Below are 55,842 nucleotides of genomic sequence, written 5' to 3' on the forward strand. Positions count from 1 at the left end.
CCCGGATCCATGGAGATGATGTCGTCGATGGCAAAGCCTTCGACCAGCGTGTCGGCTGGCGTGACCGCGCCAGCCGGCGCTCCCGCGAGAAGCAGCGCCGACATTGCGGCACCCGCAAGCAGAATGCGGGATCGTAGAGCAAGCTTTTCCATCATCATGGTGATTGTTCCCTGTTTTGTTGACCTGAGTTCCCGGCTCAGGGTTGCGGTGTTTTTCCAGGCCGACAAGGGCCCCCTTTGACCACTTACCGTCGTGGTTTTTGTCCAGTTGGTCAACAGCATATCCGGCGGCCTCGCGGCGGGCAACGAGCATTTATGCGTCGGCTCACTGGATCATAGTGGCAGGCGGGCGAGCGGGAGCATGCGAAGGCCAACAGAGGCCGGCAGTCGAGAAAAAACCCTGACTTGAGAGTTACTTCAGAGCAGCGACCAGGCCGGCATCGGGAAAGCAGGTGGCGGGCTTGCCGTTCTTTTCCTGCCAGGCGCCGATCGAGCGGCGGGTCTTGAAGCCGGGCAGCCCGTCGGCGCTGCCGACATCATAGCCCTTGGCCTCCAGCGCCCGCTGCAGGGCGGCGATATCGGAGCGGTGGAGGTCACCGACCGCGCCCCAGTTGCCGGAAAAATTCGCATCGCCATGGGCGATGCGATCGGCGCCATGGCCTATGAACAGGGCATAGAGGTCGCTGGTGTTGTATTGCTTCAGCACGTAGAAATTGGGCGTGGCGATGAAGCCCGGGCCGCTGCGGCCGGCCGGCATCAGCAGGAAGCCCTCGGCCTTCAGCTCGCTCGCCGGGAATGCCTTGCCGCCGACACGCTTGATGCCCATTGCGGCCCATTGCGAGATTGTCTTGCCCTGGTCGGGGCCTTCGAGCGAACAGGAGACGCTCTCGGGAACGGTCACTTCGAATCCCCAGCCACGTCCCCTCACCCAGCCATAATGGACGAGATAGTTGGCGATGGAGGCGAGCACGTCAGGCGTCGAGCTCCAGATGTCGACGCGCCCGTCGCCATCGAAATCGACGGCATGCTTGAGGAACGACGTCGGCATGAATTGCGGCTGGCCGAGCGCGCCGGCCCAGGACGATTTCATCGCATCCACCGGGGCCAGCCCACGCTCGACGATCTCGAGCGCCGCCAGCAGCTCGGTGCGGAAGAAGTCCTTCCTCGTCGACATGAACGCCTTGGTGCCCAGCACCTCGAAGGCGTCGTAAGGCATCTTCGCCGCGCCGAATCCTGTTTCGCGACCCCAGATCGCCAAAAGGACCTCGCCCGGCACGCCATAGCGCTTTTCGATCGCGGCGAGCGTCCTGGCGTTGGCCGCCGCGCGCGTCCGCCCGCCCGATGTGACGGCGCGGATGGTCTTCTCGGCGAAATAGGCGCCGGGCGAGCCGAACTCGGCCTGATGCTGCTTCTGCGGCGTCTTCGGCTTCTCGCCGGGCATGACAAGATCGGGCAGCTTGAGATTGGGTTTGACACCGTCGAAAGCGGCATCGAAGGTCTGCTTGGAAATGCGCTTGGCCTTGGCGTCAGGCCACAGATCGCTCCGGAGCCAGGCGCGGAACTGGTCGTCGATCTTGGCGGCCGAGGCGGAGGTGGAGAGGAACAGTGCAGCCAGTATCGCCAGGAAAAACGCAAAGCAGAACTTGCGGAGGCCGCGTTCCTTGGCGCCCCCCTCTGGCCTGCCGGCCATCTCCCCCACAAGGGGGGAGATCGACCGTTGTCTCTGCCTTCGCCAAACACCGCCGTTGAAAAGGAGATGCCGGCTGCGAAATTGCCAATCTCCCCCCTTGAGGGGGAGATGTCCGGCAGGACAGAGGGGGGCGCCACGGAACGCCAACTTTTGAGGATGCGGGATCACCGTGACAAGCATCCTTCCCCGCAATCGCGTCAAAACGCCGTCCTGGAGCGCAGCGCTGCCGCCAGCGTGCCTTCGTCGAGATAGTCGAGTTCGCCCCCGACCGGCACGCCATGCGCCAGCCGCGTTATCTTCACCTCGAAACCGGACAATTGATCGGTCAGGTAATGGGCCGTGGTCTGGCCCTCCACCGTGGCATTGACGGCCAGGATGATCTCCTTGACCTCGCCGCCGGCGACGCGGTCGACCAATGAGCGGATGTTGAGCTGATCGGGGCCGATGCCGTCGAGCGGCGACAGCGTGCCGCCCAGCACGTGGTAGCGCACGTTCATCGCCGCCGCCCGCTCCAGCGCCCACAGATCAGAGACGTCCTCGACGACGATCAGCGTGCCGGCGTCACGGCGCGGATCGGTGCAGATCATGCAGGGGTCCGACGTGTCGACATTGCCGCAGGTGGAGCAAATGCGCACCTTGTCGGCCGCCTCGCCCATGGCGGCGGCGAGCGGCGACAGCAGCTGTTCCTTCTTCTTGATCAAATGCAGCGCGGCGCGCCTGGCCGAGCGGGGACCGAGCCCCGGCACTTTGGCCAGGAGCTGGATCAGGCGTTCGATCTCGGGACCCGCGATTCGCTTGGACATTGCCCTGATCTAGAGCAATTCCGCGAAAAGTGCGAAGCGGTTTTGCGTCCGGACCGCGTCTCCAACCAGCACCGGCAGGCCGTCAAGTGCGGCCCGCCTCAGTTGGTTTCGAGCGGACGGCTCTGGCTGACGATCATCGCGCCGATGGCATCGGTGTTCTCAGGCGTCGACTGGAATCCCATCGCCGCTTCCTGCGGCGCGCCCTGCACCGAGGAAATGACCTTCGTGTTCAAGGTCCCGCCAAAACGAGCGGCGTCCGGTTCCTCCATCGGCTCCTGCATCGCCACCATCGTCGGCTTTTCCTGGACGCGCGCAGACTTTGCGGCCGGCGCAGCCGATGCCGTCACGTAGGTCTGCTGGGCCGCCTTGCCGGAGTGCATCGGCTCCGCCGCGGCAGTCACGTACGCCGCAGCGGTGCGATCGGATGTCTTGGCCGCCGGCTCGGCGGAAGCAACACGAGTCGCGGCAACTCCGGGCAGGGCTGCTGGCTGCTCGGCCGAGGCGACCGCGACCGTCGGCTCGTCCGGCAGCGGCTGCCAGTTGCGGCCGCGCTTCTCGTAGAATGCATTGCCGCCGGCGACCATGGTGTAATGCATGTTCTTGTATGGGAAGCGCAGGCCCGCGGTGTGGAAATACATCGTGTTCTTGAGCTTGGCCTTGCGCTCGCCCTTGAGCACGGCGTCGGCGGCTTCCTCGACATCGGGCATGGCACGCGAATTCATCGGCCTGGTCATGACGCCGGGCGCGAACTGGCCGCGCTCGCCCACCACCGCGCAGATGGTGTCGCCATGCTTGCCGGAGCGCAGCCGGTTCATCACGACAGTGCCGACGGCGATCATGCCATCGCGGCTCGACCGGTTGGATTCGAAGAACATCGCCCTTTCCAGGCATTCCCTATCCTTCGGCGTGTGGTAGCCGCGGGAGCTCAGGAAACTCGGCGTGATGGCGTCGGTCAGGCTGGACATGCCGTGTGACGCGGTCTGGCTGCAAGCGGCCAGGAACAGGGGAGACGTGACGACGCCGAGCAACAGCGGCGTCTTCCATCGCGTGGCAATCAACAGGTAACCCTCTCACTTCGATGCCCGCCCCCAGGCTGCGGCAAGAATGAGACACTTTCGGGCGAAATGATGGCTAAAACGTTATTAGTGAGATGCTGTTGCCAAACTGGCACAGTTACGTGGCAAGATCCGGGCTTCAAGCCTTTGTTTTATGCACGCCCTTGTCCATGCCGAGACCGCTTTTGGGCGACATGCATTATCGCCCGGCTGAAATCGCAGCCGGCCGTCCTGGCTCAATTTCTTCGAATTTCTCCGAGAACAGCCCGCGCCTCAGGAACAATGCTCGCGCATTGCGGGCGACCGGCGCGATCTTTCCCGGCCAGTCGCTGTCGATGAACTCGGACCTGGTGAAATCGGGGTTGGCCTCCCCGGCAGCCTCCAGGAAATCCGCGATCTCCAGCACGATGGCGCGTTCTTCCTTCGAGAGCGCCGAAGTACCGGCTTCGATCGAGGGGCGATGCACGAAATCCTCGAACAGGTTGAAATAGCCCTTGATGCCGACGAGATCGACGCCGGCATCAGAATCGGCCAGGATTTCCAGGATCTCGTAGATCCTGTTGCGGATACGCTGCTCGATCAGCCTTTCGGACGGCTCTTCGGCCATGGCCAACTAGTCTTTGGCTTTATGCATGTCGTTATCCCCAAAACCGTCGCACACTCTTGGGCGACATGCATCTAGAACGGCAGTTTCATTCCCGGCGGAATCGGCAGGCCGGCGGTCAGCGCCTTGGTCTTTTCCTGCATGATCTGCTCGACCTTGGCCTTGGCGTCATTGTGAGCTGCCAGAAGCAGGTCTTCGAGGATCTCCACCTCATCCTCCTTGAACAGAGACGGGTCGATCTTCAGCGACTTCATCTCGAACTTGCCGGTCAACGTGACAATGACCAGGCCGCCGCCGGCCTGGCCGACGGCTTCGACCGTGGCGATTTCGTCCTGCATAGCCTGGAACTTGGCTTGCATTTCCTTCGCCTTGCCCATGAGGCCGAGAAGATCTTTCATGGTCCGATCCTTTGCAGAGTCGTGGTTTCGTCAGGGTTCGTCGTCGTCCGCCGGCGGCTCGACCGGCACTTCGGCTTCGACCGCGTCGGCTTCCGGCGCGTCGGGGATGCGCACGTCGATGATCCTGGCGCCGGGAAAACGCGCCAGGATGGCGGCGACCGTCGGATCGCTCTTGGCGTCGAGCAAAGCGTTCTCGCGCCTGGTCGATTCCATTTCGGCCAGCGTCTGGCCGCCCTCTTCCTTCGACAGCGACACCAGCCAGTTGCGACCGGTCCAGGCGCGCAGCTTGGTCGTCAAATCGTTAAGCAGCATTTTGGGCGCATCGTCGGTCAGGCTGACGTCGATGCGGCCGGGCTCGATGCGCACGAGGCGGATGCAGCGCTTGACCAGCACCTTGAAGGCGATGTCGCGCTGCGCGTCGGCAAGGGCGACAATATCGGCCAGCGATTTCAGCGGTATTGGCTGCGCCTCCGGCGCCGGCTGCACAGGCGCAATGAAGGCGGCCGGAGCGGGCGCGGCTTCCACCAGCCGCATGGTCTGCGCGCCGCCCGACCCGCCGGGCATGCGCGCCTGCGCCACTGCGCTGGCGCCGTTGCCACCAGGAGCGCCGCCATTACCGGGGCTCGCCGGCGCGCCGTTCGAACGCGGCGCGGCGCCCGGCGCCGGCAGGCCGTTCTCCAGCGATCTCAATGCTTCGTCCAGCGTCGGCAGGTCGGCCGCATGCGCCAGCCGGATCAGCACCATCTCGGCGGCACTTACAGGGCGGTTGGACGACTGCACCTCCGGGATGCCCTTGAGCAGCATCTGCCACGTCCGCGACAGCACCTTGATCGAGAGCGTCCGCGCGAAATCGGCGCCGCGCTCGCGCTCGTCCTGCGACAGCGCCGCGTCGTCGGCGGCGGCCGGAACGAAACGCAGCCGGGTGACGAGATGGTTGAATTCGGCAAGGTCTGTCAGCACGGCGGCCGGATCGGCGCCGGTGTCGTATTGCGCGCGCAATTCCGCCAGTGCCGCGGCAACGTCACCCTTCATGACATGTTCGAACAAATCGACGACGCGGGCGCGATCGGCGAGACCCAGCATCGCGCGCACGGCTTCGGCGCTGACCGCACCACCGCCATGCGCGATGGCCTGGTCGAAAATCGATTGAGCATCGCGCATCGACCCCTCGGCCGCGCGCGCGATCATCGCCAGCGCGTCGTCTTCCGCCTCGATGCCTTCCAGGCCCGCTATCCGGGCGAGATCAGCCTTCACCACAGCCGCATCGATGCGCCTCAGGTCAAAGCGCTGGCAGCGCGACAGCACGGTGATCGGCACCTTGCGGATTTCGGTGGTGGCGAAGATGAACTTGACGTGCGGCGGCGGCTCTTCCAGCGTCTTCAACAGGCCGTTGAAGGCCTGCGTCGACAGCATGTGCACTTCGTCGATGATGTAGACCTTGTAGCGGGCCGAGACCGGCGCGTAGCGCACCCGTTCGATGATGTCCCGGATGTCGTCGATGCCGGTGTGCGAGGCGGCATCCATCTCGATGACGTCGACATGGCGGCCTTCCATGATCGCCTGGCAGTGCTCGCCGAGCACGGCAAGGTCGACGGAAGGCTGGTCGATTGTTGCCGTTTTATAATTCAGGGCCCGCGCGAGAATGCGCGCGGTCGTGGTCTTGCCGACGCCGCGCACGCCGGTCAACATCCAGGCCTGGGCGATGCGGCCGGTGGCGAAAGCGTTGGTGAGCGTGCGCACCATCGGCTCCTGGCCGACCAGTTCGGAGAAATTCGCCGGACGGTACTTGCGCGCCAGCACGCGATAGGCGCCAGCCTTGCCTATCTCCAGGCTTTTTGGTCCCGAATTTCCGGCTTCGCTCATTCGCCCGCAAAACTCCAAATGGCCGCGCCAAAAGGCGGCCGATTCCTGCGCATAGTTTCGCCCGCGCTGCAATGCGTCGTCAACGTCGCGAGAAGGGCCGATGAGGTGGGAGGCTGGAACAATGACCCGTTCCGGGCTCGTTAGGGCTGCTTCCTTCCGGACCTGACCCGGTTGGCGAGTGGATCGTCCACCACCAACCTCCCTCCGTCCATATCGGCAATTCGGCGACGAAATGCAAGGGCGCAGGCAAATCGGCTGCACCAGCCACGAGATTCGCTTGCAGCCTCGATGCAGCCGCTCTAGCGTTCATGACTCTGAGGAAAACACCAAAAGCAAGGGAAACGCCGATGCTGCCGGGCCTGAAGGCCGGATTCACGCTGGATACCCGGCTGGAGGCGGACAGCGAGCAGTTGATGTGGCTTGGGCTGTGTGAACTGCGCGTGATGAACGACCGCCGCTGGCCATGGCTGCTTCTGGTGCCGCAGCGGCCGGGCGTGGAGGAAATCCACGACATGACGCCGCTCGACCAGACAATGCTGACCTTCGAGACCAATATGGTGGCGCAGGCGCTGAAGAAGGTGACCGGCTGCACCAAGATCAACACCGGCGCGCTCGGCAACATCGTGCGCCAGCTGCACATCCACGTCATCGCCCGTTCGGAAGGCGATCCCGGCTGGCCCGGCCCGGTGTGGGGACACGGCCTGCGCGAGCCCTATCAGCGCTCCGAGCTGCGCCGGTTTGCCGAAACGATAAGGGCGGCGCTATAAGCCTTCCCGTGTCCATCCCGAACATGTCCATCCCGAACGCCCAGAGTCCGCATGAGCTTTAGCCTGTTTGACGCGCCCTTGCGCGAGCCGAGCCAATTCGTCGGCTTCGCCGGCAACAGTATCGACCGACAATCCGAGAACCGCGCCGACGATTCGGTCGACAAAGCGCTCGCCGATCCCGGAACCAGGCTGCTTTTGATGCAGGGCGGCCGGCTCTACCTGAAGGTTCGTGACGGCAGCTTCGATCCCTGGTTCGGCGTCGCCGAAAGCCTGCCCTTCCAGACCTTGCCCGGCAGCGGTGTGCTGCTTGGATTCTCCGACCAGGGCCCGGTGCTGGCGGTGACCGCCGGTCTCGAGCCGGAACAGCTTCCCGAAACAGTCAAGGCCATCGACTACCGCTCGGTCTACATGCAAGGCCTGATCGACGAAGCGGCCGCCGGAGCGATGGCGCAGGGCGCCGCACTGCTCGCCTGGCACGCCAGCCATCGTTTCTGCAGCAAATGCGGGACCGAGTCACAAATGCGGGCCGGCGGCTACAAGCGCCATTGCCCGAATTGCGGCACCGAGCATTTTCCGCGCACGGATCCGGTGGCGATCATGCTGACGGCGACGCGCGAGAAATGCCTGCTCGGGCGCGGCCGGCATTTCGCGCCGGGCATGTACTCCGCCCTTGCCGGCTTCATCGAGCCGGGCGAGACGATCGAGGCGGCGGTGCGCCGCGAGACGCTGGAGGAGGCCGGCATCCGGCTCGGCCGCGTCGTCTACCACGCCAGCCAGCCCTGGCCATTCCCCTATTCGCTGATGATCGGCTGCTTCGGCGAGCCGCTCAATGAAGACATCCAGGCCGACCTCAACGAGCTGGAAGACTGCCGCTGGTTCTTGCGCGACGAGGTGCGCCTGATGCTGGCCAGGGAGCATCCGGGCAATCTGATCACGCCGCCGAAGGGAGCCATCGCGCATCACCTGATCCGCGCCTGGGTCGACAGCGAATAATGGAAATCAGGAGAGGGAAATGATCCGCCATACCGTCGTGTTCACGCTGAAGCATCCGCCGCACTCGCTGGAGGAAAAAAGGTTCCTGGTCGACGCCAGGAAAATCCTCTCGGCGATCAGGGGCGTCACCCATTTCGAACAGCTGCGTCAGGTCAGCCCCAAGAACGACTACCAGTTCGGCTTCTCCATGGAATTCGCCGACCAGGCCGCCTATACCAGGTACAACGACCATCCCGACCACGTCGCCTTCGTGCGCGACCGCTGGATTCCTGAAGTCGAGACCTTCATGGAGATCGACTATGTGCCCCTTGGCTGGTAGCTCAATCCGCTACCTTCCACTGCTCGCGTGACTCACTCGCCGGATAGACGCCGAGGATCCGCACCTCGCGCGAGAAGAAGCGAAGCTCGTCCAGCGCCAGCTCGACCAGCGGATCGTCGGGGTGGCCCTCGATGTCGGCGTAGAACAGTGTCGCCGTGAAGGCGCCGAGCTGGTAGCTCTCGAGCTTGGTCATGTTGATGCCGTTGGTGGCGAAACCGCCCATCGCCTTGTAGAGGGCGGCCGGCACGTTGCGGACGCGGAAGATGAACGTCGTCATCATCTTGGCGTCAGGCGACGGGCGTTCGGCCCACTGCTTGTTCTTGGTCAGGACGACGAAGCGCGTGACGTTGGAATCGGTGTCCTCGACATTCTCCTCGATGATGTCTAGGCCGTAGAGCGTTGCGGCCAATGCCGGGGACAGGGCGGCCATGGTGCGGTCCTTGACCTCGGAGACCATCTTGGCCGCGCCCGCCGTGTCGCCGGCGACAACCGCCTTCCAGCCATTTTTGCGGACGTATTTGCGGCACTGGCCGAGCGCATGGATGTGGCTGTGCACGGTTTTGATCTCGTCACGCCTCACACCTGGCAGCACCATCAGCTGGAAATGGATGGGCAGGAAATATTCGCCGACGATGTGCAGCCTCGATTCCGGCAGCAGATGGTGAATGTCGGCGACGCGCCCGGCGATGGTGTTCTCGATCGGGATCATGGCGAGATCGGCCTTGCCGGTCTCGACCGCGTTGAACGCGTCCTCGAAGGTCGGGCATGGCAAAGGCTGCATCGAGGGATAGACGTTACGGCAGGCGGTGTCGGAATTGGCGCCGGGCTCGCCCTGGAAGGATATTCTGTTGGTCTTTTCAGGCATGGCCAATTCTCGTTGAAGGGGTGTCGGTTCGGCGCTCAGTTTGAAAGGATCGTTCTGGCCCGTTCCAGGTCTTGCGGCGTGTCGACGCCGAGCGGCAGCGACCGCACGATCTCGGCGTCGATGCGCATGCCGGCTTCCAGCGCCCGCAACTGCTCCAGCCGCTCGCGGCGTTCAAGCGGCGACGGCTTGAGCGCCACGAAGCGCTCGAGCGCCGAGCGGCGATAGGCATAGAGACCGATATGATGATAGAGCGCGCCCTCGCCCCAGGGCGCGGTGGCCCGGGTGAAATAAAGCGCCCTCAGCCTGGTGGCCGACAATGGCGAGCCAACGATCTTGACGACGTTGGGATTGGTCTTTTCCTCGTCGCGCTCGATCTCGACGCCGAGCGTGGCGATGTCCACCGCCTTGTCCTCGAAGGGCCTGAGCGAGGCCACGATGATCGCGGGATCGATGGTCGGCAGGTCACCCTGCACATTGACGATGGTTTCGACCTTGTTTGCCGGATCCAGCACCGTCAGGGCCTCGAATATCCGGTCCGAACCCGATTCGTGGTCCGAGCGCGTCATCACCGCCTCGAAACCATGCGCGCGCACCGCTTCCGCCACGCCTTGCGTGTCGGTCGCCACCACCACACGGCCAAGCCCGGCCTCGGCGGCGCGGCGCGCGACATGGACGATCATCGGGGCACCGGCAATGTCGGCCAGCGGCTTGCCCGGGAGCCGGGTCGAGGCCATGCGGGCGGGGATCAGGATCAAGGTGGACATCGGTTTGGCGGGCGTTCGAAACGAGGAGGGGAAAGTGGCAAAAGGTCTCACTGGAAGCGCCCTTATAGGTGTTGCAACGCCGGAGCAAAAGACCTAGTTTCCGCGCGATTTGACCGGCTCTGGAGGGCAGGTCTCGATACCGACGGACGGAGTGGACGGATCGGTCCGCCGGAAAAGGGAGCAAGGGGCGTATGGATTCCAACGAAGTCAACAAGCTGCTCGCCGGATTGCTCGGAACCGTTTTCGTGGTGTTCTCGGTCGGCATCGTGTCGGACGCGCTGTTTGCCTCGCCCGCTCCGGAAAAGCCCGGCTTCGCCATCGAGGCCGCCGAGCCCGCCGAGGGCGGCCCCGCCGCTCCGGCAGCCGCCGAAAAGCCGATCGCGGATCTTCTGGCCAACGCAAGTGCCGAACAGGGCGCTGCCATCTTCAAGAAATGCCAGGCCTGCCACTCCGGCGAGAAGGGCGGCCCCAACAAGGTCGGCCCGGATTTGTGGGATCTCATCGACCGCCCGGTCGCCGAGCATGAGGGCTTCGCCTATTCGGCCGGCATGAAGGAGTTTTCCAAGGGCGGCACCGAGAAGTGGACCTACGACAACATCAACCACTTCATCACCTCGCCGAAAAAATTCGTGAAAGGCACGGCGATGGGCTTTGCCGGCCTGCCGAAGGAAGAAGACCGCGCCAACGTCATCGCCTATCTGCGCACGCTGTCGGACAATCCCAAGCCGCTGCCCGCGCCGGGCGCTGCCGCCGATGCATCCGCCCCCGCCAAGCCCGCCGAAGGGGCCGCACCGGCCAAGCCGGCCGAAGGCGCAGCTCCTGCCAAGCCAGCGGCGCCTGCGGCTCCCGCCGCACCAGCTCCGGCCGCCCCGGCACCGGCGCCTGCTCAATAAACCGGATCTCGTCTTGACGACCTTGAAAAAGCCGGGTTCAGCCCGGCTTTTTCGTTAGGAAAACCGCATATGCGGCGACAAAGCCGCGCATGGCGGTTTTCACGCGCGGCAAATCATCTAGATTGCCCTTTCTGGATGATGGCACGCATCGCGAAGAGGACAGTGGATGACGCTTGGCCGAGTGCTTCTCAAATCGTTGCTGGCGGCGGCCCTGCTGGCCGCGGGGTTGCAGGCGGCCCTGGCCGATGAATGGCGCACCACCTCATCGCTGATCGGCGAATCCAAATATGGCGACAATTTCCAGCACTATGACTACGTCAATCCCAACGCGCCCAAAGGCGGCACGCTGAATTCGGTGGTACTGGGCACGTTCGACAGCTTCAATCCCTATATCGTGCAGGGTTCACCGGCCGCCGGCCTGGTCGGGTTCGGCGGCGGCCTGCTCTACGACACGCTGATGGAGCAGGCGACCGACGAAGGCAGTGTCAGTCATCCGCTGATCGCCGACGCCTACAAATACCCGGCCGACTTTTCCTCGGCGACTTACCGGCTCGACACCCGCGCGAAGTGGCATGACGGCCAGCCTATCACCGTCGACGACGTGATCTGGTCATTCCAGGTGCTGAAGGCGAACAGCCCGATGTACAGCCGCTATTTCGAGAACGTCACGGATGCCGTGGCTGTCTCGGATCGCGAAGTCGAGTTTCATTTCAGCCAGAAGGGCAACCGCGAGCTGCCTAAAATCCTGGGTGATCTCGCCGTGCTGCCGAAACATTGGTGGGAAGGCACCGATGCCAACGGCAAGAAGCGCGACGTCACCAGGCCGACGCTGGAGCCGCCGCTCGGCTCCGCCGCCTACAAGATCGCCAGCTTCAAGCCTGGCTCGGAAATCGTCTGGCAGCGCGTGCCGGACTATTGGGGTGCCAAGCTGCCGGTGAAGATCGGCCGCGAGAATTTCGACAGGCAGCGTTTCACTTACATTCTTGATGACAATGCCGCCTGGCAGGCCTTCACCAAGGGCGGACTTGACGACATCAAACCGGAAAACAGTTCGAAGCGCTGGAAGACATTCTATGATTTCCCGGCGGTCAAGGCCGGCGATGTCATCAAGCAGGAATTCAAGACCACCTCGCCAGAGCCGATGCAGGCTTTCATGCTCAACCAGAGGCGCCCGCTGTTCCAGGACCGCCTGGTACGGGCCGCGCTGACCTATCCTTTCGACTTCGAGACAATGAACCGTACGCTGTTCTACGGTTTCAACACCCGCACCAGCAGCTATTTCCAGGGAACTGAACTGGCCTCCAGCGGCTTGCCGCAAGGCAAGGAGCTGGAAATTCTTGAACAGTATCGCGACAAGCTGCCGCCCGAGCTGTTCACGCAGGAATTCAAGCTGCCGGTCTACGATTCACCGCAGGCCGAGCGGAAATACCTGAAGCAGGCAGTCGACCTCTTCGCCAAGGCTGGATGGGTGATCAAGGGCGGCAAGATGGTCAATGCCAAGACCGGCGAGCCGTTCAAGTTCGAGATACTCGGCTGGAACGACACCGACCAGGTCATCTCCAGCCCCTATATCGCCAATCTGCGCAAGATCGGCGTCGACGCTACGTTGCGCATCATCGACCAGACCCAGTACGTCAACCGCGTCAACAATTTCGACTACGATGTCATTATCGGGCAGCTCGGCCAGTCGGAATCGCCTGGCAATGAGCAGCGCGACTTCTGGAGTTCCAAGGCCGCCGACAGGCCGGGGTCGCGCAACTACGCCGGCATCAAGAACCCGGTCGTCGATGCCCTGGTCGACCGCATCATCTTCGCCACCGACCGCAAGGATCTGGTTGCCGCCACTCATGCACTCGACCGCGTGCTGCTGTGGAACTACTACGTCGTGCCGCAGTACTATCGAGCCGTGGTCTGGCTGGCTTACTGGAACAAATTCGGCATTCCCGCCAAACAGCCGAGCTATATCGGCGCCGACCAGAATTCCTGGTGGATCGATCCGGAGAAGGAAAAGGCGCTGGCGGCCAAATACAAGGGCAACAATTGATGGCGGTGCTGCCCCGTCGCGATTTCCTGGGCCTGGGCAGTGCCGCCGCTGTCGCCGCCCTATTGCCCGGAAAAGCCTTTGCCAATATTGCGACCGGCACCAAACTGCACGGCCTGTCCGCCTATGGCGACCTCAAATACAAACCGGATTTCACGCATTTCGACTACGTCAATCCGGATGCACCCAAGGGCGGCCAGATGAATTTCGCGCCGCCGAACGCCACGCTCAACCAAAGCTTCCTGACCTTCAACACGTTGAATTCCCTGGTATTGAAAGGAGATGCGCCGCCGCGCACCGAACTCTGTTTCGATTCCTTGATGGCAAGCGCGCTCGACGAGCCGGATGCGGTCTACGGCCTGCTTGCCGAGTCCGTCACCTTGTCGCAAGACCGCAACGGCTTCCGCTTCGCGCTGCGACCGCAAGCGCGTTTCCACGACGGCTCGCCGCTAACCGCCGAAGACGTAGTCTTCGCGTTGAAGCTTTACAAAGAGCAAGGGCATCCGAACCTTTCCCAGGCGTTGCGGTATATGACCGACGCGGTCGCCGAGGATCCGCTCACCCTCAACCTTACCTTCAACGGCGAACAGTCCGCGCAAAACATCCTCAGGATCGTGGCGATGCCGATCGTGTCCAAGGCCTTTTATGCGGCCAATGATTTCAATGCCTCGACGATGACGCCGCCGCTCGGCTCGGGACCATACAAAATGGGGCGAGTGGCCGCGGGACAGACAGTCGAATATGAGCGCGTGGCCGACTATTGGGGCCGCGACCTCCCGGTGAATCGCGGCCAGTACAATTTCGACCGTATCCGCATCGACTTCTATCTCGACCGGCAGGCGGCGTTCGAAGCCTTCAAGAAGGGCGATACCCATTTTCGCGAGGAGTTTACCGCGCGGGTCTGGGCGACCGGATACGACTTTCCGGCGCTGAAGGACGGCAAGGTCGTCAAGCGGGAATTTCCCGGCGAGAAGACGCCAGACATGCAGGGCGTCGCACTGAACCAGCGTCGTGCGCAATTCCGCGATGAGCGGGTGCGACGGGCGATCGCCCGGTGTTTCGATTTCGAATGGATGAAGCGGGCGTTGTTTTATGGCTCTTACGAGCGCTCTCAATCGAACTTCGAACGGTCGGATTATAAGGCCGAAGGCTTGCCCTCGCCTGAGGAACTGGTCCTGCTGGAGCCATTCCGGGCCGAGTTGCCACCGGAGGTTTTTGGCGAAGCCGTGACGCAGCCTCTGTCCGACGGGTCAGGCGATGACCGCAAGCTGCTGGGCGAGGCTTCGAGATTGCTCGCGCAAGCCGGCTGGAAGCGGGCGGGCAATTTCGTCGTCAACGACAAGGGCGAGCGGCTACGGGTGGAAATGCTGACGGAGGATGACGGCATCGTTCGCATCTACACCCCATGGTCCGAGAATATGAAGGCGATCGGGATCGACGCTTCGATCCGGCAGGTCGATTCGGCGCAATATGAACAGCGGCAGAGCGATTTCGACTTCGATCTTACCGTGCTGCATTGGTCGATCGGGGCGACGCCGACTGACGACAGCCTGGAGATGCTCTATGATTCTCGAATGGCGAAAATCCCGGGGCAGCGCAACTACCCCGGAACAGAAAGCAAGGCCATCGACGCGTTGATCGTGGCAGCCGGCAAGGCGCAAAGCCGGTCCGAACTCGTCACCGCGCTCAAAGCCCTCGATCGGGTCTTGCGCGCGCGGCTGGACTGGATTCCAACATACTATCTGGCGAATCACCGCGTCGCCTATTGGGACATGTTCGGCTTCGTCGAGCAAAAGCCCGATTTCGGCTTTCCGGTCGAGACGCTGTGGTGGTTCGACAAGGGCAAGGCGGCAAAAATTGGCAAAGGCTGAATTTCTTGCGGGCGTAAGCACCGCCCCTCACCTGCCTGCCGGCATCCTCTGCCCGTATAGTGACGGGGAAAGAGGCGCGTTCATCGACGGTTTCGCCAATCACATGCGTCGGGAGGGTACCATCTGATGGGCGCCTATATCCTGCGCCGCATCCTTTTGATGATTCCGACCCTGTTCGGCATCATGGCGATCTCGTTCGCCGTCATCCAGTTTGCGCCCGGCGGCCCGGTCGAGCAGGTCATCGCCAAGCTGACGAACCAGGGTGGCAGCGACCGTCTGGGCGGTGGCGGCGGCGATGCGGGCGGCGGTAATTTCGATGCCGCCGGTGACGTCGGTTCAAAATATCGCGGCGCGCAGGGGCTCGATCCGGAATTCATCAAGAAGCTGGAGAAGCAGTTCGGCTTCGACAAGCCGCCGCTCGAGCGCTTCGGCCTGATGCTGTGGAATTATATCCGGTTCGATTTCGGCGACAGTTATTTCCGCGACATTTCGGTGCTCAACCTGATCCTGGAAAAAATGCCGGTGTCGATCTCGATCGGGCTGTGGATCACGCTCCTGTCCTACCTGATCTCGATCCCGCTCGGCATCCGCAAGGCGGTGAAGGACGGCAGCCCCTTCGACATCTGGACCAGCGGCGTCGTCATCGTCGGCTATGCCATTCCGGGTTTCCTGTTCGGCATCATGCTGATGGTGCTGTTTGCCGGTGGTTCGTTCTGGGACTGGTTCCCGCTGCGCGGCATCGTCTCGGACAATTGGGACCAGTTGTCATGGCCGGCCAAGATCGGGGACTATCTCTGGCACATGACCTTGCCGCTGACGGCGCTGGTGCTGTCGGCCTTCGCCACGACGACGCTGCTGACCAAGAATTCCTTCCTGGAGGAAATCCGCAAGCAGTATGTGGTGACCGCCCGCGCCAAGGGCCTCTCGGAACGGCAGGTGCTCTATGGCCATGTCTTCCGCAACGCCATGCTGATTGTCATCGCCGGTTTTCCCGGCGCCTTCATCTCGGCCTTCTTCACCGGTTCGCTGCTGATCGAAAACATCTTCTCGCTCGATGGGCTCGGCCTGCTCGGCTTCCGGTCGGTGGTCGAACGCGACTATCCCGTGGTATTCGCCAACCTCTACATCTTCTCGCTTCTCGGCCTGTTCGTCGGATTGCTGTCCGACCTCATCTACACCTGGGTCGATCCGCGCATCGATTTCGAGCGGAGAGACGTTTGATGTCGGAGGCAAGTGTTACCGCCGGGGTCGTGCCGGAGCGGATGCCGCGGCCGTTTCTGTCGCCGCTCAACAAGCGCCGCCTAGAGAACTTCAAGGCCAACCGGCGCGGCTACTGGTCGCTGTGGATCTTCCTTGTCCTGTTCGTGCTGTCGCTGTTCGCCGAATTCATCGCCAACGACAAGCCGATCATCGCCTCCTACAAGGGCGAGATCCTGTTTCCGGTGCTGGTCGCCTATCCCGAAGAGAAGTTCGGCGGCTTCTATGCCGTCACCGACTATCGCGACCCGGTGATCCAGGACGAGATCAACGCCAATGGCTGGATGATCTGGCCGCCGATCCGCTATTCCTACCAGACCGTCAACAACGCCATTCCCGAAGCAGCCCCGGCCAAGCCGTCCTGGCAGTATGACGCCAAGACGCGCTGCAACCAGTACCCGCAAGGGGCTGCTGATCCGGCCTGCAGCGTCGGTAACTGGAACTGGCTGGGCACCGACGACCAGGCGCGCGACGTGCTGGCGCGGGTCATCTACGGTTTCCGCATCTCGGTGCTGTTCGGACTGATCCTGACCGCCGGCTCGGCTCTGATCGGCGTCGCGGCCGGCGCCCTACAGGGCTATTTCGGCGGCTGGACGGACCTGCTGTTCCAGCGCTTCATCGAGATATGGTCGGCGATCCCCGTGCTCTACCTCCTGCTCATCGTCGCCGCCATATTGCCGCCGGGCTTCTTCATCCTGCTCGGGCTGATGCTGCTCTTCTCCTGGGTGGCGCTGGTCGGCGTGGTGCGGGCCGAATTCCTGCGCGCGCGCAATTTCGAGTACGTCAACGCGGCGCGCGCGCTCGGCGTGCGCAACCGCACCATCATGTTCCGGCACCTGTTGCCCAACGCCATGGTGGCGACACTGACCTTCCTGCCGTTCCTGCTCTCAGGCTCGATCTCGACGCTGACCTCGCTAGACTATCTCGGTTTCGGCCTGCCGCCGGGCTCGGCCTCGCTCGGCGAATTGCTCAAGCAGGCGCAGCGCAATCTCAACGCGCCGTGGCTCGGCATTTCCGGCTTCGTCGTCATCTCGCTGATGCTGTCGCTGTTGGTCTTCGTCGGCGAGGCGACACGCGACGCCTTCGATCCGCGCAAGACGTTCCGATGAGCGACGCCCCCTTGCTCTCGGTCCAGGACCTCAGCGTCGCCTTTGCGCAAGGCGGACAGCAGTCGCTGGCCGTCGATCACATCTCCTTCGACATCGCCAAGGGCGAGACGGTGGCGCTGGTCGGCGAATCCGGCTCCGGCAAATCGGTCTCGGCGCTGTCCGTGCTGAAGCTCTTGCCCTATCCCAGCGCCAGCCACCCCTCGGGCAGGATCCTGTTCCAGGGCGCCGACCTGCTCGCCATGAACGAGAAGCAACTGCGGCAGGTGCGCGGCAACAAGATCACCATGATCTTCCAAGAGCCGATGACCTCGCTCAATCCGCTGCACACGATCGAGCAGCAGATCGTCGAGATCCTGAAGCTGCACCAGGGCATGGCCGACCGCGCGGCCAAGGCGCGCACGCTGGCCCTGCTCAACGAGGTCGGCATCCGCGATCCGCAGAAACGGCTCGACGCCTATCCGCACCAGCTGTCCGGCGGCCAGCGCCAGCGCGTCATGATCGCCATGGCGCTGGCCAACGAACCGGAACTCCTGATCGCCGACGAGCCGACGACAGCGCTCGACGTCACCGTACAGGCGCAGATCCTCGAATTGCTGGCCGGCCTGAAGAGCCGCAAGGGCATGTCGATGCTGTTCATCACCCACGACCTCGGCATCGTGCGCAAGATCGCCGACCGGGTGTGCGTGATGACCAAGGGCAAGATCGTCGAGATGGGGCCTACCAAGGACATCTTCGCCAATCCGCAGCACGCCTATACGCGCCATCTTCTGGCGGCCGAGCCCAAGGGCAAGCCACCCGCGGCCAACAGCGCCGCGGCACCCGTGATGACCGGCAAGGACATCCAAGTCTGGTTTCCGATCAAGCAGGGCTTCTTCCGGCGCACCGTCGACCATGTGAAGGCGGTCGACGGCATCGATGTCACCGTGCGGGCCGGCCAGACGCTGGGCGTGGTTGGAGAGTCCGGGTCGGGCAAGACCACGCTCGGCCTGGCGCTGGCGCGGATGATCTCGTCAAGCGGAACCATCCAGTTCAACGGGCGCGACATCAACCAGCTCTCGTTCAACGCCATGCGCCCGCTCAGGCGCGAATTGCAGATCGTCTTCCAGGATCCTTTCGGGTCGCTCAGCCCCCGCATGTCCATCGCCGAGATCATCGAAGAAGGCTTGAAGATCCACGAGCCGAAGCTGTCGCTCGACGAGCGCGACGACAAGGTGGTCGACGTGCTGAAGGAAGTCGGGCTCGACCCGGCGACGCGCAACCGCTATCCGCACGAATTCTCCGGCGGCCAGCGCCAGCGCGTCGCCATTGCTCGCGCCATGGTGCTCAACCCGCGTTTCGTCATGCTGGACGAGCCGACCTCGGCGCTCGACATGAGCGTGCAGGCGCAGGTGGTCGACCTCCTGCGCAGCCTGCAGGCCAAGCATGACCTCGCCTATCTCTTCATCAGCCACGACCTCAAGGTCATCCGGGCCCTGGCCAACGATGTCATCGTCATGCGCAATGGCCAGATCGTCGAAGCCGGTCCTTCCGAACAGATTTTTGAAAAGCCGCAAACCGACTATACTCGGGCGCTGATCTCGGCCGCCTTCAAGATAGAAACCGCCCCGACGGGGGTCGTCAGCGAGTGACTCCTTCCTTCGCAATTCCGGTCGGAAAGCCGCCTTGCGCCTTTCCCGCAATTGCTCCAAACCGAACAACAGGACAAAATCCATAAATGGAAAAAGGCAAAATCCTGCTTGCCGTCACCGGCTTTCACCCGCAGCGCTGGCGCGAACTGCTGTCCGCAGAGCGCGAGGTGGTGCTCGAGCCGGACGGCGCCAGCGATCCTTCGATCACCTATGCGGTGGTGTGGAAACAGCGGCCGAACCTGTTGGGGTCGCTGCCCAATCTGCGCGCCATCTTCTCGATCGGCGCCGGTGTCGACCACATCTTCTCCGATCCCAGCCTGCCGGACGTGCCGATCGTCAAGGTCGTCGCCGGCAACCTGGCCCAGCACATGACCGAATATGTCGTCTGGCGGGTGCTCGATCATCACCGCCAGGGCCTGCTGTACCGGTCGCAGCAGCCGAAGAAGATATGGCGCGAGCCGGCGCAGCGCACCGCTGAAGATATCTCTGTCGGCATCATGGGGCTCGGCAGTCTCGGCCGCGCGGCGGCGTCGGCGCTGCTGTCGCTCGGCTTCGCGGTCAATGGCTGGTCGCGCACCGACCGGCCGATGGAAGGTGTCGCGACCTATTGCGGCGAGGCCGGGCTGATCCCGTTCCTCAATGCCACAGACATACTGGTCGTGCTGCTGCCGCTGACGCCGGATACCAAGGGTATCATCAATTACGGCGTGCTGAAGGAATTGCGCAAGCGCAACGGTCTTGGCGGCTCGGTGCTGATCAATGCCGGTCGCGGCCGCCTGCAGAAGGATGCCGACATCGTGCGCGCGCTGGACGACGGCACGCTGAAGGAAGCGAGCCTCGACGTGTTCGAGGTCGAACCGCTGCCGAAGACCAGCCCGCTATGGGCCCATCCGAAAGTATTCGTGACGCCGCATGCCGCGGCCACGTCCGATCCCGTCCACCTGGCGCCGATCATGCTGCGCCAGATGGATGCCTTCGAGCGGGGCGAAAAGCTGGAGAACCTGGTGGACCGCAAAGCGGGATATTAGGCCGCTGGCAGGTGGTCATCGGGACCGCCTTCAGGCGACATGTGTTAGCCGGGCAGAGCGAACTTCTTCTGCTTGTCCGGCTTGCCGCAATCGCGGCGCTCGATAGACCGGCTCATGGCGTCGACCTCGCCGCTTGCCTTGTCGGCATCGCGCTTGGTCTTGGAGCGGATATCCGGAATGAACGGGCCGAAGCCCATCGCGGGGTTGGAGAATGTCGGCTTGGCCTGCTGGGACAGATTGTATTGCCGAGCCAGGGCGTTGCGTTGCGCCAGCAACTGGCCGCAAGGCACGCTGTCATATTGCAATGAGGACTGGACGTTTTCGTCCTGGCGCTCGGACATGGAGTTGCCGACACAGCCCGCCATAACGAGGCAAGATGCCAAGGCCATCATGTTCCAGCGCATGGAAAATCCCTCCGTACGACACTGCCCCGACATAATCCGGCATGCGATTGGGGCTTTTTCGCAGCAGAGGCATCCGCAGGCCTCAGAGTGCGTTGCCTGACTGCTGCCCGGCGGGTGGCTGTAGGACGAGTCAGCAGTCTCTTGCAACAGGCTTCCCGCGCCCGAATTAGCCACTATCTTGGAACGATGCGCGCCAGCGACCTGCTCCATCCCCGGCCCGAGGGCCTTTACTGCCCGCCGGGCGACTTCTTCATCGACCCGGTGCGGCCGGTCAACCGGGCGCTGATCACGCACGGCCATTCCGACCACGCACGCTCCGGCCACGGCTCGGTGCTGGCGACGCAGCAGACGCTGGACATCATGAGGCTTCGCTATGGCGAGGGTTTTGCAGGCACGACACAGACGGCAGGACTGGGCGAGCGAATTGCCTTCAACGGCGTCGACATCAGCTTTCATCCGGCCGGCCATGTGCTGGGCTCGGCGCAGATCGCGGTCGTGCATCAGGGCATGCGCATCGTCGCCTCCGGCGACTACAAGCGGCAGCAGGACGCGACATGCCTGCCGTTCGAGCCAATCGCGTGCGATGTGTTCATCACCGAGGCAACCTTCGGCCTGCCGGTGTTTCGCCACCCGCCGGACGAGGAGGAGATCGCGCGGCTCCTGAAATCGGCGGCGCAGTTCCCCGAACGCTCGCATCTCATCGGAGCCTACGCGCTGGGCAAGGCGCAACGGGTGATGCGTCTGTTGCGCGACGCCGGCTACGACAGGCCGATCTATATCCACGGCGCGCTGGCCAAGCTCAGCGACTATTACCAGAGCCAGGGCATCGATCTCGGCACGCTGGAGCCGGCGACAGTGGAGAGCGCCAGCAAGGATGATTTCACCGGCGCCATCGTCGTCGGTCCGCCGGCCGCCTTCGCCGATCGCTGGGCGAGGCGCTTTCCCGATCCGATCTCCTGCTTCGCCTCGGGCTGGATGCGCATCCGCCAGCGCGCCAAGCAGGGCGGCGTCGAGCTGCCGCTGATCATTTCGGATCATGCCGACTGGGACGAACTGACCGCCACGATCAAGGAGACCGGCGCAGAGGAAATCTGGGTGACACACGGCCGCGAGGAGGCGCTGGTGCGCTGGTGCGAACTCGAAGGGATCGCTGCGCGGCCACTGCATCTGGTGGGGTATGAGGACGAGGGCGATTGATGGCATGAATCGCTTCGCCGAACTGCTCGACCGCCTTGTGCTGACGCCGTCGCGCAACGGCAAGCTGACGCTGCTGACCGATTATTTCCGCAGCGTCGAGGATCCCGATCGCGGGCTGGCGCTGGCTGCCATCACCGGCGACCTCAACATCGCCGCGATCAAGCCGGCGATGCTGCGCACCCTGGTGACCGAACGCATGGATCCGGTGCTGTTCGGCTATTCCTACGACTATGTCGGCGATCTCGCCGAGACCGTGTCGCTGGTCTGGCCGCAGACGCCCGGAACCATACCGAACCGTGAGCCGACGCTCGGTGAGGTGGTCGCGAAGCTGCAGGCGGCGAGCCGCTCCGACGGGCCGAAAGTGCTGTCAAACCTGCTCGACAGTGCCGGCATCTCGGCCCGCTTCGCCATCATCAAGCTGGTCACCGGCGGGTTGCGCATCGGGGTGTCGGCGCGGCTGGCCAAGCAGGCACTGGCGGATTTCGGCAAGGTCGACGTCGCCGAGATCGAGGAACTCTGGCACGGGCTGTCGCCGCCGTACACAGCCTTGTTCGCATGGCTGGAAGGCAAGGCCGCAAAGCCCGAGAGGGCCGCGCGGGCACTGTTCCGGCCGGTGATGCTGTCCAACCCGGTCGGCGACGGCGATCTCGACAGGCTCGACCCCGCCGATTACGCGGCCGAGTGGAAATGGGACGGCATCCGCGTCCAGGCGGTGTCGGAAGGCGGCATCCGCCGGCTCTATTCGCGCACCGGCGACGATGTCTCCGGCGCCTTTCCCGACCTCGCCGAGGCGATGGTTTTCTCGGCCACGCTCGACGGGGAATTGCTGGTCGGCGATCCCCGGGAAGCGACAGGGACATTCTCGGATCTCCAGCAGCGGTTGAACCGCAAGACGGTGTCACTGAAGATGCAGCAGCAATATCCGGCTTTCATGCGTTGCTACGACCTTTTGCAGGTCGGCGCGGAGGATTTGCGGGGATTGCCCTTCCGGGAGCGGCGCGTCCGCCTCGAAAACTTCGTGAAAACGCTCGACCCGAGCCGCTTCGATCTTTCGCCATTCGTCGCGTTCTCGGACTGGCAGGCGCTGGAGGAACTGCGCCGGGCGCCGCCGCACCCGATCATCGAAGGCGTGATGCTGAAGCGCTGGGATTCGCCCTATGTCGCCGGCCGGCCGAAGGGGCCCTGGTTCAAATGGAAACGTGACCCGCACACGGTGGACGCCGTGCTCATGTACGCCCAGCGCGGCCACGGCAAGCGCTCGAGCTTCTACTCCGATTACACGTTCGGCGTCTGGTCCGGAGCGGAAGGCGAGGAGGAACTGGTGCCGGTCGGCAAGGCCTATTTCGGCTTCACCGACGAGGAATTGAGGCAGATCGACAAATATGTCCGCGACAACACGATCGAGCGTTTCGGGCCTGTGCGCTCGGTGCGCGCCGACCGTGACAACGGGCTGGTGCTGGAAGTCGCCTTCGAAGGGCTCAACCGTTCGACGCGTCACAAATCCGGCGTTGCCATGCGCTTTCCCCGCATCTCGCGGCTGCGCTGGGACAAGCCCGCCAACGAGGCCGACCGCATCGAGACGCTGCAGGCGCTGCTCGATCGTTGATCGCACCCTCTCTGGTGCCGGCGCTCAAGGCTCGACGGAGACGCGTATCTCGTAAATGTTGACCGCCTTGCCCTGCTTGTCGAAATCGGAGTTGATGGCGATCGTTCCGGCCGAGCCGGGCCGCTTGTCGGGGAATTTCACGTCGAAGAGATATTCGTTGCGCTGCTGGCCTACCGCATAGCGTTTGCGGCCGCAATCACCAAGCTCGCCGAAATTGCAGTCGACCGAGATCTGCGTGTCCTTGCCGTCCTCGGCGCGGGCGACAATATCGAACACGGCGTGCTTGCCGGCGAGCTTCTCCAGCACGCCTTGCCCGACATCGAAGCTGATCGCCGAACCGGAAGCGCCGGACTGGATGCGCAGGAATGGCCCGGAATCGTCCTTCATCGTTTCCGCCTTGGCGTCCGACGGAGCGCTGACATGCGCCGGGTCGGTGGGCGAAAACACGTTGATCCAGTTGCGCGCCTGACCGGCAGCGCCGGGCTTTTCCGGCCCGGTCTCGCCATCGGCCGGTGTGAAATCGTCGTCCTCGACGGTCGGCGGCGCTTCGGGCGGAGCGGTGTCGAGCTGAGCCTGGGTCTTGAAGACGCCGGTCTGCATGGCGAAAAACAGGCCGATGCCGACCGCGGCGAGCAGCGTCACGGTGAGGAAGATGGCGGTCAGCGGCAGGCGCCGGCCCCTGATGCGCCTCTCGTCGCGATCGGGCGCCACTTCAGCCGTGGCTTCGGACGAAGCGGGAGCCGACATGTCGATGGACGGCACGCCGGAAAGGGTCGCGTCGGGCATGATGTCTGGAACGACCGGCAAGACGCGCGAGCGCGGGGCATCGGCAGCCGGCTGTGCAGGCTCGTCGACGGAAACTGCGGGCGGCGCCGCGCTCTCGCCGGTTGCGGCGGGTGCAGCCGGGCTCGCCGGAAGCTCGACCGCCGGTGCATCGGACTCAGCCTGGGGAGCGACATCCGGCACCGCCGGCAGGAATTCGGATTCGATTTCGGTGATCTTGGCCTGTATCGCCTTGCGGCGCTTGATGGCGACTTCCACCGTCACGCCGGGATTGGCCTGGAGCGCGCGGTCGAGCGCGGCGAAAGCCGAGCGATAGACCTTTTCGCGGTATGCGCGGTCCTCGGCATTGCCTCTTTCGAGGGCGTTCCGGATCGCTTTTTCGATTGCGTCCAAGCGAGATCCCTCTGTGCGTTGCCCAAACCTCGCCATGATCGTTAGCCGCAGCCGACCAATCAATCAACGGGCGAGCGTCCGCATTCTGCCTCGTTGGAGTGTCCAAAGTCCATCTTGGCCGTATTCCGGCAACGAAATCAACATGCTTCATTGATCTTTGCCGGCAGGGAGGCACGGGGCCAGGCGCAATGTCCCGGCCGATCGGTAAGGGCGTGGCAGCCGGCTTTGTCGGCGATGCGTCGGGGCGGAACGACGCGCAACACGAATTGCCGGGCCGCATCCTGAATTCGCGATCGCCCATCTTGAATTCGCCGTCGGTTGAGTCTATCACCCAGCCCATCTTGGAGGCCTAACGCTTCCCGGGCCGCTTTAGCTCAGTTGGTAGAGCACATCATTCGTAATGATGGGGTCAGGTGTTCGAGTCACCTAAGCGGCACCACTTCCCCAGCCGCTGCTGACGTCGCCGTCATGGCATCTGCCCCTGCCACAAGGGTAATCCACTTTCGGCCGCGAAGTCTTTATCCTCCGCGTAGATCGGTTCGCCTCTTCTCACCACCCGCCCAAGCAGGGCCGCATCTTCGTTGGCGTGATATCGAAAGGCGTTTCGGGTGTCGTATCCGTGCCCGGCCTGGGACAGGGAAAACCCGCTGACGACGACAGGGGCAAAGCCGGCGAAACGCGCCAGTATGATCGCGAAGGCTCCGGTGGAGATCTTCCGGTGCCAGCCGCGGAACATATGATATTTGCCGCTAAGCTGCCAGACGACGTTGGCAAGCTGCCATTTGGTAAGCGCCTGCAAGGTTTCATAACGATAATTGAAGGTGCGACAACCGGCTTTCAGCTTGTCCTCGACATCGGGCCAAACCGGGATGATCAGGTGCTTTGCCTGCCGTCCATTTAACAGATCACGCTTGTAGAAATCCTGTTCGCTGGCGTCGACAAAAATGCCGCGGCGGATAACGGCGATATCAGGAACGGGGAGGCCGACGGTTTCCGCCAAAAGCTGGGAAGCATTGACGGTCACAAGTGCCCAATCGGCATCATATCCCTGCGGGAGGCGAAAATTCGGCGCCGACCCCATCACCAAGGCGGGACCTGTGGCCCTGGGCAGGCGAAGAATTGGTTTTTGGAAGATTGGCAAGAGATCCGAAAGCGGAGTTTTCATCCGGGAATCTGAACCGCCTGTTCCTCAAACGCGCGCAGGATGCTCTCTTCCCGGCTCCACAATTCGTCCCATTGCGTGGTGCCGGACCAACCCGCAAACCAAGGGCCGCCGAGCGTATAATGCGCCAGCGAGACATCGGCGGGATCGAGTTCGGAAGCCGAAGCCCCGACGAGGTAGTTCCACGCCAGGGGCAATTCGCCGATCTCATGGTCCTCAAGCCATTTGAAGGCGTGGAGGTCACGTCCGGGCCACGTATTGAGCATCTCATTGGTCAGCCGCTTGTTGGCGGGATGATCCAGATTCCATAAAACGACCGACGACCAGTTCTTGCGGCGATAGAACGTCTGCGTTTGTCCGTCCATCTTGACCGCTTCGGATTCGCGTTGCTGGTGCTTGACCGCCATGATCGCGTAGGAAGGATCGAGCAGATCGAGCAGTTTGACCGGATCCTTCAGAAACAGGACGTCGCAATCGCAGAACATGGCCCAGCCGCTTTGCCCCATGAACGGAACGGCAAAGCGCGATATGGCAAACTCGGTCGCCATCGGCGCCTCGGAAATCGGGCACCAGAGCTTACCGTCACGTACTTCCATCGGTCGCGTCATGATTCCTTGGGCTACAAGGTCCTTGAGCACGAGCGGCTGTATCTGCAACGGGGTGCTTGTCCGCCGATAGGCGCTCCATCGCGCCACGTCCAGAACTCGGGATTCGCGCGGATCATAGCCAATGTAGATTGGTATCATGTGGCAGTTCTATAATCTGATGTGAATTTAGACGAATCTAGCATGGCAGCACTGCACGCGGAAGACCAGAAGCACATTCGCAATGCCGTGTGTCCGGGTTGCCACGAGCGTTTCATCTCTGAAGGTGTCGATGGTGTTTTTGCGCGACAAGTGCCAAGCAACCGGCATCGCACCTCTTCACGACGGAGCTGTCGAGCGGATCGTCGCACTCACATTTGAGACAGCTCACCAGCAAGCCACATCGACCGTTGTTATTTGACCTCACATCTCCCGAACTGGCCTGTCCAGAGTGGCAGACCGAGCGAGCCCGCCACATGCGGATCGCTCGTATAAAGGGGGAAACCGAGCGCCAACAGCGCCAGCAGGGTGGCACGGTCGGAACCGACGTGCATCCGGTCGATGTTCAGTTTGTTGTACACATGGCCGTGCGAACCCGGGTCAATACCCGTGATGATCACGGCCGGCGCGCCGTTATGCAAGGCGTAAAGGACCGCCGTGATTCCGGTCGAGAACTTCTCCTCCAGATGCATCTCGAAATTGGGCACACCCATCACTGCTTCGTAGAGCGCCATGCGCTGGTGACGGGTCATCGTGCGCAGGTCGCGACAGCGGTAGTTGAAGGCCGCGATGTTGCAGCGCAATTCCTCCATCGTGCGGTGTGCGCGCACAATCCAGAGCAGATCGGTCTCCTGGCCGGTCAAGACGGCGCGCACGGCCACAGCGTTTGGCTTGGTCGCGTCAAGCTGGTTGACGTAAAGAAATGTCGCGTCAGGGGTACCCATCCCCCAGCGGGCCGTGACGGTCTGCGAGCCATTCACGGTAAAGAGTGTGAAAGCATCGCGCTGAAAACCCACCGGCGGGTGTGAGACCGGCGCGGAGCCTACGATGAGGACCGGCTTTGTAAGCGGCACAGGGTGCCGTGGCGCCTGGGGATGCAGCAGGCGATATAACAGTTTCCGCTTAACCACCAGAAGCGGGTGATCGAACAAGCGCTTGCGCAGCGGCTTCTGTGCATCGGGATTCGCTGCGCTATGCTCTGCAATCTCCAGAGCGATCCCCTTGGCCTTCGCCAAACCGGCCTCCTCTCAATGCTTTCCCGGGCATGTACTCCCCCCTGCCAGCCGGCGTTGATCAGCGGCTTGATCGTTGGGGCAGGCAGCAACCATAACGTGACGAATCATTTCCTCCGGCGCTCTGATGGGAACCCTTCGCTTTTCCCCAAGCGCTTCAAGCCTCTCTCACTCAATGTCGCAACTCTACTGTATTCGGCACGAGACTGCATGCGGGTTGCTGTTGTTTGTTGCTTCTGATCACGGTTCGATAGAACTCCGTCCGAAACTCATGGTGCCAGATCGGCAGCATCGCCGAAGCGATAGCCGCGCTCAATACTCAGCAGAGGATCAATCTCCACCAGCCGAACAGGAATTTCAACATCCAATTTCGACAGCAAACGGCAAGACACATTGCTGCAACTGCGACCGAATCTACAACTGGGACCGAGACCCGACCTCAAAACGCCGCCTGGCACTGTGGATCGCGATGCTGGCCGAATGCATCCGCCATTGTCGAGACCGAGGTTTGATGTGAAACTCCCGGCGTCAGCATGGGAGGTCAAAATGCCCAACAGTTTCAAGACCGGAGACGTCGTCAAGCTGAAGTCCGGAGGCCCGAAGATGACGATAAGCGACGGTGCCGCCTCCGGCACATATATGTGCCATTGGTTCAACCGCGAGGGCGATGTATGGACCCCGCAGCATGCCGGCTTCAAGCCGGACCAGCTGGTGGTGGCGGACCAATCGACATAGAACGGTTCACCGTTTCGCGGAAGCGGCGAAACGCTCTATCTCTTTGTTTTTACGCAATTCCATAGGGAAAGCGCTACGCGCTTTTCCCGGGAAAACCGTACACACTTTTCTTGGAATTGCTCTAGTTCCTGCCCTTCGGCTGAAGGGTTCGAACATGGCGCAAGCAGCGCCCGATCGGGCGCGTTGTTGCGGCATGCGCCTGCCGGCACAAAAGTCACCGACGGATTTCTACCGCCGCTGCGTTTAACGGAAGAAGCGTCGCCACGGCACAATGCCATGGCAGCGCGCCAACCGGAGACGCCAGCATGATACGCCGTTCGATCCTTGCCGCTGCCTTGAGCCTGCTGACCGCCACGGCGTTCGCCCAGACGGCGACACAGCCTCCGGCCGCGACGTCCCCTTCTGCACCGCCCCCCGCTGCCGCGCCAGCCACGTCAAAGACCAGGCCCGAAATCACGCTGGCCAAGTTCCAGAAGCGGCGTGAGAAGGCGATCATGGCCGCCGACACGGATGGCGACGGCAAGATCAGCCTGCTGGAATGGGAGGTCCTCCAGGCAAAGCGCGGCACCAAGGGCGACCCGACACAGTCCTTTGCGCGCGCGGACTCGAACCATGACGGCTTCATCGACCGCGCCGAGCTCGATGCGTTCTTCGCCCAGCGCTTCGCCAGGCTGGACAAGAATGGCGACGGCGTTCTGAGCGTCGACGAAATGCCGGGCCATAAAACCGCTCCCAAGGCGGAGCAATGAACGGGGGTAATGGCACGCGATGACCATCAGGGGTGCGCCAGCCGATGAGCGCGGATCCGGACGAGGATCTGGTTCGTCGTATCGGCGCCGGCGATCCGGCGGCCGTGCAAACGCTGGTCGCGCGCAAACTGCCGCGTATCCTGGCGCTTGCCGTGCGCATGCTGGGCGACGCGGCGGAAGCCGAGGATGTCGCGCAGGAGACCTTCGTCCGACTCTGGCGCCATGCCTCGGGCTGGCGGCGCGGCAATGCCCGCTTCGACACCTGGATCCACCGGGTGACGCTGAACCTCTGCTACGACCGGCTGCGCCGCCGCCGCGAATGGGTGACAGACGATCTGCCGGAGGTGGTAGACCCGGCGCCGCTTCCGGATACCCAGCCGCGGGAAGACACGTGGCGCGTCGAACAGGCCTTGCGAGCCATCGCGCCGCGGCAGCGCGAAGCCATCATCCTGGTCTACTATCAGGACATGTCGAACATCGAGGCGGCCACGACCCTGGAGATCAGCGTCGATGCCCTGGAGAGCCTGCTTTCGCGCGGGCGCAGGGCGCTGCAGGCGATCCTGGCCAGGGACGATGTCCATGAATGAAAACCGCGCCGCCATGAAGGCGCAGCGTTCGCGCCTTGCCGACACCGCCTGGCGGCCGGCTCCGATGATCGCCGCGCCGTGCGGGCACGCGATGCCAGCGGGCAAGGGGCCAACAGGCAAGGGAAAGACCGATGTCTGACCGATCCAGGGACGCACCGACGATGGATGCCGAACGCTTTGCCGCGCTGGCGGCAGCCTATGGCGGCGACTTGCGGCGATGGCCACAGGCCGAACGCGCGGCCGGCAGCATCCTTGCCGCAAGCGACGCGGGCGCGGCCATTCTGAGGGATGCCGGCAAGCTCGACGCCCTGCTCGACAGCTATCGCGTCGAGGCGCCCGGCAAGGCGCTGCACGGCGGCATAGTGAGGGCTGCCGACCGGCATCTTGCCCAACGCTCGCGCCAGCGCTTGTGGTGGCTGGGACTGGGACTTGCCGGCATCGGCCTGGCCGGCGCGGTTGCCGGATCGGCTTTGGTGATCGTCGCCACGCCTGAGGTTCAGCCCGATCAGTATGTGCTGGACGCCAATGCGACGGCGTTCGGCGATGCCGGTCCCGACGACACGATCGAGGAAAACCTATGAGCACGGGCCGCAAGCTCCTCATCGCGTCCGTGGCGCTGAACGTCTTCCTGGCCGGCGCCCTTGCCGGCGGGGCCGTCTGGCTGAGAAGTGGCAAGGCGGGCCAGGGCTATTCGCTGGAAGCGGCCGGAGGCCGGCTTCCGGACCAGGAACGCAGGATATTCCGCAAGGCGTTGCGTGAGGTCCGGCGCGAATCCCGCCAGGTCATCCTCGACGGCCAGCAGGCCAGGCGCGAGGCCGCCGACCTGCTGCGGCAGCCCACCCTCGACACGGCAGCGCTGACGGCCGCGCTCGAGCGGGCCCGCAACGCCGACGTCACCATGCGCATGCGGCTGGAGCAGCGCATCGTCGAGTTTGCCGCGGCAAGTTCGGCCGAGGATCGCGCCGTGCTGGCTGAGGCGCTGACAAGACGCGCCGCGTTGCCGCCGGCGCCAAAAAAATCGCCATAAGCACCGACGGAATGCGCCGAAGCCGCCGTTTAAGGCAAGAAGGGCACACCTGCCGGACCGCCTGGTGCGAACAGGTTTTCAACTTCGAGACCATTTGGAGTATCGTCATGAACCGTCTGACACAATACGCGGCCGCCGCCGCGCTTGCCTTGACCGGAACGGCCGCGACCGTTGCGGCGGCATCCGCCACGCCGATGCTGGCCCAGCCAAGCGCCCCGGCGCTGATCGAGCATGTGGCATGGGGTTGCGGCCCCGGCTGGCATCCCAACCACTGGGGGCGCTGCGTGCCCAATCGGGGGGTTGTGTATCCGCGTTATTACCGGCCCGGCCCGGTCTTCCACGTCTGGCACCCCCATCCTGTCTGGCACCCACATCGGGTCTGGCACCGCTGGCGTCATTGGTAAGCGTGCGCGGCGGCCAGCCGCTTCACCGGCCTGGCCCCCTCGACCGCAGCAACCGATCCGACCTGAGCGCATCGCGCCGAAAACGGGTTCATGCGCCGCGCTGGGCCTGAACAAGGAGCTGACGTGGCTATCCCGGCCAAAGGCTCCATGCCGCCGGACGCCGCCCTGGTCGGTGGTGCTGCTCGCCGGCGGCGCGATCAAGGGCGGCCGCGTCATAGCCGACTGGCCGGGCCTGAAGCCGGCCCAGCTCTACGAGCAGCGCGACCTGGCGCCGACCAGCGATGTCAGGGCGGTGCTGAAAGGCCTGCTCGCCGACCAGTTCGGGCTTTCGGCGGCGGTGCTCGTCGACAAGGTGTTCCCGGAGTCCGCGACGGTGAAGCCGATGCGCGATCTGGTCGTCTGAATTCCCATCGCACATGGCGATTAAGGTTAAATTTACTATGGAATTGTTCGAAAGCTGCAAATGACACAAAGCTCCCCCAAAGGAACGCACAGACATGTTCGTGGGGAAAGCCATATCTCGACTTCAAGGGCCTTTGCGGGCCCTCTGCCATCCGCTGGCGTTGGTGCTGATCAGCCTCGCGGGCGTTTTTGGTGCCGGCCGGGCCGAGCATGAATGGCTGTCGGTGCCGTTCTCGCTGACATTGGTGGCGGCGCTCGCGGGAGCGGTGTTCCTGACATCGGGGCGCCTCGCCTTTTCCGTCTATCTCGCCTGGATGGCCGTTGCCCTGGTGACGCTGATCTCGGCGGTCAAGTTCCGGATGAAGGGGTTCTCGCTGCACTTCTACGACACGATCTTCGTGTCCTCGGATCCGGGAGTGTATCGCTTCCTGCTCGGCTCCTATCTCCACCTCATCCTGCCTGTCGCCGCGGCGTTGGTGGTTGGCATCGCCGCAGCGATCCTGATCTTTCGCGCCGACCGGAAGCTTGGCTGGCCCGCATCGGCGCGCGCCCTGCTTCTGGCCGTCCTCGTCACGCTGGTGCCGCTGACCTTTCCCGCCGAGGCTTCGAAGGACCGGTACTTCTACTATATGCAGGGCCGGCACATGTCGGCCTTCTTCATCTCACTGATGGATCTGCGCAACCTGGTCGTCGAGCCGGCGTTCGAGCAGCGGCTGCAGGCCGTCGCGCCACAGCCACCCTTCGCCGACACGGTCGACTGCGGCGACCGGGCAGCGCTTCCCGATATTTTCTTCGTGTTGAGCGAAAGCCAGTCCGATCCAAGCTATTTTCCGCAGATCGCCAGCGGCGCGGGATTCCTGCAGCGATTTGCACCTGCCGCCGGCGAGCCCCGCCCGATGCAGGTCGAGACGTTCGGCGGCGGCACCTGGATCAGCAATTTGTCCTTGATGACCGGGGTTTCGGCCACCGATTTCGGCTGGCGAAGTCCCTATCTGACGATCACGCTACAGGATAAGGTCGCCGGCGCGTTGCCGGAGTTGCTGGCGCGCTGCGGCTATCGAACGGCCGTCATGACGCCGATGGACTTTACCTTCGTCAACGAGGGGCCTTTCTTGAAGTCGATCGGGTTCGAGAACGTCCTCGACATCAAGGATATCGCCGCGCCCTTCTACCACCTGCGCGACCGTTTCTATTATCACGCGGCGGAGGCATTCATCGCCAGGCACCGCCGGGAAGACGGCCGGCCACTGTTCCTCGAAATCCAGACCATGTTTCCGCACTCGCCCTATGAGGGGCGGATGGAGCCGGGATTGAAGATGGAAGGCGAGCCTTTCGCGGACGATTTCCAGGTCGGCGAATATCTGCGCCGCATGGCGATCGCGCGCGGCGACCTTCAGGATTTTCTTAAGCAACGGGAAGCGGAGGCCGGCACGCGCGGCGCCGTGGTGCTCGAATTCGGCGACCACCAGTCCTCGGCAACCAAACCGTTTGTCGATGCGACCGCAGGCAGTGACGCGCTGGCCAAGCTTGACTCGCTCGCCTATCGCACCTTCTACACCCTCACGACGTTCCATCATCCACTGCGTCACCCGATGCCCGATATGGCGTCGCTCGATATTGCCTTTCTCAGCGCAAGCCTGCTCGATGCCGCCGGCCTGCCGATGTCACCCGTCATGTCTGATCTGGTGCGGTTGCGTGACCATTGCGGCGGCAGGTTCCATGGCTGTGCTGACCGGGCCGAGGTGGATGCACATCTGCGCCGCCGCGCCGATTCAGGACTGCTGCATCTTTTCCCGCAAGCTGCGCCGCTTCATTCACAAGTCGAAACACGGTGACGGCGCGACGCGGCCTCAGTGTGTCGGCCCGGCTCCCAGCGTCGCCACCGTCTTGAGGGCGCCGTCGAGCATGTCGCCCTTCTCGTCCTTCAGCGCCGCCTCGCGCAACCGCCTGATCCAGTCAGCGGCGTCGGCGCGCCCCTTGAGCAGGTCGAGCGCCGACAGCACGCGGTCGAACTTCGACTGGGCACGGACATGGGTGTCGCTGTAGCCCTTGATCAGCCGGCGGCAGTTCAGGATCTCGACGGCCAACGCATAGTCCTCACGCGCATGGCCCAGCGCCAGCGCGTACCAGCTCTCCAGATGCGCGGCTTCTACCTTGTGGCGCAGCAGGCGGCGGCGCCAGCGGCGCAGGCCGCCGATGAACCACAGAGCGGTGAAACCGGCAAAACTATCGGTACGGATGCGCCGGCCGCGATTGATGCGACGGTCAAGGAAGGCGGCGAGCTTCGGCCGGTTCTCGATGTAGCTGCCCAGCCCCGCCGGCAGCGTGCCGCAGAACTCCTCGATGCGCGGATGGAAATACTCGGTCACCTGCAGGACCGAGCCATCCCTGACGCCGACCTCCTTGCGCACGCGCCTGTCGCGGGTCGAGCGCGTCTTCAGGTCGGCGACGCGGATCATGTCGTCGTAGCATAGGGCGTTCGCCAAATGCTTGGCGGCGGCGATCGAGAGGGCATAGGCTCGATCAGGCCCGTCCAGCACGACGGCTTTGTCCAGGCGGTCGAGATATTCGCGTCCGTAGGCAATGTCCTGATAGTCCACGACCTTTCGCAGACCGCGCAGCGCCATGTCGCGCACCGCCACGGGCATCACGTCGATGCGGGCGGCCAGGGCCTGCCAGCCTCGCAGGAGGTCTTGCGGGCCACTCACCTGTCCAGCGGCCAGGGCGGAGCCGACGACAGCTGCTTCCGCCGGTTTTGGCGCAGCGGATGATGCCGTGCCGCGCGCGCGATCATAGGCGGCGGCGAAGGCGGCGAGGCTGGCCTTGACGCCGCGGCCACCGGCGCCGATCGCCTCCTGGTAGCTTTCGCGCGTGAACGGCAGAGCGTCGGAGCCGGCCAGCGCGCCAAGCAGACTGGCCGAGATCATCGAGCCACTGTCGGCGGCGATCTTTTCCATATCGAAAGCGATGAAGCGCTTCGATGCGGCTTCAGCCGTCGCGTGCACCTTCGACGACGACGCCCTGCCGTCGCCGGGCTCGATCTTTTCCGATACGGCGGCGATGCGGTGCGAGGAAGTGATCAGCGTCGTGCGGTCGGGAGTGACAAAGCCGCGGATAATGGCGCGGCCGGCTTCCATCAGCTCGGCGGCAATCAATATGTCGACGTCGCCTTGCGAGGGCGACAGCGCGAAGACCGGCAGGCGGCCGGTGTCACGGGCCATCTCGACATAGTAGATGGTGGCGCCGGTGCGCTGGGCGACGCCGGCCACCGAGGTCGATTGCGCCACGTACCCGTTGCGCTCGGCGACGTCGGTGATCCAGTCGGCAAGCACGCCGCCGCCCTGGCCGCCGACGGCAAGCACCGCAAGCTTGATAACGCGTTCGTCGTCGGCGGCGCCTGTCTTCGGGCGTAATGAGGCGTTGTGATCAAGCATCGGCGAACACCAGACGGCGGCCTTCGCGGCGACGCTGCAAAAGACCGATGACGGCGCGCCGGGCGCTCTCGAGGAAACGGTCCCAGCGGCTCGGATTGTGCACGACATCGGCGCGATAGAAGGACGGGCACAGCACCGCCGCATCGGCGACCTCGCCGCAATTGCCGCAGCCGACGCAGTTCTGGTCGATGCTTGCGACAGGATCGTCGCGCAGCGGATCGTCGAGCGACTTCACCGACAGCGACGGGCAGCCGGACAGCCGCATGCAGGCGTGGTCGCCGGTGCAGATATCCTCGTCGACACCGAACTTCGGCTTAACGATGCGCGTCCCACCCTTGATCGCCTTGTCGACCAGGGGCTTTTCGCGGCGCTGGCGGTTGAGCATACATTCCGACGAGGCGACGATGACTTTCGGGCCTTTCTCGTCCGTGGTCAGCGCCTCGCGCAGCGTGTCCTGCATCTTGCCGACGTCATAGGTGCGGTCGACATGGCGCAGCCACTTGACGCCCATGCCTTTCACGGCCTCGGTGATGGGATGCTTCGTCGACTTGGTCTTGTTGCCGGCGCGAGACGACAGGATATCCTGTCCCCCCGTCGCGGCCGAGTAGAAATTGTCGACGATGACGATGACGCCGTCGTTCTTGTTGAACACCGCATTGCCGATCGAGGAGGTCAGGCCATTGTGCCAGAAGCCGCCATCGCCGACGAAGGAGATCGAGCGGCGCTTGGCGTCGGGCGAATTGAAGGCCGAGGCCGAGGCCGGGCCGAGCCCGTAGCCCATTGTGGTGGCGCCGAGTTCGAAGGGCGGCATGATCGAGAACAGGTGGCAGCCGATGTCGGACGCGATGTGGTGCTTGCCGAGTTCCTGTTCGACCAGTTTTGTCGCGGCAAAGATCGGCCGCTCCGGGCAGCCGATGCAGAAACCGGGCGGTCGACCTGGAACGACATTGATCAGGTCCGCCGTGTCGACGCCGTCGCCGACCTTGTTGGGAGCCCGCACTTCGCCGGGCAGAAGATGCGGCGCCTCGGTGCGCAGGAAGGCGCCGATGCCGTCGAGCATGACCTGGCCGGTATATTCGCCGGCCATCGGCAGGTGCTCCTTGCCGACCAGGCGGGTGCCACGCCCGGCCTTGTGCAGCATGGCGGCAAAGGCCTGTTCGATGTAGTTGGGCTGGCCTTCCTCGACGACCAGCACCGCCTGCTTGCCTTCGCAGAAGGACAGAAACTCGTCGTCGATCAACGGATACACGGCATTGAGCACGTAGAGCGGCACGTCGGTCTCGCCATAGGTGTCGGCAAGGCCGAGCCGCTGCAAAGCGCGGATGACGGAATTGTACATGCCGCCCTGCATGACGATGCCGACGGAGCCGTGATCGGAACCGAAGATCTCGTTGATCTTGCGGCTCTTGATGAAATCCACCGCCGCCGGCCAGCGCTTCGCGACCTTCTCCTTCTCGTGCAGGAAGGAAGCGGGCGGCAGCACGATGCGGCCGGTGTCGCGGCGCGGCGTCTCCAGCGCATCGGCCACCGTCATCGGCGGCCGCTTGTTGTCTTTGGCGGTGAAATGGCCATGGACATGGCAGCAGCGGATGCGCACCTGCAGCATGACAGGCGTGTTGGAGGCCTCGGACAACTCGAAGCCGTCTTCCACGGCCTTGACGATCGAGGGCAGGTTCGGGCGCGGGTCGAGCAGCCAGACCTGGCTCTTCATGGCGAAGGCATGGCTGCGCTCCTGCATGATCGAGGAGCCCTCGCCATAGTCCTCGCCGACGATGATCAACGCACCGCCGGTGACGCCGCCGGAGGCGAGGTTGGCGAGCGCGTCGGAGGCGACGTTGGTGCCGACCGTCGACTTGAAGGTCGCCGCGCCGCGGATCGGATAATGCACCGAGGCCGCCAGCATGGCGGTGGCGGTGGCTTCCGAGGCGCTCGCCTCGAAATGCACGCCGAGTTCGCCCAGAATGTCCTGTGCGTCGGCCAGCACGTCCATGAGATGGCTGATCGGCGCACCCTGGTAGCCGCCGACATAGCCGACACCGCATTGCAGCAGCGCCTTGGTGATGGCGAGGATGCCTTCGCCGGCAAATTCCTCGCCCGCGCCGAGCCTCAGCTTTTCGACTTCCTTGGCAAAAGACCGTTCGGCCATTTTTGGCCTCCTTCCGTTGCCGCCCGGCTTCGGCGGCGCGTAGCTCTAGATGTCGTGCTTGCGAATGTTCTTCAGCATCTTCTGCAATGTCGCGATCAGCGCTGCATATTCGGCATCGTCGACATCGTCGAACATGGCCTCGAAAGCGTCATGCATGGCCGGCCAGGCACGGGTGAACTCGGTGCGGCCCTCGTCGGTCAGGAACACATGGCGGATGCGGCTGTCGCTAACCCCCTGCTCGCGCCGCACAAGCCCCTGCCCCTCAAGCGTGTCGAGCGTGCGGCTCAAGGTCGACTGCTCGATCACCGTATAGACCGAGAGGTCGTTGACGGTGACGCCGTCGGTGACCGACAGCACCGCAAGCGCCCGCACCTGCGAAATGGTCAGGCCCTGCTTGCGGAAATCGTCGCGCAAGGTGGCGTTGTAGCGGCCCATGATGCGGTTCATCAGATAGGGCGCGAATTGCTGCAGGCCGATCTGACCCAAGGTCGATATGCGCTGGCGCTTTTCCGCGATTTTCTGCTCCATCATAGTCTCCCCGCCAGGAGAAAGCCGGAGCCGCCGCCGAGGCCCGCGCCCGGATGGGTCGAGGCGCCGATATGGTAGAGGTTCTTGATGCCGGTCTGGTGATTGCGGCTGGTCTTGAACGGTCGCCACAGGAAGGACTGGTCGACGGTCGAGGACCCGCCATAGGGGTCGCCGCCGACCAGATTGATGTTCATCGCTTGGAGATCGGCAGGCGAATAGGCGCGGCGCGCGATGACGCTGTCCTTGAAGCCATCGATATGACTGGCAAGGATCGCTTCGGCGCGATCGGCATAGGCCTCGCGCAGCGCGTCGGTCCATTGCCCGTCCGCCGGCGCCTGCAGCTTGCCGGCGGCATCACCCTTGATGTGACGGGGAGCCTCGGGCAGTTGCAGCCACAGGATCGCCTTGCCTTGCGGGCAGCGCGAGGGATCGAGCGCGTGCGGCTGGCCGACGCAGATGGTCGGCACTTCGGGCAGCATGCCGCGCGTCGCCTCGTTGCAGGCCTTCGACACACCGTCCAACCCAGGCGTCAGATGCAGCAGCGCCACCTTGTCCAACCCCTGGCCCCGCCATGAAGGCGGCTTGTCGAGGGCATAGTGGATCTGGAAATTGCCTTTGCCGTAGCGGTATTTTTGCGTCGCCTCGATGTCATTCCTGGGGCTGTCGCTGCCGAGCAGCCGACCGTAAAGCTGCGTCGGCGTGACCGAGCAGATGACGCTCTTCTTCGCATTGACGGTCTCGCCCGAGGCCAATCGCACTCCGGTGGCGCGACCTTCGGTCAGGATGATCGAGGCAACGTCGGCCTCGGTGGAGATGACCCCGCCGCGCTCTTTGACAAGCGCCTCGAACGCCGACAGCAGGTTCTTCGCCCCGCCCTTGACGATCGGCGCGCCCGCAGCCTCCAGCGCGAAGGCGATGACCTTGGCGATCTGGCCGGAGAAAGCATCTTCCGGCCCAAGTCCGGCATGCAGCACCCACGGTGCCCACAGCGCGCGTATGGTTTCGGACCGATAGGTGCTTTCCAGCCATGCGCGCGCCGGCACCAGCGCATCGCCGAGAAAGGCGGCCAGCCCGCGCGGGCTCCGCCGCCAGGCATCACCGGCGAGCAGCTTCATTGTCGGATAAGACCAAAGGCTGCCGCCGAGCAGGCCGAACAGCAGCCCGGCATTGCGCTCGATGCCGCCGACATCCTCGGCGTGCCGGTCGCCGTCGCCTGCGGCGATCGCATTGAAGGCGGCGATGTTGGCGGCGCGGTCGGTGCTGAGCACGGCATGGCTGCCGTCGGGCCGCAGCACCCCCGTCGGGGTGGCCGCGTGACAGAACTCCAGGCCATGCCGGGCCAAGTCCTTGCCCAGCGCCGCGTAAGCCGGCGAGGTAATGAACAGCACGAATGTCGTCGCCATCACATCATGGATGAAACCGGGCGCGGTGATTTCCTCGGTGCGCATGCAGCCGCCAATGCGGTCGTTGCGCTCCAGCACGAGTACCTTTGCGCCCTTGCCGCCCAGCATCGCCGCGCAGACCAGCGCGTTGATGCCGCTGCCGACGATGATGTGGTCGGGGGCGTTCATTGGCGGTGGCTTTTCGTCGGCGGGTGGGATTCAATTGCGTGGGACAGCGCTCTACGGCGCCCCCCTCTGCCCTGCCGGGCATCTCCCCCACAAGGGGGGAGATTGGCCGTCATCTCGGCTTTCGCCAATTTCCAACGTCGCAGGATGGTATGCGGCGCCCGAGCCGCCAATCTCCCCCCAAGTGGGGGAGATGCCCGGCAGGGCAGAGGGGGGCGCCGTAGAGCGCGAGCGCCGCCAGTCTGCCTCCCTATCGCATCGCCCGCGCGCATGATCTTCTCCCGAAGATCCACTTCGCCCTATTTGCCCGGCACCAGCGCCAGGGCGCGGATCGGGCTGCCGGTGCCGTGCTCGATCTTGAGCGGCGCGGCGATCAGGATGGCGCCCTTCGGCGGCAACTGGTCGAGGTTGCACAGGCTGGCCAGACCATAGCGGTTGGCCTTGTGCATCAGCGTGTGGGCCGGGAATGGCGGCTCCATGCCGCCGGCCTTGCCGGCATCGGTGCCGATCGTCTCCGAGCCCCAGCCCTTGATGTCCTTGCTGATCAGGAACTGGATTGCTTCCGCCGTCGGGCCGGGCGTGTGTGGGCCGGTCTCGTTGGCGTTGAGGAATTCGGCTTCCGAGCCGTTGCGCTTGTACCAGTCGGTGCGCATCACCACCCATTCGCCGGCGTTGATGGCGCCATGCTTGGCTTCCCACGCCTTGATGTGATCGACGGTGAGCAGGAAATCATGGTCTGCGGCGGCTTCCTTGGAGCAGTCGATGACATTGACCGGACCAATAAAGTTCTGCGCCGGAATGGTGTCGGTGGCGCCATCCGGATAATCCTTGCCGCTGATCCAGTGCTGCGGCGCGTCGAAATGCGTGCCCGAGTGTTCGCCGAGCTTCAGCCAGTTCCAGGCCCACCAGGGACCATTCTTGTCGTAACGGGAGATGTTATGGATCTCGACCTTCGGCGTGTCGACGGCAAGTTCCGGCGGCAGCTTGATCAGCGGCGTGTCAGGACCGAGCGGCGCCGACAGGTCGACCACCTTGATGGCGCCTGAAAGAAGCTGGCCGGCGACTTCGCCGAGGAGTTGTTGCGTATCCATGGTCTCTGTTCCCTCTTGTCTGATGTGCTGAAGGCTCGTCTCGGCCCTTAATATCCTACTAGACGAAAACATATGCATCTGCAATTATCTTTAAGCATAAAGGAAATGGGTGCGGGGCGTGAGCGAGTTCGACGCCATCTTTGTCGGGGCGGGCCACAACAGTCTGGCTTGCGCCGCGCATCTGGCGCTCAAAGGCTGGAAAACCGGGGTTTTTGAGCGCAGTGCAAATATCGGCGGCGCCGTCCAGACCCGCGAATTCACGCTGCCGGGTTTCCGACACGATTTCGGCGCGATGAATCTGAGCCTGTTCGCCGGCTCGGCCTTCCACCAGAAATATGCAAATGAATTGAAAGCCCACGGGCTGGAATTCGCGCCGGTTTCCGACTGTTTCGCCAGCGCCTTCCCGGACGGACGCTGGTTCGGCGTCAGCAACGATCTGGAAAAGACGGCCGCGCGCATGGCTGCCTTCTCCGCCGCCGATGCCGCCACGTGGCGCAAGCTGGTCGCCGCCTTCCCGGCGGAAGCAGAGCATCTGTTTCGCCTCTTGGGATCACCGATGAGCGCCCGCGCCCTTGCCGGCACGGCGTGGAACCTTTGGCGCAAGAAGGGCCTCGCCGGCGCGCTCGACACCGGGCGCCTGCTGCTTTCCTCGCCCCGCGCGTGGCTGGAGGAGACTTTCGAGTCGCCCCATGTGCGGGCGACGCTCGCCACCTGGGGCATGCATCTCGACTTTGCGCCCGACATCGCAGGCGGTGCCGTGTTCCCTTATCTGGAATCCATGGCCAACCAGAGTTTCGGCATGGTGCTGGGCAAGGGCGGCGCCCACACCATCATTCGTGCCTTATCGGGGATGGTCACGGGCGCCGGCGGCAAGATCTTCACCAACGCCGAGGTGGCCGAAATCACGGTTTCGGCCGGCAAGGCGACGGGTGTGCGGCTCAAGTCCGGTGAGACGCACACGGCCACCAGGGCGGTCATTGCCGGCGTTGCACCCAAGGCGTTGGCCGGCACGCTTTTGCCCAACGGTTCCGGCGACGCCGGCTTCGACACGGCGATGCAAAAATTCCGGCACGCGCCGGGCACCATGATGATCCATCTGGCGCTAGACGATCTGCCGGACTGGCGCGCCGGCGCCGAGTTGCGGCAGTTCGCCTATGTGCATCTGTCACCGTCGCTCGACGCCATGTCGCGCACCTATCAGCAGGCGATGGCGGGCGTGCTGCCGGACGAGCCGGTGCTGGTCCTCGGCCAACCAACCGCGGTCGATCCGTCGCGCGCGCCTCAAGGCAAGCATGTGCTGTGGGTGCAGGTGCGCATGCTGCCGGCAGAAATCCTTGGCGACGCCGCCGGCAAGATCACGCCCGCGCATTGGGATCAGGTCAAGGATCGCTATGCCGAGCGCGTGCTCGACATCGTCGAAACCTACGCGCCCGGCCTGCGAGCCAAGATCCTTGGCCAGGCCGTGTTCTCGCCCATCGACCTCGAGCGCGAGAACCCGAACCTCGTCGGCGGCGACCAGGTTTGTGGTAGCCACCACCTGGCACAGAATTTCCTGTTTCGCCCGGCACGCGGCTACGCCGGTTGGAACACGCCTGTGGCCAATCTGCATCTCACCGGTGCCGCCACATGGCCGGGCGCCGGCACGGGTGCCGCCTCGGGCTTCATGCTGGCGCAACAGCTTGGCGGGAGGTAGCAGCCGAAACGCATTGGGGTGGAGCAAGGCAAGGTACGGTTGCCCAGGGAACCCACTGATCAAACAACGAAGCCGTGCACGGAAAACAGAAAAACCAACAAGGGGAACGACCATGACAATCAACAGACGCGAATTGCTCGGATACGGTGCCGCCGCACTCGGGGCGACGGCCATCGGCCTGCCGAGGATCGCCGGGGCGGCGGCCGGCGAACTGACCATCGCCTACAATGTCAACCTGCCGTCCTGGGATCCGACCACCGGACCTTCGGCGGTCAACCCGACCATCCAGGGCCTCTACCAGTCGGTGTTCGATCAGTTCATCCCGCAGAAGCCGGACCTGTCCTTCGCGCCGGGGCTGCTCACCGAGTGGGGCTGGAATGACGACCGCACCAAGATCATGATGACGGTGCGCGAGGGCGTAACCTGGCATGACGGCTCGCCGTTCACGCCCGAGGACGTGGTCTGGTCGTTGCAGCGGGCCGGCGATGAAAAGACCGGCAACCCGATCCAGTTCGTGTGGAAGAACGTCAACAACTTCAAGATCGAGGGCAACAAGATCACGGGCGATGTCGTGCAGTTCGACCCGGTCTACTTCAAGTGGATGTCGTTCCTCACGGGCTACATCATGCCGAAGGCCTATTACGAGAAGGTGGGCGCCGAAGGTTTCGAAAAGGCTCCGATCGGCACCGGCCCGTACATGGTCGAGAAGTTCGAACGCAACGCCTTCCTGCGGCTGAAGGCCAATCCGAAGTACTGGGGCGGCAAGCCGGCATTCGAGAACGTGACGATCAAATTCGTCACAGACGCGGCGAGCCGTGTCGCCGAAATCGAGTCCGGCTCCTCGCAGGTGACGCTCGAGATTCCCTATGAGGAGTATGACCGCCTGATCGCCAAGGACGGCCTTGCCGGCTCGATCAAGAATGTTTCCGACATTGGCATGATCTTCTTCAACGACGTCGAGGCGATGCTGGACAAGAACGTGCGCCAGGCAGCCGTCATGGCGGTCGACAAGGAGCTTCTGGTCAAGCGGCTGCTGCGCGGCTACGGCCAGCCGCTCGCCACGCTGGAAACGCCGGAATACGCGGCCTACGACGCGTCGATCAAGGTCGAGCACAATCCGGAAAAGGCCAAGCAATTGCTGGCCGCTTCCGGCTATTCGCCGGAGAAGCCGGTCAAGTTCACCATCCAGACGACCAAGGGCTTCAAGCCCAAGGACTACGAGATGATCCAGGCGATCGTCGGCATGTGGCGCAAGGTCGGCATCGAGGCCACCATTGAAGTCTACGAGATCGCCAAGCATTACGAATTGCGCGCCGCCGACAAGCTGGCGCCGGCGGCCTTCTACAACTGGGGCAACGCCATCGGCGACCCGACCACCTCGACCGGCTTTGCCATGTATGGACCGAGCCCGCACTCGGTGTGGGACAGCCAGGATCTGATCGACATGATCAACCCGCTGTGGGGTGAGAAGGACGAGGCCAAGCGCATCGCCGGCTGGAAGGCGGTGGACAAATACATCGCCGAGCAAGCCTATGTGCTGCCGCTGATGCAGTATGCGCAGCCGATCGTGCATGCCAAGGGCGTCAACGTCGTGCAGCATGTGTCCGGCGCGCTGTTGCCGGCCCTGATGACCCCGGCCTGATATCGGCCGGGCTTGCCGCGCGCCGTCCATAGCGTCGGCGCGCATCTTCTTTCGGCATACGAGCCTCCGGGCTCCAGCAAAGATTTACATGCTCCTGCAACGGTTCCTGATCCGTCTTTTGACGATGCTGATCACGCTGTTCGGCGTGGCCGTCGTCGTCTTTGTCGTGATCCGCATCGCTCCCGGCGATCCGATAGCCATGATGCTGCCGCCCGGCGCATCCGATGCCGATATCGCCCGGCTGCGGGCGCTCTACGGCCTCGACAAGACGATCATCGAGCAGTTCTTCATCTGGCTGTCCGGCGTCGTCAAAGGCGATTTCGGCACCTCGATCTCGCTTCGGCAAGACGTGCTCGGGCTTGTCTTCAACCGGCTGCCGGCAACGCTGGAGCTTGCCATCGTCGCGCTTGTCATGGCGGTGGCGATCGGGGGGACGACGGCCATCCTCGGCGCCCGCGAACGAGGCACGGCGGTGGAAGCCGGCATCGACATCGCCAGCGGGGCAGCACTTTCCATTCCCGATTTCCTCTGGGGCCTGGTGCTGATCCTGCTGTTCGGCGTGCTGGTGCCGATCTTCGACATTTCCGGGCGGGTCTCGCCGCAGCTAGACCTGCCCTTCGTCAGCCAGTTCTATCTGTTCGAAAGCTTGCTTCGGCTGCGCCTCGATCTCACATGGGATCTCCTGAAGCACATGCTGATGCCGGCGGTGGCATTGGCATTGCCGCTGGGGGCGATCATCTCGCAGCTGTTGAAACAGTCGCTGAAGGAAGTGCTCGACCTCGACTATGTCGTGCTGGCGCGGGTGAAGGGTTTTTCGGAAACGCAGGTCATCCTACGCGAGGCGCTGAAGAATGCCGCCCTGCCCACGCTGACGCTGGTCGGCGTGCAGTTCACCTTCCTGATCGGCGGCACGGTCATCGTCGAGCGGCTGTTTTCCTATGAGGGCCTCGGCAACATGGCGATCGACGCCGTCATCAACCGCGACCTGCCGCTGATCCAGGGCATCGTGCTGGTCTTCGCGCTGTTGTTCGTGCTGATCAATCTCGCCGTGGACATGATGTATGCGCTGCTCAATCCGAGGCTGCGCCATGGATGAGAGGCGCATCTCGAGACACGGCTCAAGCGCCAGGCTTTGGCTGGCCGGCGGCTGGCTGCTGCTGGTGCTGCTGGCGGCGATCCTGGCGCCGCTGGTCGCGCCGCGGGACCCGCTCGCGCAGGATCTTATGCTCGAACGTTTGCCGCCGTTCTGGCTCGATGGCGCGGAGCCCGGCTATTGGCTGGGCACCGACAGCCTCGGCCGGGATCTCTTGTCACGCCTGATCTTCGGCGGGCGCATCGCCTTCATCGTTGCGTTCGCCGCCGCCAGCGCCGCCTGCCTTGTCGGCTCGACCCTGGGCTTGATCGCTGGCTATTTCGGCGGCTGGGCCGACCGCATCATCTCGCGCATCGTCGATGTCTGGATGGCATTCCCGCCGGTGCTGTTCGCCATCCTTTTGGTTGCCGTGCTCGGCACGGGTTTGAGCTCTGTCATCCTGGCGATCGCGATCATCGACTGGACGCGTTTCTGCCGGGTCATCCGCGCCGAGGCGATGGGCCAGTCGCGCATGGACTATGTCGAGAACGCCCGCATCGCCGGCTATGGCCGCATCGGCATCATGCTGCGCGAAGTGCTGCCCAATGTGGTGCCATCGATCGTGGCGCTGCTGTCGCTGGAAATGGGCATCGCCGTCATCGTCGAGGCGATCCTGTCCTTCGTCAACCTGTCGATCTCGACCGACGACCCGACCTGGGGCGGCATCATCGCCGAGGGCCGGCTGTCGATCCACCAGGCCTGGTGGGTGCTGGTATTCCCGCTGATCACACTGATCCTGACCGTGCTGTCGTTCAGCCAGTTCGGCGAGGCGCTGAAGACACGTTTCGATCCGGTGCTGCGATGAGCGCCTGTCTCGATATCAAGGAGTTGAGCGCCGTGCTGCCGAACGGCCAGCGCGTGCTGCGCTCGGTGTCGCTTGCCGTGCAGCCCGGCGAAGTGCGAGCACTGGTCGGTGAAAGCGGCGCCGGCAAGACGATGATCGGCAAGGCGGTACTTGGCGTCTTGCCGTCGAGCGTGCGCATCGTCGAGGGCGATATGCGGCTCGAGGGCGAAGACCTCGGCAAGCTCAACCCGAAGGCACGGCGCACGCTGATCGGCGCGCGCACCGCACTGATCCCGCAGGATCCGCTGACCGCGCTCAACCCGTCGCGCCGCATCGGCCCGCAAACGACCGACCGGCTGGTGCGCATCCTCGGCTGGAGCGGCGAGAGGGCCGAAACCCGCATCCGGCAATTGCTGGACGAGGTGCAGATCCGTGACCCCGACCGGGTACTGAAAAGCTACCCGCACGAGCTTTCCGGCGGCATGCGCCAGCGCGTGCTGATCGCCGCAGCCTTCGCCGCCGAGCCCCGGCTGATCGTCGCCGACGAGCCGACCACGGCGCTCGACGTCACCGTGCAGAAGCAGATCCTGCGGCTCATCGCTGCGTTGCAGCGCGAGCACGGCACGGCGATCCTGTTCGTCACCCACGACCTCGGCGTCGTCGCCAAGATCAGCCAGAAGGTCTCGGTGCTCTATGCCGGCAAGGTCGTGGAAGAGGCCGAAACAGCTGCCCTCTTCGCGGCACCGCAGCACCCCTACACACGGGCACTGATGGCGGCAACGCCGCGCTACACCGATCCCCTCGCCTCGCTAAAGCCGGTCGACGAGGCAGTGCTGGCCGGGCTTGCCACGGAGATTGCGGCCGCGGACCAGGCGTGGAGGCGACCGCATGGCTGAGCCGCTGTTTTCCGTGCGCGGTCTGAAAGTCGCGCTGCCCGACATGACCCGCAAGCCGCTGATCGGCCGCGCGCCGCTGGCGGAAATCCTAAAAGGCCTGGACTTCGACCTGCCCAAGGGATCGGTGACCGGCATCGTCGGCGAGTCCGGATCCGGCAAGTCGACGCTCGGCCGTGCCCTGGTACGACTGCTGGAGCCCAGCGCCGGCAGCATCAGCTTCGACGGCATAGACATTACACATCTGCCGGAGGCGGAGTTGCGGCCGCTGCGCCGCGATCTGCAGATGATCTTCCAGGATCCTATGTCGTCGCTCAACCCGCGCCGCACCATTGCCAGCATCATTGCCGCGCCGCTGAAGCAGAACGGGCTTGGCGACAATCTCAGGGACCGCGTGGCCGAGGCCTTGCAGCGCGTCGGCCTGCCGCAGAGCTTCGCCGGCCGCTACCGCCACGAACTGTCGGGCGGCCAGCGCCAGCGCGTCGGCATAGCGCGCGCGCTGGCGCTGGCGCCGAAATTCGTGCTGGCCGACGAGATCGTCTCCGGCCTCGACGTCTCGACGCAGGCGCAGATCCTCACCCTTCTGGAGAAACTGGCGGAGGAGATGGGGCTGACGGTCGCCTTCATCAGCCACGATCTGTCGGTCATCCGGCGGCTGTGCCGGCAGGTCATCGTCATGCGCGAAGGCAGGATCGTCGAAGCGAGCGCGACGGACGCTCTCTTCGAAAATCCCCGACAGACCTACACGCGCGACCTGATCGCGGCCATCCCACTGCCCGAAATCGACGACGGCTGGCTGGATATTCCTTCCGCTGCCAAGGCTCCGACATGAATGCATACGCACGCCGAAAAGCGGGCTCGGATGTGCGACCGGCCAATGACAAAGCCCCGCCAAATGGAGGAGAAACTGACATGAAGACAACAATTCGAAATGCAGCACTCGCTGCCGCCATCCTCGGCAGCACCGGTGTGGCGGCAGCAAGCTCGATCCCCGGCATGCGCGGGCACGACCACACCGGCATCACGGTTCCCGACATGAAGCAGGCGGTCGATTTCTTCACCGACGTGGTCGGCTGCAAGAAGGCAATGTCGTTCGGCCCGTTCGCCGACGACAAGGGCACCTTCATGCAGGATCTTCTCGGCGTCGATCCGAAGGCTGTCATCGAGCAGGTCACCATGGTTCGCTGCGGCACGGGGTCGAACATAGAGCTGTTCAAATACACCGCGCCGGACCAGAAGGACCTGACCCCGAAGAACAGCGACATTGGCGGTTTTCACATCGCCTTCTATGTCGACGACGTCGCGGCGGCGAAAGCCTATCTCGAGGCCAAGGGCGTAAAGACCAGGTTGGGGCCGCTGCCGGTCAAGGAAGGACCCGCCGCCGGCCAGACCATCCTTTACTTCCAGGCGCCTTGGGGCTTGCAGCTGGAAGCGATCAGCTATCCCGACGGCATGGCTTACGAGAAGGGTGCCGAGACGGTGCTGTGGAGCCCGAAGAACCCGGAAAAGTGACCCCACGGGCCGCGCGCGGCGATGCGCGAGCGCGCGGCCCGCTATTTCGCATAATCGTTCCGATATAAAACTTTAAGCTTGAAATATCTTGGCCCCGGCGCGATACTGAAACCAAGCAAGCGAAGAGGAGATCGCACAGATGAAGGTTGCGGTTCTCGGCGGCGGACCAGCCGGCCTTTACTTCGCCATTTCGATGAAGCTGAGGGACGCCGCGCACGATGTGACGGTTTTCGAGCGTAATCGCGCCGACGACACGTTCGGCTGGGGCGTCGTTCTGTCAGCCGAAACGCTCGAGAATCTGGCCAGGAACGATCCGGTCAGCGCCGTCTGGATCAAGAAGCATTTTGCGTATTGGGACGACATCGCCGTGGTCCATGACGGCGTGCGCACTGTATCCTCAGGCCATGGCTTCTGCGGCATCGGCCGCAAGCGGCTCTTGATCCTGTTGCAACGGCGCGCACGCGAGCTCGGTGTCAGGCTGATGTTCGAGACCGACATCGCCGATCCCCGGCCCTATATGGAGACGCATGACCTGGTCGTCGCCGCAGACGGGCTGAATTCCAGGGCGCGCAACAGCTTCGTCGACATCTTCAAGCCCGACATCGACACGCGCAAATGCAAGTTCGTGTGGCTCGGCACCCACCAGAAATTCGACGACGCCTTCACCTTCATCTTCGAAAAGACCGAGCATGGCTGGGTGTGGGCGCACGCCTACCAGTTCGACAGCGACACCGCGACCTTCATCGTCGAGTGCAGCGAACAGACCTGGGCCGCCTTCGGTTTCGGCGCCATGACGCAGCAGGAATCCATCGCCGTCTGCGAGCGCATCTTCGAAAAGCATCTTGGCGGCCACAAGCTGATGACCAATGCCAACCACATCAGGGGTTCGGCCTGGATCAATTTCCCGCGCGTGCTGTGCGAGCGCTGGTCGTCTGAGAATCTGGCGCTGATGGGCGACGCGGCGGCTTCAGCGCATTTCTCGATCGGCTCCGGCACCAAGCTGGCGCTGGAAAGCGCGGTTGCGCTGGCCGAGTATGTCGAAACCGAACCGGACCTCGACGCCGCCTTCCGCAAATATGAGGATGCGCGCCGCACCGAGGTGCTGAAGCTGCAGTCGGCGGCACGCAATTCGCTCGAATGGTTCGAGGAAGTCGAGCGCTATCTCGGCCTCGATCCGGTGCAGTTCAACTATTCGCTGCTGACCCGTTCGCAGCGCATCAGCCACGAAAACCTACGGCTGCGCGACGCGGAGTGGCTTGAAAGCGCGGAGGAATGGTTCCAGCGCCAGGCGGGCGCCGGCGCCAACAGGCTGCGCCGCGCGCCAATGTTCGCGCCCTTCAAGCTGCGCGACATGCGGCTCAGCAACCGCGTGGTCGTCTCGCCGATGGCGCAGTACAAGGCCGTCGACGGCTGCCCGACGGACTGGCATTTCACGCACTATGCCGAGCGTGCCAAGGGCGGCGCCGGGCTCATCTATATCGAGATGACCTGCGTCAGCCCCGAAGGGCGGATCACGCCCGGCTGCCCGGGCTTCTATGCGCCCGAACATGAGGCGGCGTGGAAACGGCTGGTCGATTTCGTCCATACCGAGACCGAGGCGAAGATCTGCGCACAGATCGGCCATTCCGGCGCCAAGGGTTCGACCCAGGTTGGGTGGGAAGGCACGGACGTGCCGCTCGCCTCAGGTAACTGGCCAGTCATGGCGGCATCGGCGGTCGCTTGGTCGCCGCAGAATCAGGTGCCGAAGGCGATGGACCGCGCCGACATGGACAGAGTGCGCGACGAGTTCGTGGCTTCGGCTGAGATGGCCGACCGCTGCGGCTTCGACATGCTCGAGATCCACGCCGCGCACGGCTATCTCCTGTCGTCCTTCATCACGCCGGTCACCAACCGGCGCACGGATGCGTATGGCGGTTCGCTGGAAAACCGCATGCGATATCCCCTTGAAATCTTTCGCGCCGTACGCGCCGCCTGGCCGGCGCAGAAGCCGATCTCAATGCGCATTTCGGCCAATGACTGGGTCGGCATCGAAGGCGTAACACCCGCCGACGCCGTCGAGATCGCGCGGCTGTTGCATGAGGCCGGCGTCGACATTTGCGACGTCTCGGCAGGACAAACTTCGGTGCTGGCAAAGCCGGTCTATGGCCGCATGTTCCAGACGCCGTTTTCCGACCGCATCCGCAACGAAGTCGGCATGGCGACGATGGCGGTCGGCAACATCTATGAGCCGGACCATGTCAATTCGATCCTGATGGCCGGCCGCGCCGACCTGGTGGCGCTGGCACGGCCGCATCTCGCCGATCCCTACTGGACGCTGCATGCGGCGGTGGCGCTCGGCGACCGTGGCGTCAAATGGCCCGATCCCTATCTGCCCGGGCGCGACCAGATCTACCGGCTGGCCGAACGCGACGCCGCAGCGGGGCTGAAAGTATGACGGCCGCCGCGATGATCGCCGGCAGCCATGCCCTTGTCACCGGCGGCGGGTCTGGTGTCGGCCGAGCGATCGCTCTGGCGCTGGCTGGTGCCGGCATCGACGTCACCATATGCGGCCGCCGCGAGGCGGAGCTGGCCAAGGTGGCTGGCGAAAGCAAAGGCGTTTTCGCCATCACTGCCGATGTCACCAATGAGGCGGCGATGGCATCGCTTTACGAGACGGCGGAGGCCGCGCGCGGGCCGTTCGACATCGTCGTCGCCAATGCCGGCATGGCGGGCAGCACGCCGGCGCACAAGACCACGCTGGCCGACTGGCAGCGGACGCTGGACGTCAACCTGACCGGCGCTTTCCTGACGGTGAAGCCGGCGCTCGCCGGCATGGCCGCGCGCAAGGCGGGCCGCATCGTCTTCATCGCGTCTACCGCCGGACTGAAAGGCTACGCCTATGTCGCGCCTTACGTGGCGGCCAAGCATGGCGTCGTCGGCCTGATGCGGGCGCTGGCTGCCGAGACGGCGAAATCCGGCGTGACCGTCAATGCGGTGTGCCCGGGGTTTGTCGAGACGGACATGTTGGACGAGTCCATCGAGCGGATCGTTGAAAAAACCGGCCGTTCGACTGAACAGGCGCGGGCGAGCCTTGCCGCGACCAATCCACAAGGCCGCTTCATCCAGCCGCAGGAAATTGCCGCCGCCGTGCTGTGGCTGTGCGGCGATGCGGCGGCGTCGATCACCGGACAGGCAATTTCGATCTCAGGAGGCGAAACATGGTAGCCGGCCCCCTGCCCGCGCCGTCGGGACCCGGCAAGGACCGCTTGCGGCTGTGGATCAGGCTGCTGCGCGCCTCGCGCACGATCGAGGCCGAACTGCGCGAGCGGCTAAAGAAGGAATTCAACACGACGTTGCCGCGCTTCGACGTGATGGCCGCGCTCTACCGAGCGCCCGAAGGCATGCTGATGAGCGATCTGTCGCGTTTCCTGCTGGTGTCCAACGGCAATGTCACGGGCATCGTCGATCGGCTCGTATCCGAGGGGCTGGTCGCCCGCGCCCGGCGCAATGGCGACCGCCGTACCTCGATGGTGCGGCTGACGGATGAAGGCTCCAAATCCTTCGCCGTCATCGCTGCCGCACACGAGGGCTGGGTCGGCGAATTGCTGGGCAAAGTCAGCGAGGACGACGCACGCCGGCTGACCGGCATGCTGACCTCGTTCCGCAGCAACTGGGAGGGACGCGAATGAGCAAGATGGCCGGCTTCAAGCCGAAGCATTTCCTCTGGCAGGTCGAAGGCCGGATCGCCAAGGTCCGGCTCGACCGGCCGGAGCGCAAGAACCCGCTGACCTTCGACAGCTATGCGGAACTGCGCGATACATTCCGCGACCTCGTCTATGCCGACGATGTCGATGCCGTGGTGTTCCTGTCCAATGGCGGGAATTTCTGCTCCGGCGGCGATGTCCACGATATTATCGGCCCGCTGGTCAAGATGGACATGAAGCAGCTCCTGGCCTTCACCCGCATGACCGGCGACTTCGTCAAGGCGATGCTGAACTGCGGCAAGCCGATCATCGCGGCGGTCGACGGCGTGGCGGTCGGCGCCGGCGCCATCATCGCCATGAGCTCCGACATCCGCATCGCCACGCCGGACGCCAAGACGGCATTCCTGTTCACCCGCGTCGGTCTTGCCGGCTGCGACATGGGAGCCTGCGCGATCCTGCCGCGCATCATCGGCCACGGCCGCGCCGCCGAACTGCTCTACACCGGCCGCAACATGACGGCTGCCGAAGGCGAGCGCTGGGGGTTCTACAACAGGCTTGTAGAGGCGGCATCGCTCGAGGCCGACGCGCTGGACATGGCGGCGCGCATCGTCTCCGGCCCGACCTTCGCCCATGGCATCACCAAGACGCAGTTGAACCAGGAATGGTCGATGGGCCTCGACCAGGCGATCGAGGCGGAAGCGCAGGCGCAAGCGATCTGCATGCAGACGGGCGATTTCGAGCGGGCGTACAAGGCGTTTGTTGCCAAGGAAAAGCCGGTGTTCGAGGGGAATTGAGGATGAGCGGTTTTTGCCCAGGCACCCCCCTCTGGCCTGCCGGCCATCTCCCCCGCAAGGGGGGAGATTGGCAGCCTCAACGTCGCCGCTCCTTCTGCAACGTCTATTATTGGCGAAGGCATGACAGCCAGATGATCTCCCCCCTTGCGGGGGAGATGGCCGGCAGGCCAGAGGGGGGTGTGAAGGAACTCGGCGCAGAAGGAGATAGGCATGCCTGACCGCTCCTTCCTCGACTGGCCCTTCTTCGAAGACCGTCATCGCGAACTGGCCGAGCACCTCGAGGCATGGTGCGCGAAGAACCTGCCTGTCGATCACCATGACGTCGACGCCGCCTGCCGCGAGCTGGTGCAAAAACTCGGCCGGGACGGCTGGCTGAAGCCGACGGCGCTCGACACCGGCAATCCCGGGCCGCTTGACGTGCGGACCTTGTGCATCACGCGCGAGACGCTGGCGCGGCATGACGGGCTCGCCGATTTCGCCTTCGCTATGCAGGGGCTTGGTACCGGAGCGCTCAGCCTGTTCGGCACGCCGCAACAGCAGCAATGGCTTTCGAAGACGCGCGCCGGCAAGGTCATTTCCGCCTTTGCGCTGTCGGAGCCGCGCTCGGGATCGGATGTCGCCAATATGGAGATGACAGCGACCCGCGATGGTGACGGCTATGTCCTGTCGGGCGAAAAGACCTGGATCTCCAATGGCGGCATCGCCGATCTCTATGTCGTCTTTGCCCGCACAGGCGAGGCACCCGCCGCCAAGGGGCTATCCGCCTTCATCGTGCCGGGGGACAGCAAGGGCCTCGACATCGCGGAGCGCCTTGAAGTCATAGCGCCGCATCCGCTGGCACGACTGTCTTTCGATCAGGTCCGGCTGCCCGCCTCGGCGCTGATCGGCAAACCGGGCGACGGCTTTCGCATTGCCATGTCGGTGCTCGACGTGTTCCGCTCGACCGTCGGCGCGGCGGCACTCGGCTTTGCACGCCGCGCGCTCGATGAAAGCATCAAGCGGGTGGCCGAACGCAAGCTGTTCGGCGCGCCGATGGCCGAGCTGCAGATGGTGCAGGGCCATATCGCCGACATGGCGCTCGACGTCGATGCCGCGGCGCTTTTGGTCTACCGTGCCGCCTGGACCAAGGACATGGGCGCGGCGCGGGTAACGCGCGAGGCGGCGATGGCCAAACTGTTCGCCACCGACAAGGCGCAGGAGGTGATCGACAAAGCGGTGCAACTGCATGGCGGCGACGGCGTCCGCAAGGGTCACATCGTCGAAAGCCTGTATCGCGAGATCCGCGCGCTGCGCATCTATGAGGGTGCTTCCGACGTGCAGAAGGTGGTGATCGCGCGACAGGTGATGGGGGCGGCCTGACTCCGGTCACGTCAAGGTTTGGACTGTTTCGAACGCGGATATTGCGGAGAGTTTGAAATGCACGAGATTCTGCAGCCGGATGGCTGGGCCAAGCCGGTCGGTTACTCCAATGGCGTAGCGGCTCGCGGGCGGCTTGTCTTCGTCGGCGGACAGGTCGGCTGGAATGGGCAGTGCCAGTTCGAGACCGACGATTTCGTCGGCCAGGTGCGGCAGACGCTTCAAAATATCGTCGCGGTGCTGGCGGAGGCCGGAGCTGAGCCGCGGCACATCACGTCAATGACGTGGTATTTCACCGATAAGAGCGAATATCTGGCCAATCTCAGGGGTATAGGCGAGGCCTATCGCAAGGTGATCGGCCGGCATTTCCCGGCGATGGCCGCGATGCAGGTGATGGCGCTGGTCGAGGACCGCGCCAAGGTGGAGATCCAAGCCACCGCGGTTATTCCGGAATAATCGGCCGTCGCCCGTCATCCTGGGGCGCAGCAAGGGCGTAGCGATACGGCGCAGACCCCAGGATGAGAAATCAGGAAGGCATCGGCCAGACTATTTTCCGCGAAGGCCGGCCCGCTCCAGCAGCGGCAGCACGTGATCGCAGAAATAGGGGAGTTCCTGCGTGTAGTTGACGAAGGACAGCGCAATGCCCTGGTAGCCATGCCCGGCAATGGCGACCATATCGGCGGCGATCGTTTCGGGCGTTCCGACCAAGGGATAGGTGCCGGCGCCGCCGGCGAAACGCTGGCGATAGCGGTCATAGGCATACGGGTCGTGCGACCGCGAGAATTCCTTTTTGCCGGCCATATGGGCATCGACCGCCTCACGGTCGGCCAGATCGACGGCATAGCGTGTGTAATAGGCCTGCGCCTCCTCCATCGTCGGCCGGCAGACGACATGCGCCACGGTGTAGACGCCGACCTCGCGGCCAGCCTTGTCGGCCCGCTCACTGATATCGGCGACATGTTTGCCGGCATCGGCCATCTCGGAAAAGGTCGTGAACAGATAGTCACATCTGGCGGCAGCGAAATCGCGGCCCGGACCGCCGAAAGCCGCGTTCATCGTCACCGGTCGCGGAACTTGCAGGCTGGCCGGCCGGCTCACGGCTTCCTTGAGACGATAATAAGTGCCCTCATAGTCGAGAGGTTCAGCCGACGCATACAGCCTTTCCAGAATTTCGATCCATTCGGCGGCCTGATCATACCCCTTCTCGACCAGCGGCGTGCCGAACATGCCGAATTCCTTCGGGTTCCAGCCGCAGACGATGTTGAGGCCGGCACGGCCCTGGCTGATATGATCGACCGTCGCCAGCGCCTTGGCGGCGTAGAGCGGATGCACGAGGGGCACATGCACGGTCATGAACAGGCCGATCCGCTCGGTGGCCACACTGAGCGCCGCCGCCCAGGTGAAGGTCTCGAACGACCATTCGCGCACCCTGTTGCGGCCGCCAAAGCCGCGCCAGCGCGCGATCGGCAGCAGGAATTCCAGCCCCGCGCGGTCGGCGATCTGCGCCGCCGTCAGATTGTCGTGCCAGCTTGCCGTCCAGCGTTCAGGCACATCCGATATGGCAAGGCCGCCGTCGGCATTGGTCGAGAAGACGCCGAGCTTCAGTCTGTTTGGGCCGTGCAGGGGATGCGCTTTGATCATGTCCGGAACTCGCAGCGGGAGATCGACACGCTAGGCCCGCGCGAAAATATTTCAAGCCTGAAATAGCTTCGCCTCGCCGCTGTTTGCGGATATGAATTCCGGCACGACAACAAGGGGATGGAACGATGAGCGGGTTTCGCCACAAATGCATCTGTAGGGAAAGCCTCGTCGGTTCCTTTGCCGCCATTCCGCATCCCGTTGCGGTCGAGGTGATGGCGCAGTCCGGTCTCGATTTCCTCTGCATCGATTGGGAACATGCCCAGATTTCGCGCGACATGATCGAAACAATGGTGCGCGCGGCCGATATCCATCGCGTGCCGGCCATTGTGCGCGTGCCCGGCCATGCACCGGAAGCGATCGCCGCGGCATTGGACAGCGGCGCGCAAGGCGTGCTCGTCCCGCGCGTCTCGACCGCTGCCCAGGCGCAGGCGGCGGTGAAGGCCTCGCGTTATCCGCCGACCGGCGAGCGCGGCGTCGGGCCCGGGCGGGCCGCCGGCTATGGCTACCGCATCTCCGAATATCTCGCTCAGGCCAATGACAGCATCGTCGTGGCGGTTCAGGTCGAGACATCGGAAGGGCTGGCCAATATCGAGGCGATCGCCGCCGTCGAGGGTGTCGACGTGACCTTCGTCGGGCCCGGCGATCTCTCCGTATCGATCGATGCGATCGGCCCGAAAGGCGCCGACAAGCTCGCGCAAGCGATACACAGGATCATCGATGTGACGATCGCGCA

At 63.9% G+C, this 55,842-nt stretch carries 54 protein-coding genes, 1 tRNA gene, 1 other RNA gene and 1 pseudogene (2 of these 57 running past the window's edge); 36 read left to right on the forward strand and 21 right to left on the reverse strand.

Annotation, left to right across the window (positions count from 1 at the left end; all coding sequences use genetic code 11):
- From LB541_RS09640 to ffs, 8 genes are all read right to left on the reverse strand, one after another.
- On the reverse strand, window positions 1-158 hold the start of the coding sequence (locus tag LB541_RS09640) for an ABC transporter substrate-binding protein (protein WP_140496855.1). It extends 1,486 nt beyond the left edge of the window; the window shows 158 of its 1,644 coding nt (coding positions 1-158); its start codon is at window positions 156-158; its stop codon lies off the left edge, out of view.
- Between the two features lie 253 nt (window positions 159-411).
- Entirely contained in the window at window positions 412-1,689 is a 1,278-nt protein-coding gene (locus LB541_RS09645; protein ID WP_140674078.1) for a lytic murein transglycosylase, read from the reverse strand.
- 197 nt (window positions 1,690-1,886) lie between these two features.
- Complete coding sequence (gene recR / locus LB541_RS09650) at window positions 1,887-2,492, reverse strand: recombination mediator RecR (RefSeq protein WP_140513120.1); 606 nt, start codon at window positions 2,490-2,492, stop codon at window positions 1,887-1,889.
- A gap of 98 nt (window positions 2,493-2,590) precedes the next feature.
- The gene (locus LB541_RS09655; RefSeq protein ID WP_224618229.1) at window positions 2,591-3,550 is read right to left on the reverse strand and encodes a cell wall hydrolase; all 960 of its coding nucleotides are present in this window, start codon (window positions 3,548-3,550) and stop codon (window positions 2,591-2,593) included.
- A gap of 196 nt (window positions 3,551-3,746) precedes the next feature.
- A complete protein-coding gene (locus tag LB541_RS09660; protein WP_140670846.1) occupies window positions 3,747-4,154 on the reverse strand; it encodes a hypothetical protein in 408 nt (135 codons plus the stop codon).
- 71 nt (window positions 4,155-4,225) lie between these two features.
- A complete protein-coding gene (locus LB541_RS09665) occupies window positions 4,226-4,549 on the reverse strand; it encodes a YbaB/EbfC family nucleoid-associated protein (protein ID WP_140496865.1) in 324 nt (107 codons plus the stop codon).
- Window positions 4,550-4,579: 30 nt separating this feature from the next.
- Window positions 4,580-6,412, reverse strand: a complete 1,833-nt coding sequence (locus LB541_RS09670; RefSeq protein WP_140559691.1) for a DNA polymerase III subunit gamma/tau — start codon at window positions 6,410-6,412, stop codon at window positions 4,580-4,582.
- A 105-nt stretch (window positions 6,413-6,517) separates the two neighbouring features.
- Window positions 6,518-6,614: signal recognition particle sRNA small type (ffs, locus tag LB541_RS09675), an RNA gene on the reverse strand.
- A 145-nt stretch (window positions 6,615-6,759) separates the two neighbouring features.
- Between ffs and LB541_RS09680 the strand changes: the two genes are divergently transcribed.
- Genes LB541_RS09680 through LB541_RS09690 form a run of 3 tightly spaced genes read left to right on the forward strand, consistent with a single transcriptional unit; the run spans window position 6,760 to window position 8,491 of the window.
- Window positions 6,760-7,179, forward strand: coding sequence for an HIT family protein (locus tag LB541_RS09680; RefSeq protein ID WP_140556749.1), 420 nt, complete (start codon window positions 6,760-6,762; stop codon window positions 7,177-7,179).
- A 51-nt stretch (window positions 7,180-7,230) separates the two neighbouring features.
- On the forward strand, window positions 7,231-8,172 hold the full coding sequence (gene nudC / locus LB541_RS09685) for an NAD(+) diphosphatase (protein ID WP_140496871.1): 942 nt from the start codon (window positions 7,231-7,233) through the stop codon (window positions 8,170-8,172).
- Window positions 8,173-8,191: 19 nt separating this feature from the next.
- The gene (locus LB541_RS09690) at window positions 8,192-8,491 is read left to right on the forward strand and encodes a Dabb family protein (protein ID WP_140496873.1); all 300 of its coding nucleotides are present in this window, start codon (window positions 8,192-8,194) and stop codon (window positions 8,489-8,491) included.
- Window position 8,492: 1 nt separating this feature from the next.
- Here LB541_RS09690 and LB541_RS09695 read toward each other — a convergent pair whose 3' ends face one another.
- On the reverse strand, window positions 8,493-9,356 hold the full coding sequence (locus LB541_RS09695) for a prephenate dehydratase (RefSeq protein ID WP_140759418.1): 864 nt from the start codon (window positions 9,354-9,356) through the stop codon (window positions 8,493-8,495).
- Window positions 9,357-9,391: 35 nt separating this feature from the next.
- The gene (locus LB541_RS09700; protein WP_140496878.1) at window positions 9,392-10,120 is read right to left on the reverse strand and encodes a 3-deoxy-manno-octulosonate cytidylyltransferase; all 729 of its coding nucleotides are present in this window, start codon (window positions 10,118-10,120) and stop codon (window positions 9,392-9,394) included.
- 191 nt (window positions 10,121-10,311) lie between these two features.
- Between LB541_RS09700 and LB541_RS09705 the strand changes: the two genes are divergently transcribed.
- From LB541_RS09705 to LB541_RS09735, 7 genes are all read left to right on the forward strand, one after another.
- Window positions 10,312-11,013, forward strand: coding sequence for a c-type cytochrome (locus LB541_RS09705; protein WP_140496880.1), 702 nt, complete (start codon window positions 10,312-10,314; stop codon window positions 11,011-11,013).
- A 166-nt stretch (window positions 11,014-11,179) separates the two neighbouring features.
- A complete protein-coding gene (locus tag LB541_RS09710; RefSeq protein ID WP_224618230.1) occupies window positions 11,180-13,057 on the forward strand; it encodes an extracellular solute-binding protein in 1,878 nt (625 codons plus the stop codon).
- The gene (locus LB541_RS09715; RefSeq protein ID WP_224618231.1) at window positions 13,057-14,925 is read left to right on the forward strand and encodes an extracellular solute-binding protein; all 1,869 of its coding nucleotides are present in this window, start codon (window positions 13,057-13,059) and stop codon (window positions 14,923-14,925) included. Before LB541_RS09710 ends, LB541_RS09715 begins: the two co-directional genes overlap by 1 nt.
- A 126-nt stretch (window positions 14,926-15,051) precedes the next feature.
- Entirely contained in the window at window positions 15,052-16,146 is a 1,095-nt protein-coding gene (locus LB541_RS09720; protein ID WP_140496886.1) for a microcin C ABC transporter permease YejB, read from the forward strand.
- Window positions 16,146-17,291, forward strand: a complete 1,146-nt coding sequence (locus LB541_RS09725) for an ABC transporter permease (RefSeq protein WP_140556756.1) — start codon at window positions 16,146-16,148, stop codon at window positions 17,289-17,291. Before LB541_RS09720 ends, LB541_RS09725 begins: the two co-directional genes overlap by 1 nt.
- Window positions 17,288-18,919: an ABC transporter ATP-binding protein gene (locus tag LB541_RS09730; RefSeq protein ID WP_224618232.1), complete on the forward strand. Its 1,632-nt coding sequence runs from the start codon at window positions 17,288-17,290 to the stop codon at window positions 18,917-18,919. Before LB541_RS09725 ends, LB541_RS09730 begins: the two co-directional genes overlap by 4 nt.
- 86 nt (window positions 18,920-19,005) lie before the next feature.
- Entirely contained in the window at window positions 19,006-19,947 is a 942-nt protein-coding gene (locus tag LB541_RS09735; RefSeq protein ID WP_140496893.1) for a 2-hydroxyacid dehydrogenase, read from the forward strand.
- 44 nt (window positions 19,948-19,991) lie between these two features.
- Here the strand turns inward: LB541_RS09735 and LB541_RS09740 are convergent, their stop codons facing one another.
- On the reverse strand, window positions 19,992-20,288 hold the full coding sequence (locus LB541_RS09740) for a hypothetical protein (RefSeq protein ID WP_224618233.1): 297 nt from the start codon (window positions 20,286-20,288) through the stop codon (window positions 19,992-19,994).
- Window positions 20,289-20,537: 249 nt separating this feature from the next.
- Between LB541_RS09740 and LB541_RS09745 the strand changes: the two genes are divergently transcribed.
- Together LB541_RS09745 and LB541_RS09750 are read left to right on the forward strand one after the other, a co-directional pair.
- Window positions 20,538-21,548: a ligase-associated DNA damage response exonuclease gene (locus LB541_RS09745; protein ID WP_140496897.1), complete on the forward strand. Its 1,011-nt coding sequence runs from the start codon at window positions 20,538-20,540 to the stop codon at window positions 21,546-21,548.
- Window positions 21,549-21,552: 4 nt separating this feature from the next.
- Window positions 21,553-23,154: a cisplatin damage response ATP-dependent DNA ligase gene (locus LB541_RS09750; RefSeq protein ID WP_140685052.1), complete on the forward strand. Its 1,602-nt coding sequence runs from the start codon at window positions 21,553-21,555 to the stop codon at window positions 23,152-23,154.
- Window positions 23,155-23,178: 24 nt separating this feature from the next.
- Here LB541_RS09750 and LB541_RS09755 read toward each other — a convergent pair whose 3' ends face one another.
- Window positions 23,179-24,330, reverse strand: coding sequence for a hypothetical protein (locus LB541_RS09755; protein ID WP_224618234.1), 1,152 nt, complete (start codon window positions 24,328-24,330; stop codon window positions 23,179-23,181).
- 363 nt (window positions 24,331-24,693) lie between these two features.
- On the opposite strand from LB541_RS09755, the gene LB541_RS09760 reads away from it, so the two are divergent.
- A tRNA-Thr gene (locus LB541_RS09760) sits at window positions 24,694-24,769 on the forward strand.
- A gap of 27 nt (window positions 24,770-24,796) precedes the next feature.
- Here LB541_RS09760 and LB541_RS09765 read toward each other — a convergent pair.
- From LB541_RS09765 to LB541_RS09780, 3 genes are all read right to left on the reverse strand, one after another.
- Entirely contained in the window at window positions 24,797-25,495 is a 699-nt protein-coding gene (locus LB541_RS09765; RefSeq protein WP_140559695.1) for a hypothetical protein, read from the reverse strand.
- Window positions 25,492-26,130 (reverse strand): hypothetical protein, encoded by a 639-nt coding sequence (locus LB541_RS09770; protein ID WP_224618235.1) that lies wholly within the window; start codon window positions 26,128-26,130, stop codon window positions 25,492-25,494. Before LB541_RS09770 ends, LB541_RS09765 begins: the two co-directional genes overlap by 4 nt.
- A gap of 359 nt (window positions 26,131-26,489) precedes the next feature.
- Window positions 26,490-27,311, reverse strand: a complete 822-nt coding sequence (locus LB541_RS09780) for a membrane-anchored protein (protein WP_224618237.1) — start codon at window positions 27,309-27,311, stop codon at window positions 26,490-26,492.
- Window positions 27,312-27,854: 543 nt separating this feature from the next.
- On the opposite strand from LB541_RS09780, the gene LB541_RS09785 reads away from it, so the two are divergent.
- From LB541_RS09785 to LB541_RS09825, 9 genes and pseudogenes are all read left to right on the forward strand, one after another.
- Window positions 27,855-28,043, forward strand: a complete 189-nt coding sequence (locus tag LB541_RS09785; RefSeq protein ID WP_140496939.1) for a YodC family protein — start codon at window positions 27,855-27,857, stop codon at window positions 28,041-28,043.
- 305 nt (window positions 28,044-28,348) lie between these two features.
- Window positions 28,349-28,792, forward strand: coding sequence for an EF-hand domain-containing protein (locus tag LB541_RS09790; RefSeq protein WP_140547746.1), 444 nt, complete (start codon window positions 28,349-28,351; stop codon window positions 28,790-28,792).
- A gap of 44 nt (window positions 28,793-28,836) precedes the next feature.
- Window positions 28,837-29,379 (forward strand): RNA polymerase sigma factor, encoded by a 543-nt coding sequence (locus LB541_RS09795; RefSeq protein ID WP_140738423.1) that lies wholly within the window; start codon window positions 28,837-28,839, stop codon window positions 29,377-29,379.
- Window positions 29,372-29,518, forward strand: a complete 147-nt coding sequence (locus LB541_RS09800; protein ID WP_181165287.1) for a hypothetical protein — start codon at window positions 29,372-29,374, stop codon at window positions 29,516-29,518. Before LB541_RS09795 ends, LB541_RS09800 begins: the two co-directional genes overlap by 8 nt.
- A complete protein-coding gene (locus LB541_RS09805; RefSeq protein WP_140556767.1) occupies window positions 29,511-29,960 on the forward strand; it encodes a hypothetical protein in 450 nt (149 codons plus the stop codon). Before LB541_RS09800 ends, LB541_RS09805 begins: the two co-directional genes overlap by 8 nt.
- The gene (locus LB541_RS09810; RefSeq protein ID WP_140556769.1) at window positions 29,957-30,406 is read left to right on the forward strand and encodes a periplasmic heavy metal sensor; all 450 of its coding nucleotides are present in this window, start codon (window positions 29,957-29,959) and stop codon (window positions 30,404-30,406) included. The genes LB541_RS09805 and LB541_RS09810 overlap by 4 nt, the downstream gene beginning before the upstream one ends.
- A 107-nt stretch (window positions 30,407-30,513) precedes the next feature.
- Window positions 30,514-30,810: a GCG_CRPN prefix-to-repeats domain-containing protein gene (locus LB541_RS09815; protein ID WP_140496949.1), complete on the forward strand. Its 297-nt coding sequence runs from the start codon at window positions 30,514-30,516 to the stop codon at window positions 30,808-30,810.
- A gap of 169 nt (window positions 30,811-30,979) precedes the next feature.
- Window positions 30,980-31,213: pseudogene (locus LB541_RS09820) on the forward strand (hypothetical protein); the annotation flags it as partial.
- A gap of 94 nt (window positions 31,214-31,307) precedes the next feature.
- Window positions 31,308-33,047: a sulfatase-like hydrolase/transferase gene (locus LB541_RS09825; RefSeq protein WP_224618240.1), complete on the forward strand. Its 1,740-nt coding sequence runs from the start codon at window positions 31,308-31,310 to the stop codon at window positions 33,045-33,047.
- A gap of 15 nt (window positions 33,048-33,062) precedes the next feature.
- Here LB541_RS09825 and LB541_RS09830 read toward each other — a convergent pair whose 3' ends face one another.
- The 5 genes from LB541_RS09830 to LB541_RS09850 form a co-directional block, all read right to left on the reverse strand.
- Window positions 33,063-34,646: an indolepyruvate oxidoreductase subunit beta family protein gene (locus LB541_RS09830; protein WP_140564895.1), complete on the reverse strand. Its 1,584-nt coding sequence runs from the start codon at window positions 34,644-34,646 to the stop codon at window positions 33,063-33,065.
- Window positions 34,639-36,792, reverse strand: coding sequence for an indolepyruvate ferredoxin oxidoreductase subunit alpha (locus LB541_RS09835; RefSeq protein WP_224618243.1), 2,154 nt, complete (start codon window positions 36,790-36,792; stop codon window positions 34,639-34,641). Before LB541_RS09835 ends, LB541_RS09830 begins: the two co-directional genes overlap by 8 nt.
- A 45-nt stretch (window positions 36,793-36,837) precedes the next feature.
- The gene (locus tag LB541_RS09840) at window positions 36,838-37,320 is read right to left on the reverse strand and encodes a MarR family winged helix-turn-helix transcriptional regulator (RefSeq protein WP_140496955.1); all 483 of its coding nucleotides are present in this window, start codon (window positions 37,318-37,320) and stop codon (window positions 36,838-36,840) included.
- Complete coding sequence (locus tag LB541_RS09845) at window positions 37,320-38,891, reverse strand: phytoene desaturase family protein (RefSeq protein ID WP_140523771.1); 1,572 nt, start codon at window positions 38,889-38,891, stop codon at window positions 37,320-37,322. Before LB541_RS09845 ends, LB541_RS09840 begins: the two co-directional genes overlap by 1 nt.
- Before the next feature lie 296 nt (window positions 38,892-39,187).
- Complete coding sequence (locus LB541_RS09850; protein WP_140496959.1) at window positions 39,188-39,979, reverse strand: cyclase family protein; 792 nt, start codon at window positions 39,977-39,979, stop codon at window positions 39,188-39,190.
- A gap of 118 nt (window positions 39,980-40,097) precedes the next feature.
- Here LB541_RS09850 and LB541_RS09855 point away from each other — a divergent pair, with 118 nt between their 5' ends.
- The 13 genes from LB541_RS09855 to LB541_RS09915 all read left to right on the forward strand — a co-directional run bounded on the left by LB541_RS09855 (window position 40,098) and on the right by LB541_RS09915 (window position 53,924).
- Entirely contained in the window at window positions 40,098-41,672 is a 1,575-nt protein-coding gene (locus LB541_RS09855; RefSeq protein ID WP_140523768.1) for a phytoene desaturase family protein, read from the forward strand.
- A 112-nt stretch (window positions 41,673-41,784) separates the two neighbouring features.
- Window positions 41,785-43,314 carry an ABC transporter substrate-binding protein gene (locus LB541_RS09860; protein WP_140523766.1) on the forward strand — a complete coding sequence of 510 codons (1,530 nt, stop codon included), beginning with the start codon at window positions 41,785-41,787 and terminating at the stop codon, window positions 43,312-43,314.
- Between the two features lie 88 nt (window positions 43,315-43,402).
- Window positions 43,403-44,410: an ABC transporter permease gene (locus tag LB541_RS09865; protein ID WP_140523763.1), complete on the forward strand. Its 1,008-nt coding sequence runs from the start codon at window positions 43,403-43,405 to the stop codon at window positions 44,408-44,410.
- On the forward strand, window positions 44,403-45,251 hold the full coding sequence (locus LB541_RS09870) for an ABC transporter permease (RefSeq protein ID WP_140523761.1): 849 nt from the start codon (window positions 44,403-44,405) through the stop codon (window positions 45,249-45,251). The genes LB541_RS09865 and LB541_RS09870 overlap by 8 nt, the downstream gene beginning before the upstream one ends.
- Window positions 45,248-46,126, forward strand: coding sequence for an ABC transporter ATP-binding protein (locus LB541_RS09875; RefSeq protein ID WP_140496969.1), 879 nt, complete (start codon window positions 45,248-45,250; stop codon window positions 46,124-46,126). The genes LB541_RS09870 and LB541_RS09875 overlap by 4 nt, the downstream gene beginning before the upstream one ends.
- Window positions 46,119-46,955 (forward strand): ATP-binding cassette domain-containing protein, encoded by an 837-nt coding sequence (locus LB541_RS09880; RefSeq protein WP_140559702.1) that lies wholly within the window; start codon window positions 46,119-46,121, stop codon window positions 46,953-46,955. The genes LB541_RS09875 and LB541_RS09880 overlap by 8 nt, the downstream gene beginning before the upstream one ends.
- Window positions 46,956-47,035: 80 nt before the next feature.
- Entirely contained in the window at window positions 47,036-47,635 is a 600-nt protein-coding gene (locus LB541_RS09885) for a VOC family protein (protein ID WP_140523755.1), read from the forward strand.
- A 139-nt stretch (window positions 47,636-47,774) separates the two neighbouring features.
- Window positions 47,775-50,069: a bifunctional salicylyl-CoA 5-hydroxylase/oxidoreductase gene (locus LB541_RS09890; protein ID WP_140496975.1), complete on the forward strand. Its 2,295-nt coding sequence runs from the start codon at window positions 47,775-47,777 to the stop codon at window positions 50,067-50,069.
- Window positions 50,066-50,839 (forward strand): SDR family NAD(P)-dependent oxidoreductase, encoded by a 774-nt coding sequence (locus tag LB541_RS09895; RefSeq protein WP_140523750.1) that lies wholly within the window; start codon window positions 50,066-50,068, stop codon window positions 50,837-50,839. The genes LB541_RS09890 and LB541_RS09895 overlap by 4 nt, the downstream gene beginning before the upstream one ends.
- Complete coding sequence (locus tag LB541_RS09900) at window positions 50,833-51,303, forward strand: MarR family winged helix-turn-helix transcriptional regulator (protein ID WP_140513060.1); 471 nt, start codon at window positions 50,833-50,835, stop codon at window positions 51,301-51,303. Before LB541_RS09895 ends, LB541_RS09900 begins: the two co-directional genes overlap by 7 nt.
- Window positions 51,300-52,112, forward strand: a complete 813-nt coding sequence (locus tag LB541_RS09905; protein WP_140624856.1) for an enoyl-CoA hydratase family protein — start codon at window positions 51,300-51,302, stop codon at window positions 52,110-52,112. The genes LB541_RS09900 and LB541_RS09905 overlap by 4 nt, the downstream gene beginning before the upstream one ends.
- Before the next feature lie 210 nt (window positions 52,113-52,322).
- Complete coding sequence (locus tag LB541_RS09910) at window positions 52,323-53,471, forward strand: acyl-CoA dehydrogenase family protein (RefSeq protein ID WP_224618245.1); 1,149 nt, start codon at window positions 52,323-52,325, stop codon at window positions 53,469-53,471.
- A gap of 57 nt (window positions 53,472-53,528) precedes the next feature.
- Window positions 53,529-53,924 carry a RidA family protein gene (locus LB541_RS09915; protein ID WP_140496985.1) on the forward strand — a complete coding sequence of 132 codons (396 nt, stop codon included), beginning with the start codon at window positions 53,529-53,531 and terminating at the stop codon, window positions 53,922-53,924.
- Between the two features lie 90 nt (window positions 53,925-54,014).
- Here LB541_RS09915 and LB541_RS09920 read toward each other — a convergent pair whose 3' ends face one another.
- On the reverse strand, window positions 54,015-55,109 hold the full coding sequence (locus tag LB541_RS09920) for an LLM class flavin-dependent oxidoreductase (RefSeq protein WP_140624858.1): 1,095 nt from the start codon (window positions 55,107-55,109) through the stop codon (window positions 54,015-54,017).
- Between the two features lie 125 nt (window positions 55,110-55,234).
- On the opposite strand from LB541_RS09920, the gene LB541_RS09925 reads away from it, so the two are divergent.
- Window positions 55,235-55,842 carry the 5' portion of an HpcH/HpaI aldolase family protein gene (locus LB541_RS09925; RefSeq protein WP_140649419.1) on the forward strand. It continues 169 nt past the right edge of the window, so the window shows 608 of its 777 coding nt (coding positions 1-608); the start codon lies at window positions 55,235-55,237; its stop codon lies beyond the right edge, outside the window.

Source organism: Mesorhizobium sp. BR1-1-15 (assembly GCF_020165475.1).
Classification (GTDB): domain Bacteria; phylum Pseudomonadota; class Alphaproteobacteria; order Rhizobiales; family Rhizobiaceae; genus Mesorhizobium.

Bases quoted from the DNA above. Each gene is read 5' to 3' on its own strand.
- LB541_RS09735 (WP_140496893.1), top strand. From the start codon at position 19,006: ATGGAAAAAGGCAAAATCCTGCTTGCCGTCACCGGCTTTCACCCGCAG.
- recR (WP_140513120.1), bottom strand. From the start codon at position 2,492: ATGTCCAAGCGAATCGCGGGTCCCGAGATCGAACGCCTGATCCAGCTC.
- LB541_RS09670 (WP_140559691.1), bottom strand. From the start codon at position 6,412: ATGAGCGAAGCCGGAAATTCGGGACCAAAAAGCCTGGAGATAGGCAAG.
- LB541_RS09695 (WP_140759418.1), bottom strand. From the start codon at position 9,356: ATGCCTGAAAAGACCAACAGAATATCCTTCCAGGGCGAGCCCGGCGCC.
- LB541_RS09710 (WP_224618230.1), top strand. From the start codon at position 11,180: ATGACGCTTGGCCGAGTGCTTCTCAAATCGTTGCTGGCGGCGGCCCTG.
- LB541_RS09875 (WP_140496969.1), top strand. From the start codon at position 45,248: ATGAGCGCCTGTCTCGATATCAAGGAGTTGAGCGCCGTGCTGCCGAAC.
- LB541_RS09720 (WP_140496886.1), top strand. From the start codon at position 15,052: ATGGGCGCCTATATCCTGCGCCGCATCCTTTTGATGATTCCGACCCTG.
- LB541_RS09690 (WP_140496873.1), top strand. From the start codon at position 8,192: ATGATCCGCCATACCGTCGTGTTCACGCTGAAGCATCCGCCGCACTCG.
- LB541_RS09905 (WP_140624856.1), top strand. From the start codon at position 51,300: ATGAGCAAGATGGCCGGCTTCAAGCCGAAGCATTTCCTCTGGCAGGTC.
- LB541_RS09835 (WP_224618243.1), bottom strand. From the start codon at position 36,792: ATGGCCGAACGGTCTTTTGCCAAGGAAGTCGAAAAGCTGAGGCTCGGC.
- LB541_RS09645 (WP_140674078.1), bottom strand. From the start codon at position 1,689: ATGGCCGGCAGGCCAGAGGGGGGCGCCAAGGAACGCGGCCTCCGCAAG.
- LB541_RS09705 (WP_140496880.1), top strand. From the start codon at position 10,312: ATGGATTCCAACGAAGTCAACAAGCTGCTCGCCGGATTGCTCGGAACC.
- LB541_RS09805 (WP_140556767.1), top strand. From the start codon at position 29,511: ATGTCTGACCGATCCAGGGACGCACCGACGATGGATGCCGAACGCTTT.
- LB541_RS09750 (WP_140685052.1), top strand. From the start codon at position 21,553: ATGAATCGCTTCGCCGAACTGCTCGACCGCCTTGTGCTGACGCCGTCG.
- LB541_RS09765 (WP_140559695.1), bottom strand. From the start codon at position 25,495: ATGAAAACTCCGCTTTCGGATCTCTTGCCAATCTTCCAAAAACCAATT.
- LB541_RS09790 (WP_140547746.1), top strand. From the start codon at position 28,349: ATGATACGCCGTTCGATCCTTGCCGCTGCCTTGAGCCTGCTGACCGCC.
- nudC (WP_140496871.1), top strand. From the start codon at position 7,231: ATGAGCTTTAGCCTGTTTGACGCGCCCTTGCGCGAGCCGAGCCAATTC.
- LB541_RS09845 (WP_140523771.1), bottom strand. From the start codon at position 38,891: ATGAACGCCCCCGACCACATCATCGTCGGCAGCGGCATCAACGCGCTG.
- LB541_RS09725 (WP_140556756.1), top strand. From the start codon at position 16,146: ATGTCGGAGGCAAGTGTTACCGCCGGGGTCGTGCCGGAGCGGATGCCG.
- LB541_RS09730 (WP_224618232.1), top strand. From the start codon at position 17,288: ATGAGCGACGCCCCCTTGCTCTCGGTCCAGGACCTCAGCGTCGCCTTT.
- LB541_RS09715 (WP_224618231.1), top strand. From the start codon at position 13,057: ATGGCGGTGCTGCCCCGTCGCGATTTCCTGGGCCTGGGCAGTGCCGCC.
- LB541_RS09680 (WP_140556749.1), top strand. From the start codon at position 6,760: ATGCTGCCGGGCCTGAAGGCCGGATTCACGCTGGATACCCGGCTGGAG.
- LB541_RS09825 (WP_224618240.1), top strand. From the start codon at position 31,308: ATGTTCGTGGGGAAAGCCATATCTCGACTTCAAGGGCCTTTGCGGGCC.
- LB541_RS09900 (WP_140513060.1), top strand. From the start codon at position 50,833: ATGGTAGCCGGCCCCCTGCCCGCGCCGTCGGGACCCGGCAAGGACCGC.
- LB541_RS09800 (WP_181165287.1), top strand. From the start codon at position 29,372: ATGAATGAAAACCGCGCCGCCATGAAGGCGCAGCGTTCGCGCCTTGCC.
- LB541_RS09885 (WP_140523755.1), top strand. From the start codon at position 47,036: ATGAAGACAACAATTCGAAATGCAGCACTCGCTGCCGCCATCCTCGGC.
- LB541_RS09745 (WP_140496897.1), top strand. From the start codon at position 20,538: ATGCGCGCCAGCGACCTGCTCCATCCCCGGCCCGAGGGCCTTTACTGC.
- LB541_RS09895 (WP_140523750.1), top strand. From the start codon at position 50,066: ATGACGGCCGCCGCGATGATCGCCGGCAGCCATGCCCTTGTCACCGGC.
- LB541_RS09920 (WP_140624858.1), bottom strand. From the start codon at position 55,109: ATGATCAAAGCGCATCCCCTGCACGGCCCAAACAGACTGAAGCTCGGC.
- LB541_RS09830 (WP_140564895.1), bottom strand. From the start codon at position 34,646: ATGCTTGATCACAACGCCTCATTACGCCCGAAGACAGGCGCCGCCGAC.
- LB541_RS09700 (WP_140496878.1), bottom strand. From the start codon at position 10,120: ATGTCCACCTTGATCCTGATCCCCGCCCGCATGGCCTCGACCCGGCTC.
- LB541_RS09785 (WP_140496939.1), top strand. From the start codon at position 27,855: ATGCCCAACAGTTTCAAGACCGGAGACGTCGTCAAGCTGAAGTCCGGA.
- LB541_RS09880 (WP_140559702.1), top strand. From the start codon at position 46,119: ATGGCTGAGCCGCTGTTTTCCGTGCGCGGTCTGAAAGTCGCGCTGCCC.
- LB541_RS09815 (WP_140496949.1), top strand. From the start codon at position 30,514: ATGAACCGTCTGACACAATACGCGGCCGCCGCCGCGCTTGCCTTGACC.
- LB541_RS09840 (WP_140496955.1), bottom strand. From the start codon at position 37,320: ATGGAGCAGAAAATCGCGGAAAAGCGCCAGCGCATATCGACCTTGGGT.
- LB541_RS09810 (WP_140556769.1), top strand. From the start codon at position 29,957: ATGAGCACGGGCCGCAAGCTCCTCATCGCGTCCGTGGCGCTGAACGTC.
- LB541_RS09660 (WP_140670846.1), bottom strand. From the start codon at position 4,154: ATGGCCGAAGAGCCGTCCGAAAGGCTGATCGAGCAGCGTATCCGCAAC.
- LB541_RS09910 (WP_224618245.1), top strand. From the start codon at position 52,323: ATGCCTGACCGCTCCTTCCTCGACTGGCCCTTCTTCGAAGACCGTCAT.
- LB541_RS09890 (WP_140496975.1), top strand. From the start codon at position 47,775: ATGAAGGTTGCGGTTCTCGGCGGCGGACCAGCCGGCCTTTACTTCGCC.
- LB541_RS09850 (WP_140496959.1), bottom strand. From the start codon at position 39,979: ATGGATACGCAACAACTCCTCGGCGAAGTCGCCGGCCAGCTTCTTTCA.
- LB541_RS09665 (WP_140496865.1), bottom strand. From the start codon at position 4,549: ATGAAAGATCTTCTCGGCCTCATGGGCAAGGCGAAGGAAATGCAAGCC.
- LB541_RS09795 (WP_140738423.1), top strand. From the start codon at position 28,837: ATGAGCGCGGATCCGGACGAGGATCTGGTTCGTCGTATCGGCGCCGGC.
- LB541_RS09860 (WP_140523766.1), top strand. From the start codon at position 41,785: ATGACAATCAACAGACGCGAATTGCTCGGATACGGTGCCGCCGCACTC.
- LB541_RS09740 (WP_224618233.1), bottom strand. From the start codon at position 20,288: ATGTCCGAGCGCCAGGACGAAAACGTCCAGTCCTCATTGCAATATGAC.
- LB541_RS09865 (WP_140523763.1), top strand. From the start codon at position 43,403: ATGCTCCTGCAACGGTTCCTGATCCGTCTTTTGACGATGCTGATCACG.
- LB541_RS09915 (WP_140496985.1), top strand. From the start codon at position 53,529: ATGCACGAGATTCTGCAGCCGGATGGCTGGGCCAAGCCGGTCGGTTAC.
- LB541_RS09870 (WP_140523761.1), top strand. From the start codon at position 44,403: ATGGATGAGAGGCGCATCTCGAGACACGGCTCAAGCGCCAGGCTTTGG.